The organism is Lysobacter sp. ESA13C (assembly GCF_019970005.1).
GTDB classification, from domain to species: domain Bacteria; phylum Pseudomonadota; class Gammaproteobacteria; order Xanthomonadales; family Xanthomonadaceae; genus Lysobacter; species Lysobacter antibioticus_B.
In genome coordinates this window covers 572,720-628,131 of the sequence record NZ_JAHXYK010000002.1, presented here as the reverse complement: position 1 = coordinate 628,131, position 55,412 = coordinate 572,720, and the positions used below count along the sequence as shown (strand labels likewise).

Genomic DNA, 55,412 nt, shown 5'->3' with positions numbered 1-55,412 from the left:
GCCGGGCAGACGGTGACGAGCTTTCTCGCCTCGATCGACAGCGCCCTGGCGCATCAGCCCGAGGAGATCTATCTGTATCCGCTGTACGTGCGGCCGCTGACCGGTCTGGGCCGGATCGAGGCCAAGGCCGGCGCCAAGCCCGGGTTCGCCCTGCAGCCCGAACCGCTGGACACGCGCCTGGCGCTGTACGAGGCCGGCCGCGACCATCTGCTCGCGGCCGGTTACACCCAGGTCTCGATGCGCATGTTCCGCGCCCCGCATTCGCCCGACATCGCCGCGCCGGTCTACTGCTGCCAGAGCGACGGCATGGTCGGGGTCGGCTGCGGTGCGCGCTCCTACACCGGCACCCTGCATTACTCCAGCGAGTATGGCGTGGCCCGACGCAGCGTCGCCGAGATCCTCGACCACTACCTGGCCCGCGACCCGGCCTCGTTCGCCTACGCCGACTACGGCATCGAGCTCGACGAGGACGAACGCCGGCGCCGCCACGTCATCCAGTCCCTGCTGATCCGCCCGGGCCTGGACCGCGACGACTACCGCCGCCGTTTCGGCGCCGACTGCCTCGACGACCTGCCGCAGTTGCGCGACCTGCTCGACCTCGACCTGGCCCATGGCGACGAAGCGATGCTCGCCCTGACCGACGCCGGCCTCGCCCGCGCCGACACCATCGGCCCCTGGCTGACCTCGGCGCGCATCGCCGAGCGCATGCACGACTATCGCCTCGGCTGAGCGCATGCACCTGTCCCTGCTCTATCGCGGCCGGCTCAGCAGTTGCAACTACGAGTGCGCCTACTGCCCGTTCGCGAAGACCTACGACAGCCGCGCCGCGCTGCGTCGCGACGCCGACGACCTGGCGCGTTTCGTCGATTGGGCGATGCAGCAGCGCATGGACCTGTCGATCCTGTTCACCCCCTGGGGCGAAGGCCTGGTGCGCCGCCACTACCGCGACGCGATGACCCGCCTGAGCCACCTGCCGCAGGTGCGCCGGGTCGCCATCCAGACCAACCTGTGCGTCGGCATGCGTTGGCTCGACGACGTCGATACCCGCACGCTCGCACTGTGGTGCACCTATCACCCGACCCAGGTCACGCGAGCGGCCTTCCTCGCCCGCTGCCGCGAACTCGCGCGCCGCGGCGTGCGCCACAGCGTCGGCATGGTCGCCCTGCACGAGCACCTGGACGAAATCGAAGCGCTGCGGGCCGAACTACCGGCGCACACGCCGCTGTGGCTCAACGCCTACGACGAGCGTCCGCCGGGTTACTACGACGAGGCTCAGATCGAGCGCCTGCAACGCATCGACCCGCACTTCCGCTACAACCTCGACCCCGCGCCGAGCCTGGGTGCGCCCTGCCTGACCGGCGAAAACGTGGTCTCGGTCGACGGCGACGGCAACGTCAAGCGCTGCCACTTCGTCGCAGAACCGCTAGGCAACCTCTACGACGGCAGCTACGCGGCGCAACTGCGCACCCGCAGCTGTCCGAACTCGCGTTGCGACTGCTACATCGGCTACGCCCATCGCCCGGACCTGCCGTTCCAGCGCGACTACGCCGGCGGCGTGCTGGAACGGGTGCCGTCGTTCGTCCTATGACTTCGGCGGGCCCGCATGCCCGCCTCGGCCGGACCAGCCGGTCGCTTTGAACCGGCAAACCACCCTCTTCCCACGCAAAGGAACGCCCTATGTCCCGCAACCCTCTCCGTAATGCGCTGCTGGCCGCGCTGTTGATTCCGGCCGTGCTCGCGCCGGCCTTCGACCCGGCGTTCGCCGCCAAGCCGTCCAAGGCCGCCAAAGCCAAGACCCGCGCGCTCAAGATCACCATGAAGCCCGAGCAGGTCGCCGAGCTTTACGCGCGCGTCGCGCTGAGGCAGGACCTCGAAGCGGCGAAGCAACTCAACGCCTACTCCAAACCGCTGTACGCCAATAGCGAAAACGCCTTCGATCTCGAGGACCTGGCCGACACGGTCGGCATGGAGCAGCAGTACGAAGGCTTCGCCGACGGCATCCTGGCGGACATGCCGAAGGTCGACAAAGCCAAGGCCAAGCCCGCCCTCGCCGCAGCGATCAAGCGGGTCAACCAACTCGCGGCCGGCGCGCAATGCCGCGGCCTGTCGAACACCGAGCAAGCGAACGAATACGTCAAGAACGGGCGGATCAGCGAGGTCGAACTCGAATGCACCGTGCCGGCGCTGAGCGCGCGCATGCAGGATGTGCTGGCGAAGAAGGGCAATCCGGCCAAGCTCAAGACCAAGAAATTGCTGGAAGGGCTGACCGAGTTCGATCGCTTGCTCGATCAGGCCGGCAGCCGGGTGGTTCCGGCCAAGATGACTTTGTATGCGCCGGGCAAGGGACAGCCGTGGTCCACCGGCAGCTATAACGACATCATCGAGACCGTGCACAACGGCATGTACGCCGAAGTCGCTGCCGATTAAAGCTGACAAGGCCAATCGAGGCCGATCGAGACTGTTCGGGCGAGTGCCCGCGGCGGCGCAACGACCGTATCGGCAATGCGCGCGCCGCGGCGCGCGCATCCGTCGTACGCATCCGTCGCACGATCTCGTCGGCGCGCTTGCGATCCTTGCCTCGTCGACGATCGCGGCTCGACAGGCGCGCCGCGCGCACGATGCGTCGATGCACATCGCCGGCCCTACGCGCTCCGCTTATCGAGCCATGCAAGACAGGCCATGAAAGCGCAGCCACGAACGCGGGCATGCCGGCGGCATTCGTTCGTCGCACGAACGAACGAACGAACGAACGAACGAAAACACAGAAGGCCGCCTTTCGGCGGCCTTCTGTGTTGTTTGGCGTCCCCACGGGGATTCGAACCCCGGTCGCTACCGTGAAAGGGTAATGTCCTAGGCCTCTAGACGATGGGGACAAAACTTGTTGTTCTTGCAGCTAACTCGTCCGGAAACCCTTTCAGTTCCGAAGAGTGGTGGAGCCAGCCGGGATCGAACCGGCGACCTCTACAATGCCATTGTAGCGCTCTCCCAGCTGAGCTATGGCCCCACGTGCTGGAAAGACGAACATCTTAGCGGGCGTTCAGCGATGTCGTCAAGCATTCATCGCTAAATTTTTTCCCGGTCCCGCGTCGCCTGGGCCGAATGGATCGGGCTGCGCGGGGTCGTGTTCGACCGGGCGCAATGTTGCCATGCCATGACCCCGTTCCGCTAGATACTCGAGCCACTTTCCTAAAAAAGTATTCATGCGCATGCGGTGGCCGATCACCTCCGCCGGCGGCGGGTACATGCCGATGACGTCCTGCCAGCGGCGGCCGACATAGCAATGGGTGGCTTCGACCTGGTGCGCGTCGTGATACAGGCGCAGATACGCGGACGGGTCGGGCTCGCCGGTCAGGGGGTCCTGCAGCGCATACGTCAAGCGCATTTCGGTCGTATAGCGATGCTGCTCGATCACGTCCAGGCGCAGGTCGAGGCCGTCGCCGACGTCGGACAGGTACACGCCGCGTGCGAGCTCGGCCGGAGAAAACAGGCGCGAAAGACGAGCGTGATTCTCCGCGTACAAGCCCATCAACCAGCCGAAACGGCTGAGTTTGGGAAGGCGCGCGAAGCGGGAGGCGGCGGTGCTCATGTTCGCGATCCTACACGCCTTGCGCAGCGCGCGGCAGGATTGACGCAATGGCAAAAAAGCCTTAATTTGTAGGCTCTTCGCCAAGGCGAACGGGGCCGGAAACACGCCGAAGTACGCGCTCCGGAATTCGCCCCCCGAACCCCACTGCGGCGCGCGGTCCTACGCCCCGGTTCATGCGTTCATCCGCGAGCCATCGCCTCGCAACCCTCCCTGCTCCGCATCGCACTCAGGGCCTGCCCTGCCCCGCGTATTCGCTCGCTCGCATCCGCGCCGCGCATGGCGGCATCAGAACATTTCGCGATGGATGCCCAGGGTGGTCAGCACCTTGCTCGAGATTTCCTCGATCGAGGTGTGGGTGGTGCTCAGGGTCGGGATGCGCTCGGCCCGGAACATCATCTCGGCCGCAGCGACCTCGCGCTTGCAGGTCTCGAACTGGGCGTAGCGCGAGTTCGGCCGTCGCTCCTGGCGAATCTGCTGCAGCCGGACCGGGTCGATGGTCAGGCCGAACAGCTTGTTGCGGTAGGGCCGCAGGCGCGGCGGCAGGCGGTCGTGCTCGAGGTCTTCCTCGGTCAGCGGATAGTTCGCCGCGCGCACCCCGTAATGCAGCGCCAGATAAACGCAGGTCGGGGTCTTGCCGGCCCGCGACACCGCCACCAGGATCAGGTCGGCCTCGGCGTAGTCGACGCTGGCCCCGTCGTCGTGGGTCAGGGCGAAATTCATCGCGTTGATGCGGCGGTGGTAGGTCTCGAAGTCGGCGATTCCGTGGGCCTGGCCGACCCGGCGCTGGCGGGTCTCGTGCAGCTCGCGCTCCAGCGGTTCGATGAACGGCGCGAATACGTCCAGCATCAGGGCCCCGCTCTCGGCCAGGGCCGCGCCGACCTCCCCGTCCATGCAGGAATTGATCACCACCGGCCGCACCCCGTGGACCACGGCGGCCTCGCGGATCTTGGCCGCGGCGTCCTGGGCGCGCTCGACGCTGTCCACGAAAGCGATGCGATCGGTGACGAACCGGGTCTCGGTGAACTGGGTCAGCAAACTGTGACCGATAGTCTCGGCGGTGATGCCGGTACCGTCGGAAACGTAGAAAACCGGTCTTGTTCCTGCCATCGCCCACCCCGTCTCGAAGCTGCACCAATACGAAAAAGCCCGTCGGATCAAGCTTGTATGCACCCGACGCCCGGGCGATCATAGCCGCTTGGCCGCGCCCCGACGTGTCCTCCCCCCTCGGAGATTGTGTGTCTTGAACGAGAACATCCTCTGGCTGCACGCGTTACGCCTCAACGATCTCGCCCGCGTAGGCGGCAAGAATTCCTCGCTCGGCGAGATGATCGGCAACCTCGCCAACCTCGGCGTATCGGTGCCCGGCGGCTACGCCACCACCTCGGAAGCCTTCAAGGCCTTCATCGCCCATAACAACCTGCACCAGCGCATCTTCGACAAGCTGGCGACGCTGGACGTGGAAGACGTGCCGGCGCTGAACGCCGCCGGCGCCGAGATCCGCGGCTGGGTCATCGAGTCGCCGCTGCAGGACGATCTCGACCAGGACATCCGCACCGCCTACCGCAAGCTCTGTAACGAGAACGGCGGCGGCGACGTCGCCGTCGCGGTGCGCTCCTCGGCCACCGCCGAAGACCTTCCCGACGCGTCCTTCGCCGGCCAACAGGAAACCTTCCTGAACGTCACCGGCGAAGACGACGTGGTGCGCAAGGTCAAGGAAGTCTTCGCCAGCCTCTACAACGATCGCGCCATCGCTTACCGCGTGCACCACGGTTTCAAGCACGAGGACGTATTCCTGTCGGCCGGCGTGCAGTTGATGGTGCGCTCCGACGTCGGCGCCTCCGGCGTGTTGTTCACCCTCGACACCGAGTCGGGCTTCCGCGACGTGGTCTTCATCACTTCCAGCTACGGCCTGGGCGAGATGGTCGTGCAAGGCGCGGTCAATCCCGACGAGTTCTACGTCTACAAGCCCACTCTGCAACAGGGCAAGCCGGCGATCCTGCGCCGCTCGGTCGGCGCCAAGCAACTGCGCATGGTCTATTCCGACCAGCCCGGCGAGCGCGTGCGCACCGAGAACACCCCGGCCGAACTGCGCGCGACGTTCTCGATCAACGATGCCGACGTGCACGAGCTCGCCAAGCAGGCGCTGGTCATCGAAAAGCATTACGGCCGTCCGATGGACGTGGAGTGGGCGAAGGACGGCGTCAGCGGCAAGCTGTTCATCGTCCAGGCGCGCCCGGAGACGGTGAAGTCGCGCGGCAAGGCCACCCAGATCGAGCGCTACCAGCTCGAAAAGCGCGGCGAGATCATCACCGAAGGCCGCGCCATCGGCCAGAAGATCGGCAGCGGCGTGGCGCGCGTGGTGCGCAACCTCGACGACATGAGCCGCGTGCAGCCGGGCGACGTGCTCGTCGCCGACATGACCGACCCCGATTGGGAGCCGGTGATGAAGCGCGCCGCGGCGATCGTGACCAACCGCGGCGGCCGCACCTGCCACGCGGCGATCATCGCCCGCGAACTCGGCGTGCCGGCGGTCGTCGGCACCACCAACGGCCTGGATGCGATCAAGGACGGCCAGGTCGTCACGGTCAGCTGCGCCGAAGGCGACACCGGTTTCATCTACGACGGCAGCCTGCCCTTCGAGCGGCACGTCGCCGACCTCGACAAGATGCCGCCGGCGCCGCTCAAGGTGATGATGAACGTCGCCAACCCGGAGCGCGCGTTCGATTTCGCGATGCTGCCGAACGCCGGCGTCGGTCTGGCGCGCCTGGAGATGATCATCGCCAGCCACATCGGCATCCATCCCAAGGCGCTGCTCGAATACGCCTCGCAGGACGCCGATACCAAGAAGAAGATCGACGCCAAGATCGCCGGCTACGGCAACGACCCGGTGCAGTTCTACGTCGACCGCCTGGCCGAAGGCATCGCCACCATCACCGCGTCGTTCGCGCCGCATCCGGTGATCGTGCGCCTGTCGGACTTCAAGTCGAACGAATACGCCAACCTGATCGGCGGCACCCGCTACGAGCCGCACGAAGAGAACCCGATGATCGGCTTCCGCGGCGCGAGCCGCTACGTCGACCCGAGCTTCTCCGACGCCTTCGCCCTGGAATGCCAGGCGGTGTTGAAGGTGCGCGAGGAAATGGGCCTGACCAACTGCTGGATCATGATCCCGTTCGTGCGCACCCTCGACGAGGGCCGTCGCGTGCTGGAAGTGCTCGAGAAGAACGGCCTGCGCAAGGGCGAGAATGGTCTGAAGATCATCATGATGTGCGAGGTCCCCTCGAACGCCTTGCTGGCCGACGAGTTCCTCGAGATCTTCGACGGCTTCTCGATCGGTTCCAACGACCTGACCCAGCTCAGCCTCGGTCTGGACCGCGACTCGGCGATCGTCGCCCACCTGTTCGACGAGCGCGATCCGGCGGTCAAGAAGCTGCTGGCGATGGCGATCTCGGCCGCGCGCGCCAAGGGCAAGTACGTCGGCATCTGCGGCCAGGGCCCGAGCGATCACCCCGACCTGGCCGAATGGCTGATGGATCAGGGCATCGAGTCGGTGTCGCTGAACCCGGACACCGTGGTCGACACCTGGCTGCGCCTGGCCAAGGCGAAAGCCAAGGCCCAGGCCTGAGCGCACGATGACGGAAAAGGACGCGGTGCAGGCGCTGGTCCCCAAGTCCCTGCTGGGACTTGAGGCCGGCTTCGACATCGACAAGCTGCTCGCCTGGGCGCAGACCAAGGGCCTGGTCCTGATCAGCGCCCTGGCGATCCTGCTGATCGGCCTGTGGCTGGCCAAGTGGCTGTCACGCGCGTTGGAGCGGGTCATGACCCGCGCCAACATGGAAGTCACCCTGCGTGGCTTCCTGCGCAACATCGCCTACGCGGCGATGATCGTGATCGTCGCGGTCGCGGCCCTGCAGCAGCTCGGCGTGCCGATGACCTCGGTGCTCGCCGTGCTCGGCGCGGCCGGCCTGGCCATTGGCCTGGCGCTGAAGGACTCGCTGTCCAACATCGCCTCGGGCGTGATGCTGATCGTGCTGCGCCCGTTCCGGGCCGGCGACCATGTCCAGGCCGCCGGCATCGAGGGCACGGTCGAACAGATCCGCGTGTTCCAGACCCGCCTGCGCACCATCGACAACCGCGTGATCGTGCTGCCGAACAGCCTGATCACCACCGCGGCGATCATCAACTTCACCGCCAACCCCAAGCGCCGCATCGACCTGACCGTCGGCGTGGGCTACGACGACGACCTCAAGGTCGCCAAGGAAACCCTGCTGGCCCTGGCCACCGCGCATCCGAACGTGCTGCAGGACCCGGCGCCGGAAGTGTTGGTGACGGCCCTGGCCGAGAGCAGCGTCAACCTGGAGCTGCGCTCCTGGGTCAAGACCGCGAACCTGATGCGGACCAAGAGTGACCTGGTCGAGGGCATCCGCAACGAGCTGATCGGCAAGGGCCTCAACATCCCCTACCCGCAGCGCGATCTGCACGTGTATCACCACGACGCCGACGGCCGCCCGCTGACCGAAGTGCTGACCAAGGCCATCGCCGACGACGGCGATGTGGCCCAGCCGGTGGTCAAGCCGAAGGCGTGAGCCAGCGGCTTCGCCGATCCCCGAGGCGGTGGCCTCAGGGTAGCCTCAGCCCAATCCGCCCAACTTGCCCATCGCCGCGCGGTAATGCTTGAGCTCGGCGATCGAGTCCATGACGTCGCTCAGGGCTGTGTGTTTGCTGTCCTTGCTCAACCCGGCCAGCACGTCCGGGGCCCAGCGCCGCGCCAGCTCCTTGATCGTGCTGACGTCGAGGTTGCGGTAGTGGAAGTACTTCTCCAGCCGCGGCATGCAGCGGTGCAGGAAGCGGCGATCCTGGCAGATCGAATTGCCGCAGATTGGCGAGGTGTTCGGCGACACCCACTGGGCGAGGAATTCCAGGGTCCGGGTTTCGGCCTCTTCCATCGCCACGCCCTGTTCGAGCACGCGCTTCCACAGGCCGGACTTGCCGTGCTGGTGGCGGTTCCACTCGTCCATCGCCTGCAGGCGTTCGAGCGGATGGGCGATGGCCAGTTCCGGCCCTTCGGCCAGGACCTGCAGCTGCGCATCGGTGACGACGGTGGCGATTTCCAGGATCGAATCGCGGTCGGTATCCAGCCCGGTCATCTCCAGATCGATCCAGATCAGCCGGTGCTCCTGCCCTGTCTTGTCGCTCATAGCCTCGCCGTCGTGCCCGTGTCGCGGCATGATAGCCCAGCCCCCTTCCCCGCTGCCGTACCGCAATGAGCCAGAACGCCGCCTCTTTCGCCCACTACGCGATCCTCACCGCGATGCTGGCCCCCGCGTTCTTCCTGACCGCGACCGCCTCGCTGCTGCTGTCGGCCAACAACCGCCTGGCGCGGGTGATCGACCGCGCCCGGGTCCTGCTGAAGGAACTGGCCGAGACCGAGGACGCCGAGGAGCGCGACCAGCTCGAACGCCACATCCTGCGCCAGAAGAAGCGCAGCAAGATCATCCTGCGCGGCAGCCAGTTGCTCTACACCGCGATCAGCTTCTTCGTCGGCACCAGCCTGAGCGTGGCCGGCGACGCCTTCCTCGGCTACCGGCTCGGCGCGGTGCCGACGATCCTCGCCGCGCTCGGGGTGCTGGCGATGTTCGCCGCCAGCCTGCTGCTCGCGCGCGAATCCTCGCTGGCGGTCGAGGCGGTCAACGAGGAAATGGACCACGGCCACATCACCGCGATGAAGCGCTGGTCCAAGCCGCGCGCATGAACCGCTGCGGCCCGGCTTGCGGCATCATCGGGCTTCGCGCGCATCGATCCTGGAGCCCGTCATGGCCGATCCTCTGCTGCAACTGAGCAGCCATTACACCGTGGTGTCGGCGATGATCACGCCGGCGTTCTTCCTGACCGCAACCGCTTCGCTGCTGGTGTCCTCGAACAACCGCCTGGCACGCGTGGTCGACCGCATGCGCCAGCAACTGAACCAACTCGAGGACACCGTCGACGAGCAGGCCCGCGATTATCTGGAGGCGCGCATCATCCTGCACCGCCGACGCGTGCGCCTGATCCTGATCTGCCTGCAGTTGCTGTACGGCGCCATGACCGCCTTCGTCGCCACCAGCCTGGCGATCGGCATCGACCAGTTCACCGACTACCGCCTGCGCGGCGTACCGACCGGCCTGGCGATGTGCGGCGTGCTATTGGTACTCGCCGCGTCGATCAACATGGGCCGGGAAGCGCGCATGAGCGTGAGCATGCTCGATGCCGAAGTGAAGCGCGAATTCGACCGCGACAACGGACGCCAGAAGCGGCGCTGATGCGCGACGGCGCGCGTTGAGAGCGAAGGCCTCGCACGAGCCGGCGTTTACGCGCCCGCGCCGGAAACTCGCCGGATGCGAGCTACGCCCCTGCGATCGGCTTGCCGCGCTTGCGGCGGAAATATGCGGTCAGACGCGCGCCGGCCTCTTCGCCGAGCACCCCGCCGCGCACCTCGATGCGATGGTTGTGGCGCGGATCGGTCAACAGGTCGAACACGCTGCCGGCCGCGCCGGTCTTGGGGTCGCCGGCGCCGAACACGACGCGCGCGACGCGCGCATGCACCATCGCCATCGCGCACATCGCGCAAGGCTCCAGGGTCACGTACAGGGTCGTGCCGATCAGACGGTGATTGGCGAGCCGCCGGCCGCCTTCGCGCAGGGCGACGATCTCGGCGTGCGCGCTGGGGTCGTGGCTGCCGATGTTGCGGTTCCAGCCCTCGCCGAGCACCTCGCCGTCGGCCGAGACCAACACCGCCCCGACCGGGATTTCGTCGTCTTCGCGCTCGGCGCGTTCGGCCAGGGCCAGCGCATGCCGCATCCAGCGTTCGTCGATGTCGGCCAGCTCGCTCACTCGGCGCGGGTCCCGCTCGTGGAAAGCGGCGATTATCGCCGACGCGCCGCGGCGGCGCACCGGCCGTGCCGGTGCGCCTGCATGCGGGGCCGCTGCGGCTCAGATCGAGCCGGCGGCGAGGAAGTCCGGCTTGCGCAGGGCCACGCCCTGGTGACGCAGGATCCCGTAGGCGGTGGTCAGGTGGAAATAGAAGTTCGGCAGCACGAAGAAACGGATGTAATCGGCGGCGACGAACTTGAGCTCCGGCGCGTTCGGCGGGCGGATCACGACCTCGCGCTGCTCCTGGCCCTCGATGCTCTCGCGCGGCACGCTGCGCAGGAACTCCTGGGTGCGGGCGATACGCTCGCGCAGCTCGTCCAGGGTGGTTTCGGTATCGGGGAAGCTCGGCGGCGCGATGCCGCCCAGGCGCGCGGCGCCGAACTTGGCCGCATCGCTGGCCGCCTGCACCTGGCGGGTCAGCGTGTACATGTCGGGGGCGAGACGGCCGCCGAGCAACTGCCCGACCTCGATGCCCTGCTCCTGCGCATGCGCCGCGCCCTTGTCGAGCAAGTGCGAGAGCGTGTCGAGACCGCGCAACAGGCTGGGTACCGAGATGTCGTACAAGGATAGATTCATGGGGATTCTCTTGGTGGCGTGGTGGCGAACGCGCCGTCGTCGGACGGCACGCCGGTGAGCTGCTTGCGGATGGATCGAAACCGACTGCACGGCGCAGGCTCGCGCCACACAGGTAGTGGCGACTCCGGGCCGGAAACTTAATGTAGCGATTGCTAAGGAATACGAGCGGGATTCTGGCCGCTTGCCCCGGCCGGGTCAACGATTTTATTATCGATCGCTATGGAAATACCCGTTGCGAAACCCGAGCCCCTCGCCGAGGCCTCGGACAGCTGCAAGCAGGCGCCCCGCCCACGCGGCCGGCCGCGGGTGTTCGACCGCGAGCAGGCCCTGGAAACGGCGATGCGCTTGTTCTGGTGCCAGGGTTACGAGGCGACGTCGCTGAGCGAGCTCACCGCCGCGATGGGCATCGCCGCCCCCAGCCTGTACGCTGCGTTCGGCAGCAAGGAACAATTGTTCCGCGCCGCCATCGCCCGCTACATCGACGGCTACCGCTGCAACGGCGGACGCTTGCTCGCCGACGAAAACATGAGCACGCGCCAAGCCTTCGAAGCCTTCTTCGAAGCGATCGGGCAGAGTTTCGTGGAGTCCGAACAGCGCTCCGGCTGCATGTTGATCGCGGCCGAAGCCGGCGGTCTGCCGGCCGAACTGCGCGAAGAGCTCGCGCGCTATCGCAGCGCGCTCGAGAGCCAATTCCTGCTGCGCATCGAGCGCGGTATGCGCGTGGGCGACCTGCCGGCCGATACCGATGCGGCAGCGTTGGCCAAGTTCCTCACCGCCCTGACCCAGGGCCTGTCGATCCAGGCACGCGACGGTGCGACGACGGTGCAGCTGGCGCAGGTCGTGCGCATCGCGATGCGCGCCTGGCCCTCAGCCTGAAGCAAGCGCGCTGGCGCGCTCAGTGCGCACCGAGCGATCGCGGCGCGGCCACGATCGGCTTCGCGGTCTTTCTGGGTGCCGCCACGGGGTGTTTCCGGTAAAGCGCGTCGCAGCGGGCCCGTTCCAGCTCGATCGCATGTTCGCTGCGCGCCGCATCCGATTCGGTCCGCGCAGACGCGGCCGCGATCAGATGCGGCAAGGCCAGCAAGGCCGCCACCACCGGCAGATATCTCGACATCGAACTTCTCCTTATCAAGGCCGTTCCTCGTGCAGGTCGGCCACGGCGATTGCCTGGATCGGCCGGCACTGAAGAAACGACGAGTCGAGCACTCCAAAATCGACAGCGATCACGCGTAAACGCGAAAGGCGGCTCGACATACCCGGCTTCTATGCGCAGACGGATGCCCGTGAGCCGCTTGGATCGAGGCCCCGGGACAGATCGTCATGCGGCGAAGCTACGCCCCATTCCGGACTGGCTTTGTCCTAAATCGAAGGCGCCACTGTGGCGATGTCATGATCCGAGACGCAGTTATCCATCGGATGTGACCCGATGTCGCGGGCATGTCGGCGGCGCCGGCGAGTGCATCGGGCTCGGCTCTGGGGATCTGTGGTGAATAGCTTCGCTTGCCGAGGCGCGGCATCGGCAGCGGACAGCGGACAGAGCCGCGGCGGTCCTCGTGGATCGAAGGAAGGGGCGGTCAACCCGCCCCTTCCTGGTGCCGGAATCAGCAGCCCGGCGAGCAAATGGCCCAGCAACGCGAATCCGGATCGTCCGGATCGCAGCTGCTGCAGCAGGGCCGCGCGAACGCGCTGAGGCTGACACTGAGACCCAAGCCGAACGCGAAGCAAGCCAGCAATACCTTGGTACGGGACTTCCTATTCATCGCCTTCTCCTATGGTGATGGGACGACCGGGGCTCTCCTTCCCCGCCGTCTCGGACGCCGACGGCGGGTGCCGTCCAGCGCGGGTTCGCCGCGACTCCTTCCGCAGCCAATCGGTCCCGCGATTCGGCGTTTCGCCGTCGCGAGCTCGTATTTCGCAGTGCTTGCTCGCCTCGCTCCTCGACGGAGCGAGCGCGCACCAACGGCGGCACGCGCTTCGTCGCAACAGTCTTCAAGCCCTGAGCAGTCGGATGACGCTCATGCGCATCGGTCGTGCAGACCGGCGATGCCGAAGATTCAATGGCGGACAGACCAACTGCGGGCCTGGTCGGCGCCGGCGCCCGAAAACAGGAACATGGCGGTTCGCGGCGGCGCGACGACCACCCCGGCCGCGCGTCGGCTTCGCGAAACACGACGGTAATGAGGCAGCCCATCCAAGCGGGTGCGGACATCCTTGTGTCCCCTGGCGGCTCCGGGCCGATACCCGGATGCCGTTCGCACCCTAGCGGCGTCAGGCCCGCGGAAACGCGTTGCGAATCACACAAACGCACTCGGGAATGGGCACGGAGCGCCCGTCCCGACGCCAGGGCCGGAAGGCAGCGCTATGAAAGCTTGGGTTGATGCTCCGCCGACACGATGGCTCGCGCCCGGACAGCCGCTGCGGAACCGAACGGCAGACACCGGCACGGCACTTCGCTAGCGCGATTTTCGAAGCGCGCCCTGAGAACAAACAGGAAAACGCGGGAACCGCGGCCAGAGCCAGCGGTTCCGAACGATTCGCCTTGGCTTTACCCAACCAAGGCGGAGGTTGCCACGCATGCCGCGGCCGATGCGACGGCATCGCGACCTTGCCGTGCGCGACAAGACCGCGATGTGCTCAGCGACGGCTCATTCCCACTCGATCGTCGCCGGCGGCTTGCCGCTGATGTCGTAGACCACGCGCGAGACGCCGCGCAGTTCGTTGATGATGCGGTTGGAGACCGTGCCGAGGAAGTCGTACGGCAGGTGCGCCCAATGCGCGGTCATGAAATCGATGGTCTCGACCGCGCGCAGCGCGATCACCCACTCGTAGGCGCGCGCGTCGCCGACCACGCCGACCGATTTCACCGGCAGGAACACCGCGAAGGCCTGGCTGGTCTTGTCGTACAGGCCGGCCTTGCGCAGTTCGTCGATGAAAATGTGGTCGGCCTTGGCCAGCAGATCGGCGTATTCGCGCTTCACTTCGCCGAGGATGCGCACGCCCAGACCCGGGCCCGGGAACGGATGGCGATAGACCATCTCGCGCGGCAGGCCGAGTTCGACGCCGAGGCGGCGCACTTCGTCCTTGAACAGCTCGCGCAGCGGCTCGACCAGGCCGAGCTTCATGTGCTCGGGCAGGCCGCCGACGTTGTGGTGGCTCTTGATGACGTGGGCCTTGCCGGTCTTGCTGCCGGCCGACTCGATCACGTCGGGGTAGATCGTGCCCTGCGCCAGCCACTTGGCGTTGGCGAGCTTGTTCGACTCTTCGTCGAAGATCTCGACGAACAGGTTGCCGATGATCTTGCGCTTGGCTTCCGGGTCGCTGACGCCGGCGAGCTTGTCGAAGTAGCGGTCGGCGGCATTGACCCGCACGACCTTGACGCCCATGTGCTCGGCGAACATCGCCATGACCTGGTCGCCTTCGTTGTAGCGCAGCAGGCCGGTGTCGACGAAGACGCAGGTCAACTGGTCACCGATCGCCTTGTGCAACAGCGCGGCCACGACCGAGGAGTCGACGCCGCCCGACAGGCCGAGGATGACCTCGTCGCTGCCGACCAGCGCGCGTACGCGCTCGATCTGGTCTTCGATGATGTGCGCGGCCGTCCACAGCGTCTGGCAGCCGCAGATGTCGACCACGAAGCGGCGCAGCAGGGTCTGGCCCTGCTTGGTGTGGGTGACCTCGGGGTGGAACTGCACGCCATACCAGCGGCGCGCATCGTCGGCAAAGGCGGCGACCGGGATGCGGTCGGTCTTGGCGGTGACGGTGAAGCCTTCCGGCGCCTTGGAGACGTGGTCGCCGTGGCTCATCCACACGTCCAGGCGCGGCGGCGAGCCCGGGTGATCCTTGAGGCCGTCGAACAAACGGTCGTGGGCGACCAGCGACACTTCGGCATGGCCGAATTCGCGTTGGTCCGCGGCCTCGGTTTCGCCACCGAGCTGCTTGGCCATGGTCTGCATGCCGTAGCAGATGCCGAGGATCGGTAGGCCGGCATCGAACACCTGCTGCGGCGCGCGCGGCGAACCGTGCTCGGTGGTCGATTCGGGGCCGCCGGAAAGAATGATGCCCTTGGCGCCGTACGCGGCGATCTCCGCCGGATCGTGGTCCCAGGCCCAGATTTCGCAGTACACGCCGAGTTCGCGGATACGGCGCGCGATCAGCTGGGTGTACTGCGCGCCGAAGTCGAGGATCAGGATCTTGTCGCTATGGATGTCAGTCATGGAGCCGGCAACGAATGGAGAGGAGTGAGGAACGAGAGGAGCAAAAGCGGCTTCGGAATGGTCGAAGAGGAGCGGGACACTGGTTCCTCACTCCTCTTCACTCGTTCCTAGGTTTCAACCCGCTCGGTAATTCGGCGGTTCCTTGGTGATCTGCACATCGTGGACGTGGCTTTCGCGCGCACCGGCGTTGGTGATGCGCACGAAGCTGGGCTTCTTGCGCATGTCCTCGATGGTCGCGCAGCCGACGTAACCCATGGTCGCGCGCAGACCGCCGGCCAACTGGTGCACCACGCCGTGCAGCGGGCCGCGGTACGGCACGCGGCCTTCGATGCCTTCGGGCACGAGCTTGTCGGCGTCGGAGGCGTCCTGGAAATAGCGGTCCTTGGAGCCCTGCTCCATCGCGCCGAGACTGCCCATGCCGCGATAGCTCTTGTAGCTGCGGCCCTGGAACAGTTCGATATCGCCCGGGGCTTCCTCGGTGCCGGCGAACAGGCCGCCGACCATGACCGTGGAGGCGCCGGCGACCAGCGCCTTGCCGATGTCGCCCGAATAGCGGATGCCGCCGTCGGCGATCAGCGGGATGCGGTCCTGCAGGGCCTCGGCGACCATCGCCACCGCGGTGACCTGGGGCACGCCGACGCCGGCGACCACGCGCGTGGTGCAGATCGAACCGGGGCCGACGCCGACCTTGACCGCGTCCGCGCCGTGATCCATGAGCGCCAATGCGGCGTCGCCGGTGACGATGTTGCCGCCGATGACCTGCAACTGCGGGAAGCGGGTCTTGACCCACTTGACCCGGTCGAGCACGCCCTGCGAATGGCCATGGGCGGTATCGACCACGACCACGTCGACGCCGGCCGCGGCCAGGGCTTCGACGCGCGCTTCGGTGTCTCCGCCGACGCCGACCGCCGCGCCGACCAGCAGCCGTTCGGCGCTGTCCTTGGCGGCGTTGGGGTTGTCGGTCTTCTTCTGGATGTCCTTGACCGTGATCAGGCCGCGCAGCTCGAAGCCGTCGTTGACCACCAGGATCTTCTCGATGCGGTGACGGTGCAGCAGCTGCAGCACTTCGTCGTCGCTGGCGCCTTCCTGCACCGTGATCAAGCGGTCGCGCTTGGTCATGATGTGGCGCACCGGATCGTCGAGCTTGGTCTCGAAGCGCATGTCGCGGCTGGTGACGATGCCGACCAACTGGCCGCCGTCGACCACCGGCACGCCGGAGATGTTGCGCGCGCGGGTCAGCTTGAGCACTTCGCCGATGGTCGTTTCCGGACCGACGGTGAACGGCTCGCGGATCACCCCGGCCTCGAACTTCTTGACCTGGGCGACCTGCGCGGCCTGGGCTTCCAGGCTCATGTTCTTGTGGATGATGCTGATGCCGCCGAGCTGGGCCAACGCGATCGCGAGGCGGGCCTCGCTGACGGTGTCCATCGCCGCCGACAGGATCGGCAGGCGGATCGACAGGTCGCGGGTCAGGCGGGTCGAGAGGTTTACGTCCTTAGGCAGGACGATCGAATGCGCGGGGACGAGGGACACATCGTCGTAAGTAAGCGCTTCAGCCTGGATGCGCAGCATGGGCGGGCCCGGGAGGATGAAGCGCGCCATTGTATCCCGTTCCGGGCCTCCGGCGCTCGCCTGCGCATGGAATTGGGCGTTCCGCGGTCAGGACGGCATTCAGGCGGGGGGCCTCAGGGGACACCGCCGATGATGCCGCGACCTGCAAGGGCGTGGTCGCGGCTTGCGCCGCTCCTACCCTTTGCCCGCGGGCGCTCAGGCGTCGGCGGCCTCGGCCGCTTCCAGGGTGTTCTGCATCAGGGTCGCGACCGTCATCGGCCCGACCCCACCCGGCACCGGGGTGATCCAGCTGGCGCGCTGGGCCGCTGCATCGAAGCCGACGTCGCCGACCAGGCGGCCGTCGTCGAGGCGGTTGATGCCCACGTCGATGACCACCGCGCCCGGCTTGACCCATTCGCCCGGGATCAGCTGCGGACGCCCGACCGCGACCACCAGGATGTCGGCGCCGCGCACCGAGGCCTCCAGGACCTGCGGCGGGGTGAATTTGTGGCAGCTGGTGACGGTGCAGCCGGCGATCATCAGCTCCAGCGCCATCGGCCGGCCGACGTGATTGCTGACCCCGACGATGGTCGCGCTCTGCCCGCGCACCGGGCGGTCGGTATAGCCCAGCAAGGTGGTGATGCCGCGCGGCGTGCACGGGCGCAGGCCGAACTGGCGCAGGACCAGGTGGCCGACGTTTTCGGGATGGAAGCCGTCGACGTCCTTGCGCGGGTCGATGCGGTGGATCAGCGCGGTGGCGTCGCGGCGGTCCGGCAGCGGCAGCTGGACCAGGATGCCGTGGACCTCGGGATCGGCGTTCAGCCGGTCGATCAGGGCCAGCAACTGCTCGTCGCTGGTATCGGCCGGCAGGTCGTAGTCGATCGCGCGGATCCCGACCTTCTGCGCGGCGCGGCGCTTATTGCGCACGTAGACGCTGGAGGCCGGATCGTTGCCGACCAGCACCACCGCCAGACCCGGCCGCGACTGGCCCGCGACAATGCGCGCATCGACCTGGGCCTTGAGATTGTCGAGCAGATCCTCGGCGATGCGCTTGCCGTCGAGGATGCGGGCCTGATGCGCCGAATGGGGTGTGGACGTCATGCGAGGTCGGATGCGCTGCGGTAGAGTCGAGGCCGCGCATTATCCCCTATTCCCACCCGCGTTTTTTGCCGGGTCACCGCGAGCGCCGCCATGAGCCACACCCCGCCCCCCGACCATCCCCCTCAGGACCACGAAACCCTGGCGATCGAGGCCGCCGCCTTCCGGCGCCTGATCGCCCACCTGATGCACGAGCGCAGCGACGTGCAGAACATCGACCTGATGATCCTGGCCGGCTTCTGCCGCAACTGCCTGGCCGACTGGTACCGCGAAGCCGCCGACGCGCGCGGCATCGCCATGACCAAGGACGAAGCCCGCGAGGCCGTGTACGGCATGCCGTTCGCGCAGTGGAAGGCCCAGCATCAGAAGGACGCCACCCCGGAGCAGTTGGCCGCGTTCGAGGCCGCGCAGCAGCGCCACGGCTGATCCCGATCGGCGGCTCCGGGCCGTCGGCTTGGGCGGCGCTGCTCAGGGGTAGGAGCGGCGCAAGCCGCGACAGAACGAAGCGACGAACGCAAGCGCAATGACCGGAGCCGAGACATTCCGGCTCCGCACTGCGCAGCAGGGCTTCGGACAGCGACGTGGCGTTAAACCTCTTCGTTTGGTCGCGGCTCGCGCCGCTCCTACCCAAGAACGGCGTCGTTGTTGCAGTTGCAGTTGCAGTTGCAGTTGCAGTTGCAGTTGCAGTTGCAGTTGCAGTTGCCAAGATTTTGATCTGCTTTACCGCTTTGCCGGTCAACAGTAGACCCGGAGGGCGGCGCACAGGACGTGCGCCGTTTTTCGATAGGACAAGGATGTCCTATCGAAAAATCCCGGCGCGGGCATCGCACTCGTGGCCTGTGCCCTTGCAAGAAGAGCCCTTTTCTTTGGTTACCTTTCTTTTGGGCTTAGCAAAAGAAAGTAACCCGGCCGCGTTAGCGGACGGAAGCTCTGCACTTGCTTGAAGCTTCTAAGGAAACAAGATCAAACGATAAAAGCTTCCGCCACTAAAGCGGCGGGTAACTTTCTTTTGTCATAAGCAACAAAAGAAAGTCACCAAAGAAAAATGCTTTTGTTTTGAATCACAGGCCCGCACGAACGGTGCCGACGCGGGGATTTTTCATACGGGACATCCCTGTCCCGATGAAAAACGGCGCGCATCCTTGCGCGCCGCCCTCCGGGTCTTCGATGGCCTTCGCTAGTGCGAAACCGCGCACAGCAACGGCAACGGCAACGGCAACGGCAATCCTGCAGCGTCGGCGCTGCAAAGAGTAGGAGCGGCGCAAGCCGCGACCACGCAGCTACGATCACCCGCGCCGGCAGCCGTAGATTCGCGGTCGCGGCTTGCGCCGCTCCTACCCTCGCGATCGCACGCCGCTTCGATGACTGGCATCGGCACCGCTGCCTGTGCGCGTTCCGTGGTCGCGGTTTACGCCGCGTCTACACGGCACGGCAAGGCCAGTCCGGCATGCGCGTGCCCGCAGACGGCAAACCTCACTCTTGCTGCGGCCGCACCCCGGGCGCATTCGGATTCGGGCAACGCGGCACGCCCGAGCCCACCACGCACTGCACGCAACAGCCCTGCGGGGTCGGCGCCGGCGGCGCCATCTGCGGGGCATACAAGGGAATCGCAGGCGCGAGCTGGGCCAGCGAGGCCTCGGGTTTGAGCTTCAGCAGCGCCGCCCAGTCCAACTTGTTCATGTCGCAAGCCGAAGCCGTGTCGGGCGAACACTCGACCTGGGTCTCGCTGCGACGCGGCAAGGGCCAGAATTCGCCGTTGCGGTTGACCGCCATGATCCGCATCGTCGCGCCCTGCTGGACGTTGCCGCCGATCAGATAGGCCTTGCCGTCGTTGTTGGGATTGACCGCGACGACGATGTCGCAATGCATGTTGAGCGCGCCGCTCGCGCCATCGAGCGCGGCGACCAGGCCGTCGTAACCGTAGACGCGACTGCCCGAACGCACCGCGCACAGCAGGTCGCCCGCCGCCGGACGCGCGGTGCTCGGGTCCAGGTATTGGAACGGGCTCTGGTCGGGCGTGCGGTAGGCATCGCGGACATAGTCGTAATGGCTGGCCGACGGCCGGAACCCAGGGACCGCGGCTTTCATCATCACGTAGGACACGAACGCCGCCGACCAGGGGTTGTCGACCAGGAAGGCGCGGCAGGCGACGGCCGGATAGCTGCCGCCGTAGGGATCGCTGCATTGGTTGGCGCCGGCGAAACCGGCCATGCGCTGCAGCAGGCCGGTGTCGCGCCAGTAACTGACGGTGCGGCGCCAAGTCTCGGTGGCGCCGTCCTCGAGCCGGCTGGTCTCGGCTTCGCTGAGGGTCGCGCTGGCCAGGCGCCCCTGCACGTCGATGAAGGGGCGGAACCACTGCAGGTTCTCTGTGCAGGCGGCCGCGGCGATGCGGGTCGCCGCATCCGGCGCCGTGGTCTGCCCGCGCAACGCCGGACAGGCATCGGCGGCGACGGCGGCGCCCGCCGACAGCCATAGACAGGCGAACACGAGCGAACGGAACATCGGCACTTCTCCAAGGCGGTGCCGTGCGGCACGGCGAAACGACGGTACGGTCCGTCGAACGACGACGCCGCGTGGGGTGGCGGCATGATCGATCAATCGGCCGCCCTTGCCCAGCCTATGGATCGTCTGTGCAAGTCGTGTGATAGCGGCAGCGCTGGCGAGAAACCGACGCCGCGGGTTATCGTCGCCCGGATCGCACCGCGCGCGCGCAATCCAACGCCCGCGCTCCCTTGCCCGCCTTGGAAGGCCCCGCATCGATGGCTCGTAATCCGCGTCTGCTCCCATCCGTCACCATGCTCGTCGGCGTCGCCGCGGCCGGTTATCTCAGCGTCTGCGGCTGGCTGTACTTCAAGCAGCGCGATTTGCTGTATTTCCCGCAGAACACCCGTCTGGGCGTGGCGATGACCGACTACACGGTCAAGCACGGCAGCGTCGTCCTGCGCGGTTGGCGGCTCAATTCCGGCCAGGGCAAGGCACTGATCTATTTCGGCGGCAACGCCGAACGCATCGAGAACATGCGCGAGTCCCTGGCGCAGTGGTTTCCCGACCGCACCATTTACCTCATCTCGTACCGCGGTTTCGGCGCCAGCGACGGCCGTCCCGAGGAATCGGCGCTGTTCGCCGATGCCCTGGCAGTGTTCGACCAGGTCGCGCGCGAACACCCGGGGCAGCCGGTCGCCATCGTCGGCCGCAGCCTCGGCAGCGGCGTCGCCAGCTACGTGGCCGGCCATCGCCCGGTCGAACGGCTGGCGCTGGTGACGCCGTTCGACAGCCTGCGCGAGACCGCGCAGGCGCACTACCGCTGGCTGCCGACGCGTTGGCTGGTCAAGGACCGCTACGACTCGGTGACCCATCTGCGCAGCTATTTCGGCCCGGTCCTGGTGGTGCGCGCGACCGCCGACGATGTCATCCCGGCGCCGAACACCCAACGCCTGATCCACTCGCTGCAGACCCGGCCGCAAGGCGTCGACGTGGTGCAACTGGAAGGCGCCGATCACCACAACATCGGCACCTACCCGGCCTACGGCGACTCGCTGCGCGAGTTCATGGACTGAGGACGCGGCCATGCAGCGACGCGCCATTCACCCGACCGCGGTCTCGTACGCGCAGGCGCACGAGATCGGCGACTTCAAGCGGATGCTGTTCGTCAGCGGCCAGATTCCGCAAAGCGACGACGGCGCGCTCGCCGACGATTTCGACGGCCAATGCCGCCAGGCCTGGGCCAATGTCGCGCGCCAATTGGCGGCCGCCGGCATGGATTACCGCCATCTGGTCAAGGTCACGACCTTTCTGACCGATCGCCGCCATCGCCAACGCAACTACGAGATTCGTCACGAGCTGCTCGGCGAACATTCGCCGGCGCTGACCGTGATCATCACCGGCCTGTACGAAGAAGGCTGGCTGGTCGAGATCGAGGCGATCGCAGCCGACTGAGCCTTACGGCATCCGGCACAGATCGCCGAAGGCCCGTACCAGCGCGGTGCGGTGCAAGGCATCCAGGCGATGACGCCGCGCCGCCAGCCGTTGCGCGCGATCGGCGCGTACCACGCAGCCCTCGCCTTGCGCTTCGCGCACGGCCGGTGCGAGCGTATCCAACAGTTCGACGTTGATACGGTCCAGGCGCTCGCGCACCGGTCCCAGGTCGACCGCGGCGGACGATCGACGCACGAAACGGGGCTCGGCCAGCAAGCGGTATTGGATCAGTTTGTTGGCTTCCATCTGCGCCTTGAAGAACGCCGTGGCCTGGGCCTGGGTCAGGCCATGCGCGGCGGCTTGCGCGCCTAGGCGTTCGAGTTGCTCGCTCTCGCGTGCGGCGTCCTCGACCGGCTTGCCGGACTGGCGCTTGCTCGCCGCCACCGTGTCGGCGAGCAGCAGGCGTTGGGCGCTGAGCTCGGCCAAGCGGGTCAAGGCCGGCAGGGTCGGCTGCTTCGCGGCGACCGCGCCCGAACACGCCGCCAGGGCCAGGGCGATCGCGGCGACCTCAGTGCGCACTGCAGAACGCCTGATAGTCGATGTAACCCGGGAACTCGCGACCCGCCGCGCACACCGGGCAATCCGGGTCGGGCGCCAGCCGGGTTTCGCGGAAGCGCATGCCCAGGGCGTCGAAATGCAGCAGACGGCCGGCCAGGGATTCGCCCAGCCCGAGGATCAACTTGATGACTTCGGTCGCCTGGACCAACCCCACCACGCCCGGCAACACACCGAGCACGCCGGCCTCGGCGCAGTTCGGCGCCGCTTCCGGCGGCGGCGGCTCGGGGAACAAGCAGCGATAACAGGGACGCACGCCGCGCTGACGGCCGGCGTCGAACACGCTGACCTGCCCTTCGAAGCGATGGATCGCGCCGTAGACCAGAGGCTTAGCCAGTTTCACGCAGGCATCGTTGAGCAGATAGCGCACCGGAAAATTGTCGGCGCCGTCGAAGACCACGTCGGCCCCCTCGATCAGCCGCTCGACGTTGTCGGCGCCGATGCGCTCGGCAAAAGTTTCCACGCGCACACGCGGGTTCAAGGCCGCCAGCGCGATCCGCGCCGATTCGACCTTGGACACGCCGATGCGCTCCTCGGTGTGCAGGATCTGCCGCTGCAGGTTGCTGCGATCGACCACGTCGTCGTCGGCGAGCACCAAGGTGCCGATGCCGGCCGCGGCGAGATAGAACGCGGCCGGCGAGCCGAGGCCGCCGGCGCCAACCATCGCCACGCGCGCGGCCTGCAGCTTGCGCTGCCCGGCCTCGCCGACTTCGGGCAAGCGCAGATGGCGCGAATAGCGGTCGTAGAAATCGCGTTCTTCGTCGGACTGCTCCAGCACCGCGAGCGGCAAGCGCTCGGCGATCCAGCGCGAAGTGCCGCCCTCGACCGAGGCCACGCGCGCATAGCCGGCTTCGACCAAGGTTTGCGCGGCGCGCAGCGAACGCGCGCCGGATTGGCAGATCAGCAGGATCTCGGCGTCGCGGTCGGGCAAGAACGCGGCAGGGTCGGATTCGAGCGCGTCCTTGGCGATGCCGCGCGCGTGTTCGGCCTGACCGCCGGCACGTTCGTGGGCCTCGCGCACGTCGATCAGGACCGCGCCGGCCTGTTGCCGCCGACGCGCCTGCGCCGGGGAAATCTGTTCGATGCTCATGCGCGGATTATCCGCTTTCGGATGCTCATGCGCAGGTGGATCGGTCGCGCCTGCGGCGATGCTGTGTTGCGCCGGCCGTCAGTACGGCAGGACCTCCATCACCGCCCCATCGGCCAGCGCCTGCGGCCCTTCGGCCACCACCATCAGGGCATCGGAATCGGCTGCGGCGCGCAAGCGGTGCGAACCGGTGGCCGGGTTCGGATCGACCCGCAGCACGCCCTCGTCGTCGCTGAACAACCGCGCACGGATGAATTCGCGGCGCGGATGGGTCTTGTCGATCGAGCCGACCAGGCGTGCGCGATAGCGCGGGCGCGCCTCGCTGCGGCCTTGCAGGCCGTCGATGAGGGCGCGGCCGAAGGTCATGTAGGTCGCCATCACCGAGACCGGGTTGCCCGGCAGACCGAGCATGCGCGCCTGGTCCATGCTGCCGAACAGCAGCGGCATGCCCGGGCGCATCTTCACCTTCCACAGGTGGATGCGGCCGAACTCGCGCAGCACCGCCGGGATATGGTCCTTTTCGCCGGCCGACACCGCGCCGCAGGTGAACACCAGGTCGAAGGCGCAGGCGGCGTCGCGCAGGGCGATCTCGACCTGTTTCGGGTCGTCGGGCAGGCGCGGCCACGCAGTCGGCTCCAGGCCGTCGGCGCGCAACAGCCCCATCAACAGATCGCGGTTGCTGTCGTAGATCTGCCCCGGCTGCAGGCTCATGCCGGGCTCGACCAGCTCATCGCCGCTGGTGAACACCGCCACGGTCGGCTTGCGCCGCACCCGTAACGAGGACAGGCCGAGCGAGGCCGCCAGCGACACCCGCGCCGGGGTCAGCCACTGTCCAGCGTGCAGGACGCGTTCGCCTTCGCGCACGTCTTCGCCGGCGTAGCGCACGTTCTGGCCGAGCGCGGTACGCGGCACGCTCACCCGCTCGCCGTCGACGGCGACGTTCTCCTTGATCGCCACGGTGTCGGCGCCGGCCGGCAGCGGCGCGCCGGTGGTGATGCGCATGCACTCGCCGGCAGCGAGCGACCAGCCGCCATCGAGGCCGGCGAACTGCTCGCCGATCAAGGTCAGTACGGTCTGCTCGCCGGTCAGATCGGCATGGCGAAAGGCGAAGCCGTCCATCGCGCTGTTGTCGAACGGCGGCAAGGACAGCGGCGCATCGACGTCGCTGGCGAGCACGCGTCCGTGGCAACGCGACAAGGCCACGGTTTCGGCTTCGAGCCGGTGCGCGGCGGCAACTTCGGCGACGATCGCCATCGCCTCGTCGAACAACAGGCCGCTCGGGAAATCGCTCATGGGGGCATCGCTCGCAGAGGTGGCGGATCAGCGGCCCGGCGCGTCGTCGGCGACGAAACCGTGGGCAAGCAGATCCTCGGGGCTGTTGAGGTTGCCGAAGCGTAGGCCATCCAGGCGCAGCGCCGCCATGCCGAGTCCGGCCTGCAACTCGCGCACCGCCAGGCGCCGTTGCGCCAAGGCCTGGGCCAAGGCCGTGCGCAGGGCCGCTACAGGCCACAAGGCGAACAAGGGCTGCACGCCTTCGTCGTCGACCGCATAGGCGCCCTGCCCGTCCTGCGCGTCGATCAGCGCCGACAACACTCGACCGTCGGGCGCGACCGCATCGACCGGCAGAGTGAACAACCAGGGCGTGGTACAGGCCGCAGCCAGGGCCGCGAGGCCACCGAGCGGCCCGAGGTCGGGCGTGGAATCACTCACCGCCCGCAGGCCATGGCGCCGGTAGCGCGCGAGGTCGCGATTGGCGCTGACCCACACCTGCACGACCTGCTCTCGATACACACGCGCCAGGCGCAGCACCTGCGCTTCGCCCTCGCGGCGTAGCCAGGCTTTGTCGAGGCCGCCCAGGCGCGAGGCGCGGCCGCCGGCGAGGATGCCCAGGCTGAGATCGGCGCGTATGCACTGCATGGCCTCTCCTCGCGTGTCCCGGGCGCTCTCTGCGCCGCCCGAACTTACTTGCCGCGCTTGACGTGGCGGATCAGGCGCTTCTTCTTCGCCACCTGGCGTTCGGTCAGCACGTTCTTCTTGCCTTCGTAAGGATTGCTGCTGTCCTTGAAGACGAAGCGGATCGGCGTGCCGACCAGCTTGAAGCGCTTGCGGAAGAAGTTTTCCAGATAGCGCTTGTAGGTATCGCCGAGCGTGCGCAGGCGCGTGCCGTGGACGACGAAGGTCGGCGGATTGAGGCCGGCCGGATGGGCGAAGCGCAGCTTGGCCACGTGCCCGCGCACCACCGGCGGCGGGTTGGTTTCGTAGGCCACTTCCATGGCCTTGGTGACTTCGCTGGTGCCGATTTCGGTGGTCGCCGAAGCGTGCGCGCGATGGATCGCGCTGAACAGCTCGCGCAGGCCCGAGCCGTGCTTGGCGCTGATCCGCACCTTCTCGGCCCATTCCACGAACGCCAGCTTGCGCATCAGCAGGTTTTCGGTCTGCTGACGCTGGTATTCGGTTTGCCCGTCCCACTTATTGACTGCGACCACCAGGGCGCGACCGGAGTCGAGCGCATAACCCAGCACGCTGGCGTCCTGATCTGTGACGCCTTCGCCGGCGTCGAGCATGACCACCGCGACCTGACAGTTCTCGATCGCCTGCAGGGTCTTGATGATCGAGAACTTCTCGACCGCTTCCTCGACCTTGGACTTGCGGCGCACGCCGGCAGTGTCGACCAGGCGATACAGACGGCCGTCGCGCTCCATGTCGACGGCGACCGAGTCGCGCGTGGTGCCCGGCACTTCCGAGGCGATCATGCGTTCTTCGCCGAGCAGGCGATTGACCAGGGTCGACTTGCCGACGTTCGGGCGGCCGATGAAGGCCACGCGCACGCGCGAAGGGTCGTTGTCGAGTTCGCTGGTGGTGCCCTCTTCCGGCAAGCGCGCGAACACTTCGGCGAGCAACTCGTCGATGCCCTGGCGGTGCGCCGAGGACACGGCGACCGCATCGCGGATGCCGTAGCGGGCGAAGTCGTTGACCGCGGCGCGCGCGTCGAGGCCGTCGGTCTTGTTGACCACCAGCAAGGTCGGACGCGCGGTCTTGCGCAGCCAGGCCAGGATTTCGTCGTCGAGCGCCGATGCGCCTTCGCGGCCGTCGACCAGGAACAGCACCAGATCGGCTTCCTCGGCGGCGGCGCGCGCCTGGCGCGCGGTCGCGCCGGCCAGGCCCTCGTCTTCGCCGGCGATGCCGCCGGTGTCCACGACCGCGAACGGGCGCTGGCCCTCGGGCCGGCACACACCATAGTGACGATCGCGGGTGACGCCGGGCTCGTCGTGGACGAGCGCGTCGCGGCTGCGCGTGAGCGCATTGAAGAGGGTGGATTTTCCGACGTTGGGGCGGCCAACGAGGGCGACTAAGGGAAGCATGTGTTTGAAGCCGGGAATGGAGAATGGGGATTCGGGAATCGCAGGCAACGCAGCCGCCTGGTGCGGCGCCGGCCTGGAAACCCATCGGCGCGAGGCTGCCGAAACAGGCGCCATAGTGCCAGAGCGGGCGCGAAGACGCTTTCGCACGGCCGCCAACCGATGCCGCGAGGACGTCGCACGCAGGCATCTGAGGCCTGAATTCGGGCACCGTTCAAACAAACGGCCCGGGACGGCTGATCGCCACCCGGGCCGCGATAACTCAAGAAACGAGGGCCGGGAATCTAGCCGGAGGCACGGCAGCGGCAAACCGCGCGGAACCACCGATTCCCTGTTCCCGACTCCCTATTCCCGGTCTTATTGCAGCTTGAACGCCGTCAGCTCGCCTTCGACGTTCTGCACGATCAGCACGCCGTCGGCGACCACCGGAGCGGCGCGCAGCAGCTTGCCGCCGACGCGCGCACGCGCGGCGAACTCGCCGTTGTCGAGCTTGAGCCAGTGCACGTAGCCGTCGAAATCGCCGACCACGGCGTAATCGCCCTGCACCGCCGCGCCGGTCAGGCTGCGACGCGCCAGGCCGGGCTGCTGCCACAGCGCGCTGCCGCCGGACTTGTCGAGGCCGAACACCAGGCCGGTCGGGTCGCTGACGACCAGGCGGTCGCTGGCGACGCCGAGACGGCCCACGCTGCCGTGTTCGCTGACCCACATCGGCCGACCGCTCGGGGCGTCGATGGCGATGGTCTGCTTCTTGAAGCTGCTGGCGTACAGGGTGGTGCCTTCCAGGACCGGCGTGCCGTCGACGTCGGCCATGCGGTCGAGTTCGCTGCGGCCTTCCGGCTGCGCGACCGGCAGGTCCCAGGTCGGGCGGCCGTCGGTCGCCGACAGGGCGCTGACGGTGCCGTCGTCGTTGCCGACGAAGACGAAGCCCGGGCCGAGGGTCGGCGAACCGTTGCCGCGCACCGTCAGCATCGGCACTTCATGCACCCAGAACCAGCGGCGCTCGCCGCTGGCGGCGTCGAAGGCAGTGACGCGGCCGTCGTTGGAACGCACGAACACCATGCCCAGGCCGATGGTCGGCGCGGCGATGACTTCGTTGGAGACCTTGGCGGTCCACTTCTGCGCGCCGGTGGCCGCGTCGAGCGCGATCACTTCGCCGTCCAGCCCGCCGACCACGACCAGGCCATCGCCCGCGCCCGGACCGCCGGACAGACGAATGTCCTTGTCCTTCTTGTCCTTGTCGGTGCGCATGGGCTGGAAGTGCCAGACCTGCTTGCCGGTCTGCAGGTCGTAGGCATGCACGCCGCCTTTGACTGCCGCGGCATAGACGCGGCCGTCGGCCACAGCCGGGCCCTGGCGAATGCCGATGCGCTCCTCGCCCTTGCCGGCGTTGGCCGACCAGATCTTGTCGACCTTGACGCTCGGGGTGATGTCGGTGAGCTCGGTCGGCTCGTTGGGCTTGCCGTCGTCCTTCTTGCCGCCGCCGAACCAACCCTTGACGGTCGTGCAACCGCTGAGCGCGAACGCGCACAGCACGATCGCGGCGGTGTTGCGGACGGCGGGGCGGCCGGAGAACCTGTTTTCAGCGGACTTCATCAAGACTTGGCCTCGGGCTTGGCCGGCGTGCCGCCGGCTTCGGTGAGCTTGAGTTCGAGCAGGCGACGACGCGGCGAGGCCTCGTCGAGCTTGGCGAGCGCGGTGCCGTAATCGGCCCGGGCGAGATCGGCCTTGCCGAGCGCGAGCTGAGCGTCGCCGCGCACTTCGATCGCCATCGGCGAGGTCGACTTGTCGAGCAACTTGATCGCTTCGGCCGGCTGCTTGGCGTCGATCAGCAAGCGCGCCAGGCGCTGCTTGACGATCTCGGCGATGGCCGCGTCCTCGGTCTTGATCCCGCGCAGGGTGGCGATCGCGGCGTCGCGCTGGTCGGCGTCGACCTGCGACTTGGCCAGATCGAGCGAGGCCAGGGTCTGGTACATGCCCGGGGGCAGCGCCTTGACCTTGGCCGCGGCGGCCTTGTCCTTCGCCTGGACCGCATCGACCGCGGCCTGGAACTCGGTGGCGGCCTTGCCGTGGGTTTCGAGCTGGTGGTTGCCCCACCACTTCCAGCCGCCGATCGCGGCCAGACCGAGGGCGATGCCGCCGATCAGGCCGGCACCGTTGGCGCGCAACCAGGCCAGTACCCGTTCGCTTTGTTCGTGTTCGTCGAGCAGATCGTCTATCGCCATGAGTACGCCGTAGGCCGCCGTGCTAGGTCCTCGCCCGCGAGGGCGAAGCCGAAGTCAATGAGGACCGGCCCGCAACGCGGGCCGGTGATGGTCGCGAACCCGCAGCGCGGATCAATTAGACGCTGGCGCGAGGGAACCGTCAGAGGATAGCGTAAAGCGGGCCACGCTTCCGCGGCTGAACGGCGCCAGATCGACCGACTCGCCGGTCTTGCGGACTTCCACGCCGGAGGCGTTGCCGAGCTTGACGTAGCCGACTTCGCCGAGGTTGTAGCTGCGCGTCTGGCCGGCCTGGACGGTGCCCTCGTCGAGCACCTGGCCGCCGGTTCCGCGTACTTGCATCCAGCTTTCGCCGGTGAAATTCAGGGTCAGGGTCTTGCTGGCCTGGATATGCGACAACGCCGGCGCCATCGAGGCGACCAGGGGCGTGCGCTGCGGCGGCGTGGCCGCGGCCGTGGCCGATCGCGCGGCGACCTGCGCCACAGCATGCTCGGCGCCGGCCAGATTGGCGGGCATTTCCAGCGATTGCACGTTGCCGCTGTTGCTCAGGTGCGGCCGCGTCGCCAGGATCACCGGCACCGCGATCGCCGCGGTCATCACGATGTAGATGGCGCGGCGGGTGGTCTGTTCGAACACGCGGCGATAGCGCGGCGTGTGGGTATGGCTGATGAGTTCCGACGGTGCGGTCGATGCGAGCGGCGTGCCGCTGAGCTGATCTTCCAGGTCGATGCCGACCAGGCGCGCGTAGCTGCGCAATTGGCCGCGCACGAAGACCGGCGCACCGGCGCTGCCGGTGTCGTCGTTTTCCAGCGACAGCACAACCCGCGACGGCATTTTCAGCCGTGCCGCGACGTCTTCGATGGACAGCCCCGCTGCCTCGCGGGCCTGTTTCAGACGCGCGCCACAGCTTCCGCCGCCTTCAGGCGCGAATTCGTTCGACTGCATCTTCACCTACCGCCATCCCCCGTTCCGGAGCCCTGCGCGTCAGGGAACTCCGCCCTCATTCGCTGAACGTATCTTGCGGCGGCAGCCGTGTCGCCGAGTTTTTGTTCGATCTGTGACGCAGTCATCAGCGCTTCAGCTGTGATTGGCTCAACGGCCAGCCGGCGTTCAGAAAAGGCCCTCGCCTCGAAGGCATTGCCCAAACGCAACTGCCGCTTGGCCATCGCGCCGAGCGCCATGGCATTGGTCGGATCGAGCGAGATCGCCAGACGCAGGTCGCGATCGGCGCGATCGCCCTGCCCCAGCGTGTCGGCGCAGGCGCCGCTGTTGGCCAGCACCACCGCCGGAGTTCCGTAGCGCGGATCCGCCAGGGCTTTGTCGAACCAGGTCAGGCCCTCGCTGGCGCGGTGGTTCGCGCACAGCCAGACCCCGTAGTTGTTGAGCGCGGCGCCGCGGTCGGGCGCCAGCTCGGCGGCCTTACGGTAATGGGCGCCGGCCTGGGCGTTGTTGCCGTCCTGCTCGGCCATCACCGCCAGCAGGCTGTAGGCCTCGGCCGATTTCGAATCGAACTGCAGGGCCTGCTTGATCTCGGAGCGGGCCTTGTCGCGGTCGCCGGCCATCAGATGGCTCTGCGCGGACTGGACGCGGCCCAGCGCGCTGGCTTCGCCGCCCGAACGGCCGCCGCGCTTGTCGCCGATGTCGTATTCCACCGCCGTCTGCTTGAAGCCTTTGCGCTCCATGTTCGGACGGATGAAGCTGAGCCGGTTGCAAGCGCTGGCCGCCAGGACGACGACGGTCAGCAGGGCGATGGTGCGTACGGCGCGGACGCGCAGCGCAGCGGGACGACGGTTCGATGCGGTGGAGCGCGGAAACTCAGGCAGCAGCATCGCCGACATCCTGGTCGAGGCCTTGGGCTTGCAGTTGTTTGCGGAACTCGGCCTGGCGCCGGGTCCGGTCCATGACCTGGCCCTTGAGCTGGCCGCAGGCCGCGTCGATGTCGTCGCCGCGGGTGCGGCGCACCGGCGCGATCATGCCGGCGTCGTTGAGCAGTTTCTGAAAGGCGCGGATCGCGGTCTCGTCCGGGCGTTCGAAGCGGGTGCCCGGGAACGGGTTGAACGGAATCAGGTTGACCTTGGCGGCGTCCTTCATCTGCACCGCGTTGTCGAACTGGCGCAGCAGGCGGACCAACTGGCGCGCATGCGTCGGCTGATCGTTGACGCCCTTCATCAGGGTGTACTCGAAGGTCACCGAGGTGCCGCGCTTGCGCACCGCGTAGCGCACGCAGGCGTCCATCAGTTGCTCGATCGGGTATTTCTTGTTGAGCGGCACCAGCTCGGTGCGCAGCTCGTCGTTGGGCGCATGCAGCGACACCGCCAGCGAGACGTCGCTGACTTCGCCGAGCTTGTCGATCATCGGCACCATGCCGGCGGTCGACAGCGTCACCCGCTTGTTGGCCAGGCCGTAGCCGAGGTCGTCGCGCATGATGCTCATGGCGCGCACGACGTTGTCGAAATTCATCAGCGGCTCGCCCATGCCCATCATCACCACGTTGGTGAGCTTGCGCTGCTGGTGCGGGACGTTGCCGAGGTGACGCGCCGCCACCCAGACCTGGCCGATGATCTCGGCGGTCGACAGGTTGCGGTTGAAGCCCTGGGTCGCGGTGGAGCAGAACTGGCAGTTCAGCGCGCAGCCGACCTGCGAGGACACGCACAGCGTGCCGCGGCCCTTGTCGGGGATGTAGACCGCCTCGATGGCGTTTTTCGCGTCCATGCCGAGCAGCCACTTGTGGGTGCCGTCGGTGGAGGGCTTGTCGAAGATGACCATCGGCGCGCGCACTTGCGCATGCGCCTCGAGCTTGCCGCGCAGGGCCTTGCCCAGGTCGGTCATGTCGTTGAAATCGGTGACGTAGCGGTGGTGGATCCACTTCATCACCTGGTGCGCGCGGTAGCGCTTTTCGCCCAGCGTCTGCTCGAAGAAATCCTCGAGCTGCACGCGGTCGAAATCGAACAGGTTGGTCTTGCCGTTGTCGGGAACGGCGGCGCCGGCCGAAGCCGGCGCCGCCGCGTTACCGATCAGCACGCTCGGGATCGCGCCCGGGGTGCCGGCGACATCCGCGCGCGCGGCCGCGGTTTCCGTCGCCTGCGCGGTGCCGGCAAGAGGAAGATCGTTGGCGTTGTCGCGGATGTCGTTCACTGTCGTGCTCTAAGGTTTCGCTTAGCGCGCGTAGACGTCGGTGGCCGGGAAGAAGTACGCGATTTCGATCGCGGCGTTCTCCAGGCTGTCCGAACCGTGCACGGCGTTGGCGTCGATGCTGTCGGCGAAGTCGGCGCGGATCGTGCCCGGCGCTGCGTCCTTCGGATTGGTGGCGCCCATCAGCTCGCGGTTCTTGAGCACGGCATTGTCGCCTTGCAGCGCCTGGATCATCACCGGACCGCTGATCATGAATTCGACCAGGGCGGCGAAGAACGGACGCTCGCGATGCACGGCGTAGAAACCTTCGGCTTCCTGCTTCGAGAGGTGCTTCATCTTGGCGGCGACGACCTTCAGGCCGGCCTTCTCGAAACGGGTGTAGATCTCGCCGACCACGTTCTTGGCAACGGCGTCGGGCTTGATGATGGACAGGGTGCGCTCCAGCGCCATGGAAAGTCTCCGGGTAGGCGGGCCGCTTTACGGTCGGCCCGAGAATAACAGAAAACCCGCGACGGGACGCGGGTTTAGCCGATATGGCTGCGGTAATTCTAACGGAATAATCACTTGGTTTACATCCTCCCGCCGGCCAGCCGACGGGTCTCGGCGGCGCCGAGATTGACGATTCCGGGGACCCGGACTAGCATCAAACAAGCGTTTGATTCAGGCCGTCGCAACGGTCGTCCAGGAGTAGCCCGCGCCCCATGACCACGACCGCCCATTTTTCGACCAAGGACCGCATCCTCGGCGCCGCCGAAGAGCTGTTCGCCCAGTTCGGCTTCACCGGCACCTCGTTGCGCCAGGTCACCAGCCGCGCCGACGTGAATATCGCCGCGGTCAATTACCACTTCGGCAGCAAGGAAAACCTCGTCAACGAGGTATTCCGCCGGCGCATGGACGAGATGACCGAGCAACGCATGGGCGCGCTCAAGACCGCGGTCGAACAGCACCCCGGCGAGCTCGAACCGATCCTGGCCGCCTTCGTCGAGCCCGCGCTGGCGCTGGCCCAGGACCGCAACGGCGGCGGCGCCTTCGTGCGGGTGATCGCCCGCGCCTACGCCGAGAAGAACGACAGCCTGCGCAAGTTCCTGTCCGACCACTACGGCCATGTCCTGCGCGAATTCGCCAAGGCCATCGCCGGCGCGGTGCCGAACCTGAGCAAGGAAGAACTGTACTGGCGCCTCGACTTCCTGGCCGGTTCGCTGACCTATGCCATGGCCGATTTCGGCCTGATCAAGCGACCCGCCGGTGTCACCGAAGCAGCGCACCGTGAACGTGCCGCCCGCGAACTGATCCGTTTCGCCGCCGCCGGCTTCAAGAGCTGAGCGGCGCCAGATGCCGGTCCCGGCGGGGACCGGCATCGCCGGACGGCCCGCGCCGCCGGTCGTTCCTGGATTCCCTCCAGGATTTCCCTCTGGACTCCCGCCCTCTCCCCTCGCCCACATCCAAGATTCTCGTTTTTCTTCAAGGAGTTGTAGACGATGTCTAAGCAATTGCTTGTCCGCCGTGCCGCGGTCCTCGGGGCCGGCGTCATGGGCGCCCAGATCGCCGCGCACCTCACCAATGCCGGTGTCGACACGGTGTTGTTCGACCTGGCCGCGAAGGAAGGCGACCCCAACGGTATCGTCAACAAGGCCATCGCCAACCTGGCCAAGCTGAGCCCGGCGCCGCTGGCCAGCAAGGCCCTGGCCGAGCGCCTGACCGCCGCCAACTACGACACCGGCCTGGAACAGCTGCGCGGTTGCGACCTGGTCATCGAGGCCATCGCCGAACGCATGGACTGGAAGCAGGACCTGTACAAGAAGATCGCCGACTACGTGCCCGATCACGCCGTGCTGGCCTCCAACACCTCCGGCCTGGGCATCAACAAGCTCGCCGAAGTGCTGCCCGAGCAACTGCGCCACCGCTTCCTCGGCGTGCACTTCTTCAACCCGCCGCGCTACATGCACCTGGCCGAGCTGATCCCGGCCAAGACCACCGACGCGGCGGTGCTGGAAGGCCTGGAAACCTTCCTGACCACTACCCTCGGCAAGGGCGTGGTGATCGCCAAGGACACCCCGAACTTCATCGGCAACCGCATCGGCGTGTTCTCGATGCTGGCCGCCATGCACCACACCGAGCAGTTCGGCTTGGGCTTCGACACCGTCGACGCGCTGACCGGCCCGGCCATCGGCCGGCCGAAGTCGGCGACCTTCCGCACCGCCGACGTGGTCGGCCTGGACACGATGGCCCACGTCATCAAGACCATGGCCGACACCCTGCCCGACGACCCGTGGCACTCGTACTTCCAGGCGCCGAAGTGGCTGTCGGCGCTGATCGGCAAGGGTGCGCTCGGCCAGAAGACCGGCGCCGGCGTCTACACCAAGCGCGGTAAGGACATCCTGGTGCTCGACCTGAAGGCGCAGGATTACCGCGCCTCGGCCGGCGAGCTCGATGCCGACATCGCCGCCCTGCTCAAGGAAAAGGACCCGGCCAAGAAGTTCGCCGCGCTGCGCGCCAGCGAGCATCCGCAGGCACAGTTCCTGTGGGCGGTGTTCCGCGACAGCTTCCACTACAGCGCCTTCCACCTGGAAACCATCGCCGACACCGCGCGCGACGTCGATTTCGCCATGCGCTGGGGCTACGGCTGGTCGCTCGGCCCGTTCGAGACCTGGCAGGCCGCCGGCTGGAAGCAGGTCGCCGACTGGATCGCCGAGGACATCATCAAAGGCAAGACCATGGCCAGCGCGCCGCTGCCGAACTGGGTATTCGACGGCCGCGAAGGCGTGCACGGCAAGGACGGCAGCTACAGCCCGGGCCGTAACGCCCAGGTGCCGCGCTCGTCCAACCCGGTGTATGCGCGCCAGCGCTTCCCCGACGCGCTGCTCGGCGAGCGTTTCTCGCAGGGCCAGACCGTGTTCGAGAACGACGGCATCCGCCTGTGGGCCGACGACGGCGACGACATCGCCGTGATCAGCTTCAAGACCAAGATGCACACGGTCAACGACCACGTGCTCAACGGCATCCAGGAAGCCATCGCCATCGCCGAGAAGAAGTTCAAGGGCGTGGTGATCTGGCAGCCGAAGGAGCCGTTCTCGGCCGGCGCCGACCTGTCCGGCGCGCTGGGCCTGCTGCAGGCCGGCGATCTCAAGGGCTTCGAGGCGATGGTCGCCAACTTCCAGGCCACCAGCCAGCGCATCAAGTACTCGCTGGTGCCGGTGGTCGCGGCGGTGCGCGGTCTCGCGCTCGGCGGCGGTTGCGAGTTCCAGATGCATTCGGCGCGTACGGTGTTCGCGCTGGAAAGCTACATCGGCCTGGTCGAGGCCGGCGTCGGCCTGCTGCCGGCCGGCGGCGGCCTGAAGGAGTTCGCGGTGCGCGCTTCCGACGCGGCCGGTCCGGGCGGCGACGTGTTCGCCGAACTCAAGACCGCGTTCGAGAGCGTGGCGATGGGCAAGGTCTCGGCCTCGGCTTTCGAAGCGCGCGAACTCAAGCTCGCCCGCGACGGCGACCGCGTCGTCTTCAACGCCTTCGAGCTGCTGCACGTGGCCAAGGCGCAGGCGCGCGCGCTGGCCGAAAGCGGCTACCGCCCGCCCCTGCCCGGCCGCCGCATCCAGGTCGCCGGCGACGTCGGCATCGCCACCTTCAAGATGCTGCTGGTCAACATGCTCGAAGGCCGCTTCATCTCGCCGCACGACTACGAAATCGCCAGCCGCATCGCCACGGTGATCTGCGGCGGCGAAGTCGACCGCGGCGCCCTGGTCGACGAGGAATGGCTGCTCAAGCTCGAACGCGAGCATTTCGTCGCCCTGGCGCAGATGCCGAAGACGCAAGAGCGCATCGCGCACATGCTCAAGACCGGCAAGCCGCTGCGGAACTGAGAATCGGGAATGGGGAATCGGGAATCGAAGAAGCTCGGCTTCTTCTCCCGCCTCCCCTCTCCTGTCCCCATATTGAAAAAACCGGGAGCAAGAATCGAATCGGAATGCCGCCGGGCCTTTGCCTCGACGATTCCCGATTTTCGATTCCCGATTCCCGGCTTTCGGAGAAAGCCATGAAACAGATCCAGGAAGCCTACATCGTCGCCGCCACCCGTACTCCGGTCGGCAAGGCCCCGCGCGGCGTGTTCCGCAATACCCGTCCCGACGACATGCTCGCCCACGTGCTCCGGTCCGTGGTCGCGCAGGCGCCGGGCATCGACGTCAACCGCATCGACGATGCGATCATCGGCTGCGCCATGCCCGAGGGCGAGCAAGGCATGAACGTGGCGCGCATCGGCGTGCTGCTGGCCGGCCTGCCGAACACCATCGCCGCGCAGACCATCAACCGCTTCTGCTCGTCCGGCCTGCAGGCCGTGGCGCTGGCGGCCAACGAAATCCGCCTGGGCAACGCCGACCTGATGCTGGCCGGCGGCACCGAGTCGATGTCGATGGTGCCGATGATGGGCAACAAGGTCGCGCTGAGCCCCTCGGTGTTCAACGACGACCACGTCGCCATCGCCTACGGCATGGGCATCACCGCCGAGAAGGTCGCCGAGGAGTGGAAGATCTCGCGCGAAGACCAGGACGCGTTCGCGCTGGCCTCGCACCAGAAGGCTATCGCCGCGATCCAGGCCGGCGAGTTCAAGAACGAGATCAGCCCGCTCGAAGTCGTCTCGCACGTGCCCGACCTGTCGGGCAATACCATCAAACTGCGCAAGAGCCTGATCGAACTCGACGAGGGCCCGCGTCCGGACGCGTCGCTGGAGGCGTTGGCCAAGCTCAAGCCGGTGTTCCGCAACGGCCAGTTCGGCGGCAGCGTCACGGCCGGTACCAGCTCGCAGATGAGCGACGGCGCCGCGGCGGTGTTGCTGGCCTCCGGGCAGGCGGTCAAGGACTACGGCCTGACCCCGCTCGCCCGCTTCGTCAGCTTCTCGGTCGCCGGCGTGCGTCCGGAAGTGATGGGCATCGGCCCGATCGCCGCGATTCCGAAGGCGCTCAAGCAGGCCGGCCTGACCAAGGACCAGATCGACTGGATCGAACTCAACGAAGCCTTCGCCGCGCAGGCGTTGGCGGTGATCCGCGACAGCGATCTCGACCCGTCCAAGGTCAACCCGCTCGGCGGCGCGATCGCGCTCGGCCACCCGCTCGGCGCGACCGGTGCGGTGCGTACCGCGACCATCGTGCATGGCCTGCAGCGCCGCAAGCAGAAGTACGGCCTGGTGACGATGTGCATCGGCACCGGCATGGGCGCGGCCGGCGTGTTCGAAGCGCTGTAAGCGGCTGCGGCCCGCACGCGGGTCCTAGGCAAGAAGAACCCCGGAGCGATCCGGGGTTTTTCGTTTTAGGTGCCGCACCTTTGCTTGAAGCCGGATTACTACGTGAGAACGCCGGCGTTTAAGCCAGCCGCGTACCGTTCGGCACCGGCCGCTCGAGGGCGGTGATGACCACGCCTTGCTCGGTCGGGAAACCGGTCAGCAGGAACTCGGACACGAACGGCCCGATCTGCTTCGGCGGGAAATTGATCACCCCGACGATCTGCCGCCCGACCAGTTCCTCGGCCGAATACAGGTCGCGGATCTGCGCGCTGGTCTTGCGCAGGCCGTGCGGGCCGAAATCGACCCACAGCTTCCAGGCCGGCTTGCGCGCCTGCGGAAATTCCTCGACCTGGGTGACGGTGCCGGCGCAGATCACGACTTTCTCGAAGTCGCTCCACGCGATCAGGCCCGTCTCGTTGCTGTTCGTATCGCTCATCCTGCCCTTCCTTCGCGGCGTTCTTTGTAGGCGTCCTTGAGTTGCGCCCAGGTATAGCTCAACTGCGCCGCCAACAGGCCGGCGGGCTTCATCGCCGAGACCAGGCCGTAGTCGGACAGCTCGCGCCAACGCTCGTCGCCTTGGGCGATCGCCGCGGCGACGGTTTCGCCGGCGAAGGTCGTCGGCGCAACGCCGTGACCGCCGAACGCCTGGGCCAGCCACAGGCCCTCGCCGATGCGGCCGATCTGCGGCATCTGATGGCGCGCATAACTCATCAGGCCCGACCAGGCGTAGTCGATCCGGGTCCCGGCCAATTGCGGAAATACCTTGAGCAGGTCGCGGTAGAGCAAGCGCTTGACCGCTTCAGGCGAGCGATCCAGCACCGAGATGCGCCCGCCCCAGAGCAGGCGTGTGTCCGGCAGCGGCCGATAGTAGTCGAAGGCGAAACGCGTGTCGTAGACCGCGGCACGCGTATGTAAGGCGCTATCGAGCCGATCGCCGAGCGGCTCGGTCACCATCACATAGGTCGCGATCGGCATCACCGCGGCATCGACCTCGCGGCGCAGACCGGCCAGGTAACCGCCGCAGGCCAACACGACTTGCTCGGCCTCGATCTCGCCGCGTTCGGTCTTGATCCGCCAGGTCGACCCGTGACGCTCCAACGCGAGCGCCGGACTGCGTTCGTGCACGGCGACACCGAGAACTTCGGCCAAGGCCGCCAAGCCGTGGGCGTACTTGAGCGGATGAAAATGCAAAGCCTGCGGTTCGAACAAGGCCTCGTGATAGCGCTCGCTGCGCACCTGCTCGCGCAGGCGTTCGCGCGACCACCATTGCCAGTCGACGCCGTAGTGGTCGGCCAATAAGGCCCGGCGCGAGCGCAGCACTTCAGGATCTCGAAACCAGTTGGCCCAGATCACCCCGGCCTCGGTGGCATCGCAAGCGATGCCGTCGCGATGGATGCGCGAACGGATCAGTTCGACCGCGTCGGTGGTGCCGGCGTACAGCGCGCGGGCGCGCTGCGGACCGAGCTCGCGCAACAAGGCATCCTCGCCGCGCGAGAAGCCGCCGAACACGAAGCCGCCGTTACGGCCCGAGGCCCCGTGGCCGATCTCCTGCGCTTCGATCAGGGTCACTTCGCTCAGGCCGCGCTCGGCCAAGCCCAAGGCGGTGTTGAGCCCGGCGAAACCGCCACCGATCACGCACACCCGCGTTTGCCGCTTTCCTTCGAACACAGGCCACGAAGGCTGGCGTTCGAGACTGGCGCGGTAATAGCTTTCGGCGGGTATGGACATGAGCGGGCCGCAACGGGTTTGATGATGCCGGTCGGCCGTCGCGGCGACCGGTGCCTGACCGCGCCGCCACACCGAACGCCGAGACGCAGACGATGGACATCCACCGCGCCGACCTAGCCTACCGCAGACGCAGCCTGTGGCTGCTGGCCGCGCTCCTGGGCGTTTGCGCGATCGGGCTGTGGCTGTTGCACGGCTGGCTGCAGACGGTGCAGGCGCATGCGCTGGCGAGCGCGCCACAGGAAGCGCGGCGCTGGCTGCGCGGCGCGATCGCCGCTATGCTGATCATGCCGGCCTTGCCTAGCGCCTTGTGGGGGCACAGCCTGCGCCGGCTCGGCCGGGCCGCACGCGAGGAAGGCCGGTTTCCGCCGCGCGCCTGGAAGACTTACCGCGACGTGCGGGTGCTGCGCGAACAGGCCGCATTGCGATGGTCGCAGCGCAGCGAGCGCCTGGGCCGTATCGCGCAAGGCGCCGCCGGAGCATTCGCGGCGGCGGCCGTAGCGGCCTGGATCTGGCTCAGTTGATCCCAGCAATCCCATCCAGAAACGAACACGGGCCGCATTCGCGGCCCATGAATCGCACGGCTATGCCCTGCCCCGCTAATTACTCGAGGTCTTCGACACCGAGTTCGTTGAGCGCGTTCTGCATCAGTTGGCGCGCCGAGTCGCTGAGCTTTTCGTGGTCGAGGGCGTAACGGATCGTGGCCTCGATCAGGCCTAGGTGGGTACCGCAGTCGAAGCGCGTGCCCTGGAAACGGTAGGCGTTGACGGTCTCGCGTTCGAGCAGGGTCGCGATAGCGTCGGTGAGCTGGATCTCGCCGCCGGCGCCAGGCGTGGTGGTTTCGAGCAGTTCGAAGATGCCCGGATTGAGCACGTAACGGCCGACCACGGCGAGCGTGCTCGGCGCCACGTCCGGCTCGGGTTTCTCGACGATGGCGCGAATCCGGCCCTGTCGGGCCTGGAAGGCGTCGGTGGCGACGATGCCGTAGCTGGCGGTCTGTTCGCGAGGCACGTCCTGCACGGCGATGACGCTGGCGCCGCTGCTCTGCGCGGCGTCGGCCATCTGCTTGAGCGCGCCGGGGCCGCGGTTCCAGATCACGTCGTCGGGCAGCAGCACCGCGAAGGGTTCGTTGCCGATCACTTCCTTGGCGCACAGCACCGCATGGCCCAGGCCCAGCGCTTCGGCCTGGGTCACGAACACCGCACGCACGCCCTCGGGCAGCACGTTGCGGATCAGTTCGAGTTGTTCGGTCTTGCCGGAGCGTTCGAGCTTGTGTTCGAGCTCGTAGGCCTTGTCGAAGTAGTCGGCAACCGCGTGCTTGTAGCGGTTGGTGATGAATACCAGGGTGTCGCAACCGGCTTCGATCGCCTCATCCACGGCGTACTGGATCAGCGGCCGGTCGATGATCGGCAGCATCTCCTTCGGCACGGTCTTGGTCGCGGGGAGAAAACGGGTGCCGAGGCCGGCGACCGGAAAAACAGCCTTGCGAATACGTGTTTCCATTAAATCTTCCTGGCGTTGCGGGCGGGGAACGCCACCACCGTAGCCGACTCCTTGTAATCGGGATGTTCACCTACCGGGCGGAATTCCGGTACCGCGATGCGCAACAGCGTGCTGAGCGCCTCGCGGTCGTAGCGGATCGAAGCCTCGCGCAGTTGCTGCAAGGAGTTCTCCAGCGCCCCGGCCGACACGTCGCGCGGCTCGGCCTGGAGAATCTTCGGGTGCACCGTCGGGCGATAACGCTCGTCGGCGTGGAACAAGGTCTCGTGCAGCTTCTCGCCCGGACGCAGGCCGGTGTAGACGATGGCGACATCGCGGCCCGGCGTCTTGCCGGCCAGGCGGATCATCTGCTCGGCCAGCAGGCGGATCGGCACCGGTTCGCCCATGTCGAGGGTGTAGATCGCCTCGTGGGTGCCGATCGCCGAAGCCTGCAGGATCAACTGGCAGGCTTCCGGAATGGTCATGAAGAAACGCGTGACTTCCGGATCGGTGACGGTGACCGGACCGCCGCTGCGGATCTGTTCGCGGAACAGCGGCACCACGCTGCCGGCCGAGTCGAGCACGTTGCCGAAGCGCACGGTGACGAAACGGGTGGCGCGCTGATCGGCCAGCGACTGACAGGTCATCTCGGCCAGGCGCTTGGTCGCGCCGAGCACGTTGACCGGGTCGACCGCCTTGTCCGTGGAGATCAGCACGAAAGTGCCGACGCCGGCCGCGCGGCAGGCGCGTGCCACCGTCTCGGTGGTCAATACGTTGTTGCGCACCGCCTCGCGCAACTGCGCTTCCAGCAACGGCACCTGCTTGTAGGCGGCGGCGTGGAAGGCGGCGTCCGGCGCGGCGAGCTTGAGCGCGTACTCGATGAGCGCCCTGTCGCCGCAGTCGCCGAGGATCGGAATGAATTCGACGTCGGGGAAGTCGCGGCGCAGCGCGGTCTCGGTGGTGACCAGGGCCAGCTCGTCGATCTCGATCAGGGCGATGCGCCCGGCGCCGTGGCGCGCGCACTGGCGGCACAACTCAGAACCGATAGAACCGCCAGCACCGGTCACCAGAACCGAACGCGCACCGAGCCAAGCGCGGATCGCCTTCCAGTCCGGCAGCACCGGCTTGCGGCCGAGCAAGTCCTCGATCGCGACTTCCTTGAGCTCGCCGGGCAGCGAGCGCCCTTCAAGCACGTCCTGCAGGCGCGGCACCATGCGGAACGGCACGCCGGTGCGTTCGCAGGCCATGACCACGCGCTGCATCGCATTGGCATCGGCCGAGGGCATGGCGATGACCAGCAGCTTGGCCGCGGTCTCGCGCGCGATCTCGGCGACGTCGTCGACGTTGCCGAGCACCGGCACGCCCTGGACCTTACTGCCGCGCAGGCGCGCGGCGTCGTCGAGGAAACCGACCGGGTGATAGGTGCCGAATCGGCGCAGGTCGCGGACCAGGGCCTCGCCGGCGCGGCCGGCGCCGAGGATCAAAATCCTCACCGAGACCGCATTGGCGCTGTCGATGCGGCTGTCCTTCCAGGCCCGGTACAGCAGGCGCGGCGCGCCCAGCATGCCCATCAGCACCAGCGGGTACAGCACCAGCACGGTGCGCGGCACGGCATCGACGCGGTTATAGAGGAACAGGCCCAGGACGATCGCGAACAGGCCCAGCATGCAGGCCTTGAAGATGTTCCACAGGTCGGGCACGCCGGCGAAACGCCACAGGCCGCGGTACAGGCCGACCTGCCAGAAGACCAGGCCTTGCGCGGCCAGAACCAGGACGATCTCGGTCGACCACAGCGGCAGGGTCGGAGGGGTCGCGGTGATGCCGAAGCGCAACTTGTGCAGCGCCTGCCAGACCAGCCAAACCATCGCGAGATCGTGCGCAACCACCGCCAACCGGGGCAGGCCGCTTTTCAGACGATCGCGCAATGAACTCATTCCCTGCCCCTACTGAAGAAAATCAATCGGTTCGGCCCGCTCGGCCGCTCGGTTCGTCCTAGCTGATCGGGTCGCCGGTTTCGCGTCCGGTCTTCTGGATCAGCCACCAAAAAAAAGCGCCGGACATATACCACGCGGCTCCCATACATAAGATGAAACCGGTTCGGACTTCGGTCACATAGCGCACGCAGACTACGGACAGCAGCGTGAAAACCGCATAGGCGAGGGTCACCCGGGTGTGGCCGATGCGCCTGGCCCAGACCTGGTAAGCGTGCTGAGTATGCGGTGTCCACCAGCGTTCGCCGCGCCGGACCCGCCGTAGCAGGGTCAGGCCGGAGTCGACCATGAATGCGGCCAGCGGCAACAGCAACAGGCCTGAACGCAGGCCGAGCCCGCTCGCGGCGAGCACACATAATGCGGCGACGGCGTAGCCGATTGCGCCGCTGCCGACGTCGCCCATGAAGATGCGCGCGCGCGGGAAATTGAACGGCAGAAACCCGACGCAGGCCGCCAGCAAGGCCAGCGCCAGCCAGCTCCAGACCGGCCCTCCGAGCCAGACCAGGGCCAGCGCGACCAACGCCGCCTGCGAAGCGGCCATGCCGTTGATGCCGTCCATGAAATTCCAGACGTTGGTCAGTCCGACCGCCAGGGCGAACGCCGCCAGCGCCAGCCAGACATTGCCCAGGACGTACCAGACTGCGAACGCCAGCAAGGCCGCAGCGAAGGCATGCACCCCCAGGCGCAGCCACGGCGACAGCGGGCGATGGTCGTCGACCCAGCCGATACCGGCGATCGCCAACAGGCCGATGCCGAACGCCAATGCGAGCGGCGCATGCGAGGGGAAGCGAATGCCGAGCGCAGCCGTGGCGATCAACACCGCGGCGACGATGGCGATGCCGCCGCCGCGCGGCGTGGCGACGCTATGGCTGCGGCGTTCGCCGGGCTCGTCGATGAGCCGGCTGTGCAGCGCATAGACGCGCGCCAGCCAGGTACCGGCGGCGCCGAGCGCCGCGTAGATCGCGATCCATTGCCACATCGCTCAGACCACCGCGTAGTTCAGCAGCGGCTTGACCGAACCCCATTCCTTGCAGCTCGGGCATTGCCAGTGGTGACTACGGGCGCCGAAGCCGCAGCGGTTGCAGCGGTAACTCGGATTGCGCACCAGCAACTGATCGGTGATGTGCTTGAGGTCGTGCAGGGTCGCCAGCGGGTCGGCGTTCTCGGCGATGGTCAGGTCGATCAGCGCCGCTTCGCCGCGTACCGAGGGCCGGTCCTTGAGCTGGCGCGCCAGATAGGCGCGCGCGGCCGGCACGCCGTCTTCGGCTTCGACCATGCGGGTCAGCGCCAGCACCGGGGCGATGCCGCGGTAGTGTTCGCACATCTCGGCCAGGAAGGCGCGCGCGCCGGTGGCGTCGCCGTCGCGTTCGTAGCAACTCAGCAACGCCGGCAATACTTCCGGCAGGTAATCGGGGTCGGCGCGGGCGACGCGCTCGAAGGCACGGATCGCCGCGGCATCGTTGCCGGTTTCCACTTCGATGCGGCCTTCCAGCATGCCGGCGCGGACCGAATTGGCATCGGCCTCATAGGCGCGCTTGACCGCCGCGCGCGCGGCATCGGTGTCGCCGGCGGCGCGGTAGCGGTCGGCCAGCTCGCACTCGAACTGGGCGATCAGCTTGCCCATCGGTTCGCCGGTCGCAGCCTCGTAGCGCTGGGCGTTCTCGATCGCCTTGTCCCAGTCGCGTTCGGACTGATAGATGCCGATCAGATGGCGCAGCGCCAGCGGCGCGCGCATGTCCAGCGCGACCAGATCGCTGAACACCGTCTCGGCGCGGTCGAGCAAGCCCGAACGCATGTAGTCCTCGCCGAGGGCGAGCAAGGCCTGGACCTTCTGCTGATCGCTCAGGCCCGGCCGTTGCACCAGGGCCTGGTGCAGGCGGATCGCGCGGTCGACTTCGCCGCGGCGGCGGAACAAGTGGCCGAGCGCGACCTGGGTCTCGAAGGTGTCCTTGTCGAGCTCGGCGATGTGCAGGAACAACTCGATCGCCTTGTCGGGCTGTTCGTTGAGCAGGTAGTTGAGGCCCCGGAAATAGGTGGTCGACAACCGGCTGACCTGGTTGTCGCTATGCCGCTCGCCCCCTCGCCGCCCAATCACCCAGCCGCTCACGGCCGCGACCGGCAGCAACAGGAAGAACCAGAACCACTGGCTGATGAATTCCATGCTCAGACCTCGGGGCCGGTGAGCGGGGCCGCCGGCGCGGCGCTCGCGGCGCGTTCAGCGCGGCTGAGGCGGCGGCGCAGCGGCAGGACCACGCTGGCGCTGATCGCCAGGCCGCCGATCAGGGCGCCGAGCAACAGCGCGACGATCAGGGCGATGCCGAGCGAGGTCGCCGGGACGAAACCGATACCGAGGTCGATGCTGACGATCTGGCGGTTCAAAGCGCCGAGGATCGCCCCTGCCGCGAGGCAGGCCAGGGCGATGAGGAGACGGATCACGCGCATGGGAGAGTTCCGGAGGTCGTGCACGATCTCGTGCGTGTCGCGCCTAGCTTAACGGACAGGCGCGGCCGCAGCGTAGACGCCGGGCTGGCAGGGATTAAGGGAAGGGACGAGGAAGGCCCGCCCTGAAGCCGGCCCGAAGGTCGGTCGTGCGGTCGGGACCTTATATAAGGAAGGCGGCATCGCGGGATGCCGGGACAAAACCTGGCCGAACGCGGGCGCTCAGGCCTCTTCGTCGAGCGGCGTCACGCCGCTGACGCGTTCGCGCAGTTCCTTGCCGGGCTTGAAATGCGGGACGTGCTTGCCGGGCAATGCGACCGACTCGCCGGTCTTCGGGTTGCGGCCCAGGCGTGGCGGACGGTAGTGCAGCGAGAAGCTGCCGAAGCCGCGGATCTCGATCCGCTCGCCGGCCGACAGGGCGCCGCCCATCATTTCCAGCAAAGCCTTCACCGCCAGATCCACATCGTCGCCCTTGAGATGGGCCTGACGCTGCGAAAGGATCTCGATGAGTTCGGACTTGGTCATGGACGAAGCGTGGCCTTGCCTTAGGAAGGTCGTGAGAGAGTCGTGCGGACGTCGCGATCAGCTGCGATCCCCTACCGCAGACCGAAGGCGACCCGGCCATGCCGGGCCGCCTCGGCGGATACTTCGGTGTTGCCGGCCCGGATCGACCGGGCCGTATTGCCTGTAGCGTGACGCGTGCAGCGATTACTCGGACTTGCCGCCCAGACGCTCGCGCAGCAACGCGCCGAGGCTGGTGGTACCGCTGGCGGCTTCGGAGGTCTGGCGGTTGTAATCGGCCATCGCTTCCTGCTGCTCGTGCTCGTCCTTGGCCTTGATCGACAGCTGCATGCTGCGGCCCTTGCGGTCGGTGCCGATGATCTTGGCTTCGACTTCCTGGCCGACCTTGAGGTACTGCGAAGCGTCTTCGACGCGCTCCTTGGCGATGTCGCGCGCGGCGACGTAGCCTTCGATGCCGTCGGCCAGTTCGATCGTCGCACCCTTGGCGTCGACTTCCTTGACCGTGCCCTTGACGATCGAGCCCTTGGCGTTGGAAGCCACGTACTGACCCATCGGGTCCTGCTCGAGCTGCTTCACGCCGAGGCTGATGCGCTCGCGCTCCGGATCCACGGCCAGGACCACGGCTTCCAGCGTGTCGCCCTTCTTGTAGTTGCGGACCACGTCTTCGCCGGTGGTGTTCCAGCTGATGTCGGACAGGTGGACCAGGCCATCGATACCGCCGTCCAGGCCGATGAAGATGCCGAAGTCGGTGATCGACTTGATCTGGCCTTCGACCTTGTCGCCCTTCTTGTGGATGGCCGCGAAGGTCTCCCACGGGTTCGAGGTGACCTGCTTCATGCCCAGCGAGATACGACGACGCTCTTCATCGACGTCGAGGACCATGACCTGAACTTCGTCGCCGACCTGCACGATCTTGGACGGGTTGACGTTCTTGTTGGTCCAATCCATCTCGGACACGTGCACCAGGCCTTCGACGCCCGGCTCGATCTCGACGAACGCGCCGTAATCGGTGACGTTGCTGACCTTGCCGAACACGCGGGTGTTGGCCGGGTAGCGACGGGCGATGTTGTCCCACGGATCCTCGCCCAGCTGCTTGAGGCCGAGGCTGACGCGGTTGCGCTCGCGGTCGTACTTGAGCACGCGGACGTCGAGTTCCTGACCGACTTCCACGACTTCCGACGGGTGACGCACGCGCTTCCACGCCATGTCGGTGATGTGCAGCAGGCCATCGATGCCGCCGAGGTCGACGAACGCACCGTAATCGGTGAGGTTCTTGACGACGCCCTTGAGGATCGCGCCTTCCTGCAGCTTCTCCATCAGCTGTTCGCGCTCGACGCTGTACTCGCTCTCGACCACCGCACGGCGGGAGACGACGATGTTATTGCGCTTGCGGTCCAGCTTGATCAGCTTGAACTCGAGTTCCTTGCCTTCCAGGTAGGCGGAGTCGCGCACCGGGCGCACGTCCACCAGCGAACCCGGCAGGAAGCCGCGGACATCCTTGATGTCGACGGTGAAACCACCCTTGACCTTGCCGCTGATGCGGCCGGTGATGGTCTCGTTCTTTTCGAGCGCCTCTTCGAGCTCGTCCCACACCATTGCGCGCTTGGCTTTCTCGCGCGACAGCACGGTTTCGCCAAAGCCGTTCTCGATCGAGTCGAGTGCGACCTTGACCTCGTCGCCCACGGCAACGTCGATCTCGCCGGCGTCGTTACGGAACTGTTCGATCGGCACAATGCCTTCGGACTTCAGGCCGGCGTTGATCACCACCACGTCGCCGCGGACTTCCACGACGGTACCGGTGACGATGGCGCCGGGCTTCAGCTTGGCGAGGTATTGCTGACTCTGCTCGAACAGTTCGGCAAATGATTCGGTCATTGGATTGGATATCTCGGTTAAACACACGGGCCGCACCGTCTGACATCGTTGCCGGACTGGCAACGCAAGCAGTACGTGGTCGACCCACCCGTTATGTGGCGCGATGGAACTGCACCATGTGTTATTGGTTGATCCGGCGCAGGATTGCGACGGGGCTGTGGAACAACGTTTGCAACATGCGTAACGAAAACCAGCTGTAACGAAACCCTGTTACGACTGCATCTGCCACGGACGCATCGCGTGCGCTCGTGCCGTTCAGCGCGCAGGCAACAAAGCCAGCACCTGTTCGACTACCGTGTCGATGCCCAGACCGGTGGTATCGATGCGGACGGCATCTTCGGCCGGACGCAACGGCGCCACCGAACGCTGGGCGTCGCGGGCGTCGCGGGCAAGAATCTCCCGTAGCAGACCATCTAAAGTAACCGAAACCCCTTTGTCTTTCAACTGCTTATAGCGCCTTTCGGCCCTTTCGTCGGCGCTGGCGGTCAGGAACACCTTGAACGGGGCGTCCGGGAAGATCACCGTGCCCATGTCGCGGCCGTCCGCGACCAGCCCCGGCGCCTGCCTGAACGCGCGTTGGCGGTCCTTGAGAGCGGCCCGGACTTCCGGGATGGCGGCGATCGCCGAGGCCGCGGCGCCGGCGGTTTCGGTGCGCAGCTCGTCGGTGGCGTCGACCTCGTTGACCAGGACCCTCAGCTCGCCGCGCTCGTCGTCGCGGAAGCCGATGTGGGTGTCGAAGGCGCAGCGGACCAGGGCCGCCGGGTCGGCCAGGTCGAGATCGGCCCAGCCCGCGGCCACGCCGACCGCACGGTAGAGGGCGCCGGAATCGAGGTAATGCCAGCCCAGGCGCTGCGCGACCAGGCGGCTGATGGTGCCCTTGCCCGAGCCCGAGGGCCCGTCGATGGTGAGGACGGGGATACTGCTGTTGTCTGAGGATGCGCTGTTCATGCGTATCATTATGCGACGGCAGCAGGGGTTTTCGGCTCGCGATCGCAGCCGATCGGCGCCAGGCGCCTCTGGGCGCAGGCCCCGGCTCGACCCGCCCGGCCCGCCGAATCGGGCCGCCAAACCCGAGCCCGGCCCCCCGCGGCCACGGCTCTCGGCGCATCGTCGCCAGCGTGGCGATTTCGCCCTTCGTCGGCGCCGGCTGGATTTTTTCACGCAAGCACTTGATCGGACGAAGATTTGTCCGCTACAATCGCGGGCTAACTTTTCCACCCCGCTTCTTTCACCTAATTTTTGCCGAGGTCTCTCATGAAGGTCCTGTCCTCCCTGAAGTCGGCGAAGGCCCGTCACCGCGACTGCAAAGTCGTCCGCCGCCGCGGCAAGGTCTTCGTGATTTGCAAGTCGAACCCGCGTTTCAAAGCGCGCCAGCGCTGAAACGAACCAACCGGGTCAAAGCGCGTCAGCGCTGAAACCCGCCGGACGGCTCCTCGCCGTTCGAGGTTCGAAGCAGAAAGCCGCCGCAAGGCGGCTTTCTTCGTTATCCAGCCCGATCCTCCCTCGGCTTCGCCAAACCGTGACGGCCGCACGCTGCCGTTAAGCGTCAGCTTGTGACTAGAATCCCCGCGTCCTTTGACGAGGTGGCTCTTCCATGAAATCGCGTATCGCCGTTGCCCCGCTGTTGCTCGCCCTGCTCGCCTTTTCCGGCGCCGTCTCTGCCGAGACTCTGCTGATCCAGCGCGTGCAGGAGGAAGGCAAGGCTTTGCTGCCGACCCGTGGCCAGAGCATGGACCAGGTCAAGGCGCGCTACGGCGAGCCGACCCAGCGCATGGATCCGCGCGGCGGCCAGAAGCGCCAGTGGCCGCAGATCAACCGTTGGGTCTACCCGGCTTTCACCGTCTACTTCGAGAAGAGCCGGGTGATCGACGTGGTCGCCAACAAGGCCGACGCCGAGGAAATCGGGCCGAAACCGCCTATCCTTTGAGGCTATGAATAAAAACGTATTGCGCTTCCCCGCGGAGTGGGAACCCCAGTCCGCGGTTCTTATCGCTTGGCCGAACGCCGACACCGACTGGGCCGAGCGCCTGGGCGAGGTCGAGGAAACCTACATCGCCCTGGTCGCGGCCATCGTCCGCTACCAACCTGCGTTGATCTGCGTGGCCGACGACGACGTCCAGGCCTATGCCCGCGCGCGCCTGTCTTCGGCGCGCATCGACATGGCCCGGGTGCACTTCATCGAAGCGCCGTACGACGACACCTGGCTGCGCGACTCCGGTCCGATCAGCCTGCGCGACGGCGATGGCTTCCGCCTGCTCGACTTCCGCTTCACCGGCTGGGGCGGCAAGTTCGACGCCAGCCAGGACGACCTGTTGGTCGAACGCCTCACCGAGATGGGAACCTTCTCGAACAGTGTTCGTCAAAGCATTGATTTTGCTTTGGAAGGCGGTGCCATTGAGACCGACGGCGCCGGCACCTTGCTGAGTACCTGGCAGTGCCTGCACGAGCGCCACCCGCAGGCCAGCCGCGAGGACATCACCGCCAAGCTGGCCGGCTGGCTGCAGCAGGACCGGGTGCTGTGGCTGGACCACGGTTATCTCGAGGGCGACGACACCGACGCCCACATCGACACCCTGGCCCGCTTCGCCGCGCCCGATGCCATCGTCTACCAGGGCTGCGACGACCCCGCCGATTCGCACTACGCCGAACTGCAGGCCATGGCGGCCGAACTGGCGGCGCTGCGCACCCGCGACGGCCAACCTTATCGCCTGTTCGCGTTGCCGTGGGCGCAGCCGGTGATCGATGAAAACCGAAGACTGGCGGCGAGTTACGCCAACTTCCTGATCATCAACGGCGCCGTGCTGATGCCGGCCTACGGCGATGCCGTCGACGCCGAAGCCCAGGCCGTGCTGGCCCAGGCCTTCCCCGGCCGCGACATCGTCCCGGTGCCCTGCCGCGCCCTGATCTGGCAGAACGGCAGCCTGCATTGCGTGACCATGCAGTTGCCGCAGGGGTTGGTGGCGGGCGACTGAGCCCGCTCCATGCAGGACATGCGCATCGCCTTGCTGATCGCCACCGCTGTGGCGATCAGCCTGTATTGCCTCGGCCTGATCGCGGCCGCATGGTGGGCGCCGTCATTGCGGCGGCTGATGCCGTTCCGTCCGCGTTGGCAGGACGGTGTGCGCACAGGCCCTTGGGGCATGACTGCGCAAGCGCTTAGCCTGCAATGCCTGGTACTGATGATCGCTACCAAATCGATCGGTTGGGACCATGCGTTCAAATGGACTTTTACCGGCTTTCTCATCAGCGGCGTAGCCACCTTCGCAATCTGGGCCTACGAAGCCGCGATCGATCAGGAAAGAAATCGCGATTGAAGGCGATCGACGCCGCCACCGCGCGGACGTCCGACGCGTCCCGTCTACAATGACATCGCACCTCGTCTGGACCGCTTACCCATGAAGAAGACCACCCTGCCCGTCGCCCTGATCCAGGACCGCGACCACGGCTCGCGCGAGGCCAACCTGGCCAACATCGAAGCCCGCGTCGGCGAAGCGGCCAGGCGCGGCGCGCGCCTGGTGCTGCTGCAGGAACTGCATAACGGGCCGTACTTCTGCCAGCACGAGTCGGTCGCCGAGTTCGACCTGGCCGAGCCGATTCCCGGCCCGAGCACCGAGCGCCTGGCCGCCCTGGCCAAGCAACACGGCGTGGTCCTGGTCAGCTCGCTGTTCGAGCGTCGCGCGGCCGGGCTGTACCACAACACCGCGGTGGTCTATGAGGCCGACGGCTCGATCGCCGGCAAGTACCGCAAGATGCATATCCCCGACGATCCGGGCTTCTACGAGAAGTTCTACTTCACCCCGGGCGACATCGGTTTCGAGCCGATCGACACTTCGGTCGGCCGCCTCGGCGTGCTGGTGTGTTGGGACCAGTGGTATCCGGAAGGCGCCCGTCTGATGGCGCTGGCCGGCGCCGAGCTGCTGCTGTATCCGACCGCCATCGGCTGGGACCCGGACGATCAGCAGGACGAGAAAGACCGCCAGCGCAACGCCTGGATCCTCAGCCATCGCGGCCATGCGGTCGCCAACGGCCTGCCGGTGCTCAGCGTCAACCGCGTCGGCCACGAACCCTCTCCGATCGGTGCCTCCGGCATCCAGTTCTGGGGTTCCAGCCATGTGCTCGGGCCGCAGGGCGAGTTCCTGGCCGAGGCCAAGACCCAGGAGCCGGAGATCGTGATGGCCGAAGTCGACCTCGGCCGCAGCGAACACGTGCGGCGGATCTGGCCGTTCCTGCGCGATCGCCGCATCGACGCCTACGCCGACCTGCTCAAGCGGTACCGCGATTGAACGCGGACGCTCGTCCGTCGCCCTTGCTGCGTCCGGCGGTCGAAGCCGACCTCGACGCGATCACCGTGCTGTATGCGCGGGAAGTGCGCGAGGGCCTGGCGACCTACGAGTACGACGAACCCGATGCCGTCGAAATGCGGCGACGCTGGCGCACGATCGTCGACGCCGGCTATCCCTACCTGGTCGCCGAGCACGACGGCGTTTTCGCCGGCTATGCCTATGCAACGGCCTACCGCAGCCGCATCGGCTATCGCTGGACGGTCGAGAACTCGGTCTACGTCGCCCCGGACTTCCACGGCCGCGGCATCGGCCGTGCCCTGATGCAGCGCTTGATCGAGGACTGCACCGCGCTCGGCTTCCGACAGATGGTCGCGGTGATCGGCGACGGCAGCAACCAGGCCTCGGTGGCTTTGCACGAACGCCTGGGTTTCAAGCCCGGCGGCGTATTCCCCGGCCTGGGCCGCAAGCACGGCCGCTGGCTCGACACCGTGCAGTTGGTACGCGCGCTCGGCGACGGCGACCAGGGCGAGCCCGACGAAGGCGTGCCGGGCCTGCGCTGATCGCCATCCGGCGACAGCTTCGAAGCATCGCGACGTCCATCGAGGCGTCGGCCTCCCCTGCGTTGAACACTCCGCGCGCCCGGTGTCCCATACCGGGCGCCCGACCGTGGCCGCCGATGGCCGCGGTCCGAGTTCTCATTACAGGCAGTTGCGCAGCGCTCGGGATGGCACTGCGACCCAGGCCCGTGGCAAGGCCGGCGGCGTCCGGTAAGCTGAACAGCAATTGCCGACGAACGGTCGCAATAAAACGAACGGACGTGCTATTTTGAATTCATGTCGATGCTGACCGCCACCGTCAAAGGCGCCGCGACCCGCGACGCGATCCTCGAACAGGCCTACGGCATCGCCTCGTCGGCCGGGCTCGAAGGTTTGTCGATCGGCCCGCTGGCGGCCGCGGTCGGCATGTCGAAGAGCGGCGTGTTCGCCCACTTCGGTTCGCGCGAAGACTTGCAGTTGGCGGTGCTCGACATGGCCAGCCAGCGTTTCGTCGAATATGTGCTGTTGCCGGCACTGCAACACCCGCGCGGCCTGCCGCGCCTGCGCGCCATCGTCGATGCCTGGTTCGATTGGGCGCGCCATACCGAAGGCGGCTGCGTGCTGCTCGGCGCGGTCAGCGAGTACGACGACCGCCCCGGCACGCTGCGCGATGCCGTGGTCGACCAGCAAAAGCGCTGGCACCAGGTGCTGGGCAAGGCCGTGCAACTGGCCATCGACACCGGCGAGCTCGGCGCCGACACCGACACCGCGCAACTGGCTTTCGAGATCTACGGCGTGGCCCTGGTCGTGCACCACGACTCCGGCCTGTTCGGCTACGACTCCGCGACCGAACGCGGGCGCCGCGCCTACGAACGCCTGATCGGTTCCTACGCTTCTTCCCCCACCGCCTGAGCGACCGACGAGGTTCGTCATGTATCCGCTTATCGCCAAAATTAGCACGACCGTTCGTAACATGTTGAAACTATACGGCCTGCGCCTGGGTTTCCTGGTCGGCGCCTGGTTCGCGCCCGACGCCACCATGCACCGGGTGGCGACCTTGTTCTGCACGCCGTTCGCCTCGACCCGCACTCGCGCGCTCGCCGCGCCGACCCACGGCGCCCGCGAGGAGTCGCTGGAGGTCGACGGCCAGCGCATCGCCGCCTATGTCTGGGGCGACCCGCAGCGCCAGCCTTATGTGTTGTTCGCCCACGGCTGGTCCAGCCACGGCACCCGCATCGCCAAGTGGTTACCGGCACTGTCCGCTGCCGGCTACGCGGTGGTCGCGTTCGACCAGCCCGCCCACGGCAGGAGCGCCGGCCGCCTCGCCACCCTGCCCGACTTCACCCGCCATCTGTTCGCCGTCGGCCAGCACTACGGCCCGGCGGCGGTGGTGATCGGCCATTCGCTCGGCGGCGCCGCGGCGTTGCTGGCGATGGCGCGCGGCATGCGCGCCGAACGCGCGGTGCTGATCGCGCCCGCGGCCGACCCGGTCGCGGCGGTGAAGCGTTTCGCCCGCTTTTTGTGGGTCGGCGAAGACATCTGCCGGCGCCTGTTCGCCTATTACGAGGCGCATATCGGCATCAGCTTCGATTCGCAGCAGGCGCATCGCAACGCGCCCGGCATCGCCAGCCCGGCCCTGATCGTGCACGACCTGGACGACCGCGAAGTGCCCTGGGCCGAGGGCGAGCGTTATGCGCGTTACTGGCCCGATTCGCGTCTGCTCAGCACCCAGGGACTGGGCCACAACCGCATCGCCGACGACGGCAACGTGATCGTCGCCGCCCTGCGTTTCCTGCACGGCGAACAGGTCGGCGACAAAGTGGTGTCCAGCGAGAACCTGCCTTACGGCTTCGCCTGAACCCGGCCCCGCGTCGGCCGCCAAGATCGGCCGCCGCGGCTCGATGGGAGATCGCTCGTCGGCAGAGCCACCGCGGCGGGTGCGCTGCAATGCCCTCCCGGCCGTTCCGTGAACGCGACCGCGTTCATTGCCGGCCCCGGTTGCAGGCTCTAAGCTCTGCCCCCATACGGTAGGAGTCGCCGTCCGGCAACGGAGCGGCTTCACCCCATCGATTCCACCCGCTTCGGCACAAGACGGCGCCTTTGGGCGCCGTTGTGTTTGCCGGGCCGCCACCGGGCCGCTGCATGCATCCGTTCTCGAGTTCGTCCCTCCGTCGACTGCGCGGGCTGCGCGCATGAGCGAGTCGTTGTTGGCGCCGGCGGGCGGCGCCCTGCAGGACGTGCTCGCCACGCAACCGCACGCGGTGGTCGAACGCGACGGCGTGCGCTACACCTTGCTCGGCACCGCCCACGTATCGCAGGCCAGCGTCGATGCGGTGCGCGATGCGGTCGGCAGCGGCGCCTTCGATGCGGTCGCGGTCGAACTCGATCCGCAGCGCCTGCAGGCCCTGACCGATCCGGACGCGCTGGCCAAGCTCGACCTGATCCAGGTGATCCGTTCCGGCAAGACCGCACTGTTCGCCGCCAACCTGGCCTTGGCCGCATACCAGCGCCGGCTCGCCGAACAGCTCGGCATCGAGCCCGGCGCCGAGCTCAAGCGCGCGGTGCTGGAAGCGCGCGAACGCGACCTGCCGGTGCACCTGATCGATCGCGAAGTCGGCCTGACCTTCAAGCGCGCGTCCTCCAAGCTCGGTTTCTGGGGCCGGGCCAAGCTCGGTGTCGGCCTGATCAGCGGCCTGTTCGCCGCCGACGAGGTTGGCGAAGAAGAGATCGAGAAACTCAAGCAAGGCGACATGCTCGAATCGAGCTTCGGCGAATTCGCCGCCGAAAGCCCGGAGCTGTACGAGACCGTGATCGCCGAACGCGACCGCTACATGGCCGCACGCCTGCGCGAGACCCATGGCGATGCGCGCGAAGTGCTGGCCGTGGTCGGCGCCGGTCACCTGCAAGGACTGGCCCGGCATCTGCGCGAAGACACCGAAGACCCGGTCGCCCAACGCACCGCGCTCGAACAGGTCACCACCAAGAGCAAGGTGCCGTGGGTGATGATCGTGATCACCTCGCTGATCATCGCC

General features: G+C 67.2%; 55 protein-coding genes and 2 tRNA genes (2 of these 57 running past the window's edge). 24 read left to right on the top strand and 33 right to left on the bottom strand.

Going from position 1 to position 55,412, the window contains the following annotated elements:
- The 3 genes from LC490_RS05850 to LC490_RS05840 form a co-directional block, all read left to right on the top strand.
- Nucleotides 1-729 carry the 3' portion of an STM4012 family radical SAM protein gene (locus LC490_RS05850; protein ID WP_223619575.1) on the top strand. It extends 645 nt beyond the left edge of the window, so only the last 729 of its 1,374 coding nucleotides appear in the window; its start codon lies beyond the left edge, outside the window; its stop codon occupies nucleotides 727-729.
- A gap of 4 nt (nucleotides 730-733) precedes the next feature.
- The gene (locus LC490_RS05845; protein WP_223619574.1) at nucleotides 734-1,588 is read left to right on the top strand and encodes an STM4011 family radical SAM protein; all 855 of its coding nucleotides are present in this window, start codon (nucleotides 734-736) and stop codon (nucleotides 1,586-1,588) included.
- 89 nt (nucleotides 1,589-1,677) lie between these two features.
- A complete protein-coding gene (locus LC490_RS05840) occupies nucleotides 1,678-2,427 on the top strand; it encodes a hypothetical protein (protein WP_223619573.1) in 750 nt (249 codons plus the stop codon).
- 370 nt (nucleotides 2,428-2,797) lie between these two features.
- On the opposite strand, the gene LC490_RS05835 is transcribed toward LC490_RS05840, so the two are convergent.
- The 4 genes from LC490_RS05835 to LC490_RS05820 form a co-directional block, all read right to left on the bottom strand.
- Nucleotides 2,798-2,873 (bottom strand) — tRNA-Glu (locus LC490_RS05835).
- Nucleotides 2,874-2,928: 55 nt separating this feature from the next.
- Nucleotides 2,929-3,004 (bottom strand) — tRNA-Ala (locus tag LC490_RS05830).
- A gap of 45 nt (nucleotides 3,005-3,049) precedes the next feature.
- Entirely contained in the window at nucleotides 3,050-3,586 is a 537-nt protein-coding gene (locus tag LC490_RS05825) for a DUF1249 domain-containing protein (protein WP_223619572.1), read from the bottom strand.
- Between the two features lie 285 nt (nucleotides 3,587-3,871).
- Entirely contained in the window at nucleotides 3,872-4,693 is an 822-nt protein-coding gene (locus tag LC490_RS05820; RefSeq protein WP_031370705.1) for a pyruvate, water dikinase regulatory protein, read from the bottom strand.
- Between the two features lie 133 nt (nucleotides 4,694-4,826).
- Here LC490_RS05820 and ppsA point away from each other — a divergent pair, with 133 nt between their 5' ends.
- Together ppsA and LC490_RS05810 are read left to right on the top strand one after the other, a co-directional pair.
- Nucleotides 4,827-7,211: a phosphoenolpyruvate synthase gene (gene ppsA / locus LC490_RS05815; protein WP_223619571.1), complete on the top strand. Its 2,385-nt coding sequence runs from the start codon at nucleotides 4,827-4,829 to the stop codon at nucleotides 7,209-7,211.
- Between the two features lie 7 nt (nucleotides 7,212-7,218).
- Nucleotides 7,219-8,172: a mechanosensitive ion channel domain-containing protein gene (locus LC490_RS05810; protein ID WP_051884435.1), complete on the top strand. Its 954-nt coding sequence runs from the start codon at nucleotides 7,219-7,221 to the stop codon at nucleotides 8,170-8,172.
- 45 nt (nucleotides 8,173-8,217) lie between these two features.
- Here the strand turns inward: LC490_RS05810 and orn are convergent, their stop codons facing one another.
- Complete coding sequence (orn, locus tag LC490_RS05805; RefSeq protein WP_031370702.1) at nucleotides 8,218-8,784, bottom strand: oligoribonuclease; 567 nt, start codon at nucleotides 8,782-8,784, stop codon at nucleotides 8,218-8,220.
- A 65-nt stretch (nucleotides 8,785-8,849) separates the two neighbouring features.
- Here orn and LC490_RS05800 point away from each other — a divergent pair, with 65 nt between their 5' ends.
- Nucleotides 8,850-9,338 (top strand): DUF2721 domain-containing protein, encoded by a 489-nt coding sequence (locus tag LC490_RS05800; protein ID WP_051884433.1) that lies wholly within the window; start codon nucleotides 8,850-8,852, stop codon nucleotides 9,336-9,338.
- 61 nt (nucleotides 9,339-9,399) lie between these two features.
- Nucleotides 9,400-9,885: a DUF2721 domain-containing protein gene (locus LC490_RS05795; RefSeq protein WP_051884431.1), complete on the top strand. Its 486-nt coding sequence runs from the start codon at nucleotides 9,400-9,402 to the stop codon at nucleotides 9,883-9,885.
- 82 nt (nucleotides 9,886-9,967) lie between these two features.
- On the opposite strand, the gene tadA is transcribed toward LC490_RS05795, so the two are convergent.
- Nucleotides 9,968-10,456, bottom strand: coding sequence for a tRNA adenosine(34) deaminase TadA (gene tadA / locus LC490_RS05790; protein ID WP_031370699.1), 489 nt, complete (start codon nucleotides 10,454-10,456; stop codon nucleotides 9,968-9,970).
- Between the two features lie 99 nt (nucleotides 10,457-10,555).
- On the bottom strand, nucleotides 10,556-11,071 hold the full coding sequence (locus LC490_RS05785; protein ID WP_031370698.1) for a DUF1993 domain-containing protein: 516 nt from the start codon (nucleotides 11,069-11,071) through the stop codon (nucleotides 10,556-10,558).
- Between the two features lie 219 nt (nucleotides 11,072-11,290).
- Between LC490_RS05785 and LC490_RS05780 the strand changes: the two genes are divergently transcribed.
- Nucleotides 11,291-11,947, top strand: a complete 657-nt coding sequence (locus LC490_RS05780; protein ID WP_223619570.1) for a TetR/AcrR family transcriptional regulator — start codon at nucleotides 11,291-11,293, stop codon at nucleotides 11,945-11,947.
- Between the two features lie 19 nt (nucleotides 11,948-11,966).
- Here LC490_RS05780 and LC490_RS05775 read toward each other — a convergent pair whose 3' ends face one another.
- The 4 genes from LC490_RS05775 to folD form a co-directional block, all read right to left on the bottom strand.
- A complete protein-coding gene (locus LC490_RS05775) occupies nucleotides 11,967-12,185 on the bottom strand; it encodes a hypothetical protein (RefSeq protein ID WP_031370696.1) in 219 nt (72 codons plus the stop codon).
- A 1,531-nt stretch (nucleotides 12,186-13,716) separates the two neighbouring features.
- Nucleotides 13,717-15,285, bottom strand: coding sequence for a glutamine-hydrolyzing GMP synthase (gene guaA, locus LC490_RS05770; protein WP_031370695.1), 1,569 nt, complete (start codon nucleotides 15,283-15,285; stop codon nucleotides 13,717-13,719).
- A 114-nt stretch (nucleotides 15,286-15,399) separates the two neighbouring features.
- A complete protein-coding gene (guaB, locus tag LC490_RS05765; protein WP_031370694.1) occupies nucleotides 15,400-16,857 on the bottom strand; it encodes an IMP dehydrogenase in 1,458 nt (485 codons plus the stop codon).
- Nucleotides 16,858-17,052: 195 nt separating this feature from the next.
- A complete protein-coding gene (folD, locus tag LC490_RS05760; RefSeq protein ID WP_223619569.1) occupies nucleotides 17,053-17,937 on the bottom strand; it encodes a bifunctional methylenetetrahydrofolate dehydrogenase/methenyltetrahydrofolate cyclohydrolase FolD in 885 nt (294 codons plus the stop codon).
- A 90-nt stretch (nucleotides 17,938-18,027) separates the two neighbouring features.
- Between folD and LC490_RS05755 the strand changes: the two genes are divergently transcribed.
- On the top strand, nucleotides 18,028-18,360 hold the full coding sequence (locus LC490_RS05755) for a DUF1244 domain-containing protein (RefSeq protein ID WP_223619568.1): 333 nt from the start codon (nucleotides 18,028-18,030) through the stop codon (nucleotides 18,358-18,360).
- A 1,047-nt stretch (nucleotides 18,361-19,407) separates the two neighbouring features.
- Here the strand turns inward: LC490_RS05755 and LC490_RS05750 are convergent.
- Nucleotides 19,408-20,436, bottom strand: a complete 1,029-nt coding sequence (locus tag LC490_RS05750; protein WP_223619567.1) for a DUF2272 domain-containing protein — start codon at nucleotides 20,434-20,436, stop codon at nucleotides 19,408-19,410.
- Between the two features lie 257 nt (nucleotides 20,437-20,693).
- Here LC490_RS05750 and LC490_RS05745 point away from each other — a divergent pair, with 257 nt between their 5' ends.
- Together LC490_RS05745 and LC490_RS05740 are read left to right on the top strand one after the other, a co-directional pair.
- Nucleotides 20,694-21,491, top strand: coding sequence for an alpha/beta fold hydrolase (locus LC490_RS05745; protein ID WP_223619566.1), 798 nt, complete (start codon nucleotides 20,694-20,696; stop codon nucleotides 21,489-21,491).
- Nucleotides 21,492-21,501: 10 nt separating this feature from the next.
- Complete coding sequence (locus LC490_RS05740) at nucleotides 21,502-21,870, top strand: RidA family protein (protein WP_223619565.1); 369 nt, start codon at nucleotides 21,502-21,504, stop codon at nucleotides 21,868-21,870.
- Nucleotides 21,871-21,873: 3 nt separating this feature from the next.
- On the opposite strand, the gene aroQ is transcribed toward LC490_RS05740, so the two are convergent.
- The 11 genes from aroQ to ndk form a co-directional block, all read right to left on the bottom strand.
- Nucleotides 21,874-22,428 (bottom strand): gamma subclass chorismate mutase AroQ, encoded by a 555-nt coding sequence (gene aroQ / locus LC490_RS05735; protein WP_223619564.1) that lies wholly within the window; start codon nucleotides 22,426-22,428, stop codon nucleotides 21,874-21,876.
- A complete protein-coding gene (moeB, locus tag LC490_RS05730; protein ID WP_223619563.1) occupies nucleotides 22,418-23,554 on the bottom strand; it encodes a molybdopterin-synthase adenylyltransferase MoeB in 1,137 nt (378 codons plus the stop codon). Before moeB ends, aroQ begins: the two co-directional genes overlap by 11 nt.
- A 78-nt stretch (nucleotides 23,555-23,632) precedes the next feature.
- Nucleotides 23,633-24,844 carry a gephyrin-like molybdotransferase Glp gene (gene glp, locus LC490_RS05725; RefSeq protein WP_223619562.1) on the bottom strand — a complete coding sequence of 404 codons (1,212 nt, stop codon included), beginning with the start codon at nucleotides 24,842-24,844 and terminating at the stop codon, nucleotides 23,633-23,635.
- Nucleotides 24,845-24,871: 27 nt separating this feature from the next.
- Nucleotides 24,872-25,468 (bottom strand): molybdenum cofactor guanylyltransferase, encoded by a 597-nt coding sequence (locus LC490_RS05720; protein ID WP_223619561.1) that lies wholly within the window; start codon nucleotides 25,466-25,468, stop codon nucleotides 24,872-24,874.
- Between the two features lie 44 nt (nucleotides 25,469-25,512).
- Entirely contained in the window at nucleotides 25,513-26,913 is a 1,401-nt protein-coding gene (gene der, locus LC490_RS05715; RefSeq protein ID WP_031371648.1) for a ribosome biogenesis GTPase Der, read from the bottom strand.
- Between the two features lie 354 nt (nucleotides 26,914-27,267).
- Nucleotides 27,268-28,503 (bottom strand): outer membrane protein assembly factor BamB, encoded by a 1,236-nt coding sequence (gene bamB, locus LC490_RS05710; protein ID WP_223619560.1) that lies wholly within the window; start codon nucleotides 28,501-28,503, stop codon nucleotides 27,268-27,270.
- Nucleotides 28,503-29,132 (bottom strand): tetratricopeptide repeat protein, encoded by a 630-nt coding sequence (locus tag LC490_RS05705; RefSeq protein WP_223619559.1) that lies wholly within the window; start codon nucleotides 29,130-29,132, stop codon nucleotides 28,503-28,505. Before LC490_RS05705 ends, bamB begins: the two co-directional genes overlap by 1 nt.
- A gap of 111 nt (nucleotides 29,133-29,243) precedes the next feature.
- Nucleotides 29,244-30,074, bottom strand: coding sequence for a RodZ domain-containing protein (locus LC490_RS05700; protein WP_031371651.1), 831 nt, complete (start codon nucleotides 30,072-30,074; stop codon nucleotides 29,244-29,246).
- A gap of 2 nt (nucleotides 30,075-30,076) precedes the next feature.
- Nucleotides 30,077-30,967: a type IV pilus biogenesis/stability protein PilW gene (gene pilW / locus LC490_RS05695; protein ID WP_223619558.1), complete on the bottom strand. Its 891-nt coding sequence runs from the start codon at nucleotides 30,965-30,967 to the stop codon at nucleotides 30,077-30,079.
- The gene (rlmN, locus tag LC490_RS05690) at nucleotides 30,945-32,150 is read right to left on the bottom strand and encodes a 23S rRNA (adenine(2503)-C(2))-methyltransferase RlmN (protein ID WP_223619620.1); all 1,206 of its coding nucleotides are present in this window, start codon (nucleotides 32,148-32,150) and stop codon (nucleotides 30,945-30,947) included. The genes pilW and rlmN overlap by 23 nt, the downstream gene beginning before the upstream one ends.
- Before the next feature lie 135 nt (nucleotides 32,151-32,285).
- A complete protein-coding gene (gene ndk, locus LC490_RS05685) occupies nucleotides 32,286-32,711 on the bottom strand; it encodes a nucleoside-diphosphate kinase (protein WP_031371654.1) in 426 nt (141 codons plus the stop codon).
- Between the two features lie 251 nt (nucleotides 32,712-32,962).
- On the opposite strand from ndk, the gene LC490_RS05680 reads away from it, so the two are divergent.
- The 3 genes from LC490_RS05680 to LC490_RS05670 all read left to right on the top strand — a co-directional run bounded on the left by LC490_RS05680 (nucleotide 32,963) and on the right by LC490_RS05670 (nucleotide 37,491).
- Nucleotides 32,963-33,583 carry a TetR family transcriptional regulator gene (locus LC490_RS05680; protein ID WP_031371655.1) on the top strand — a complete coding sequence of 207 codons (621 nt, stop codon included), beginning with the start codon at nucleotides 32,963-32,965 and terminating at the stop codon, nucleotides 33,581-33,583.
- A gap of 156 nt (nucleotides 33,584-33,739) precedes the next feature.
- Complete coding sequence (locus tag LC490_RS05675) at nucleotides 33,740-36,115, top strand: 3-hydroxyacyl-CoA dehydrogenase/enoyl-CoA hydratase family protein (protein ID WP_223619557.1); 2,376 nt, start codon at nucleotides 33,740-33,742, stop codon at nucleotides 36,113-36,115.
- A gap of 173 nt (nucleotides 36,116-36,288) precedes the next feature.
- Nucleotides 36,289-37,491, top strand: coding sequence for an acetyl-CoA C-acyltransferase (locus LC490_RS05670; protein WP_031371657.1), 1,203 nt, complete (start codon nucleotides 36,289-36,291; stop codon nucleotides 37,489-37,491).
- A 118-nt stretch (nucleotides 37,492-37,609) separates the two neighbouring features.
- On the opposite strand, the gene LC490_RS05665 is transcribed toward LC490_RS05670, so the two are convergent.
- Both LC490_RS05665 and LC490_RS05660 read right to left on the bottom strand, forming a co-directional pair.
- Nucleotides 37,610-37,966, bottom strand: coding sequence for a tRNA-binding protein (locus LC490_RS05665; protein WP_031371658.1), 357 nt, complete (start codon nucleotides 37,964-37,966; stop codon nucleotides 37,610-37,612).
- Complete coding sequence (locus tag LC490_RS05660; protein ID WP_223619556.1) at nucleotides 37,963-39,258, bottom strand: FAD-binding oxidoreductase; 1,296 nt, start codon at nucleotides 39,256-39,258, stop codon at nucleotides 37,963-37,965. Before LC490_RS05660 ends, LC490_RS05665 begins: the two co-directional genes overlap by 4 nt.
- A gap of 92 nt (nucleotides 39,259-39,350) precedes the next feature.
- Between LC490_RS05660 and LC490_RS05655 the strand changes: the two genes are divergently transcribed.
- Nucleotides 39,351-39,779, top strand: a complete 429-nt coding sequence (locus tag LC490_RS05655; protein ID WP_223619555.1) for a hypothetical protein — start codon at nucleotides 39,351-39,353, stop codon at nucleotides 39,777-39,779.
- Between the two features lie 79 nt (nucleotides 39,780-39,858).
- On the opposite strand, the gene galU is transcribed toward LC490_RS05655, so the two are convergent.
- The 8 genes from galU to cmk all read right to left on the bottom strand — a co-directional run bounded on the left by galU (nucleotide 39,859) and on the right by cmk (nucleotide 48,509).
- Nucleotides 39,859-40,758: a UTP--glucose-1-phosphate uridylyltransferase GalU gene (gene galU / locus LC490_RS05650; protein WP_031371661.1), complete on the bottom strand. Its 900-nt coding sequence runs from the start codon at nucleotides 40,756-40,758 to the stop codon at nucleotides 39,859-39,861.
- Complete coding sequence (locus tag LC490_RS05645) at nucleotides 40,758-42,668, bottom strand: nucleoside-diphosphate sugar epimerase/dehydratase (protein WP_223619554.1); 1,911 nt, start codon at nucleotides 42,666-42,668, stop codon at nucleotides 40,758-40,760. The genes galU and LC490_RS05645 overlap by 1 nt, the downstream gene beginning before the upstream one ends.
- A gap of 58 nt (nucleotides 42,669-42,726) precedes the next feature.
- Nucleotides 42,727-43,704, bottom strand: a complete 978-nt coding sequence (locus tag LC490_RS05640) for a glycosyltransferase family 4 protein (RefSeq protein ID WP_223619553.1) — start codon at nucleotides 43,702-43,704, stop codon at nucleotides 42,727-42,729.
- Nucleotides 43,705-43,707: 3 nt separating this feature from the next.
- Nucleotides 43,708-44,886 carry a lipopolysaccharide assembly protein LapB gene (gene lapB, locus LC490_RS05635; RefSeq protein ID WP_031371664.1) on the bottom strand — a complete coding sequence of 393 codons (1,179 nt, stop codon included), beginning with the start codon at nucleotides 44,884-44,886 and terminating at the stop codon, nucleotides 43,708-43,710.
- A 2-nt stretch (nucleotides 44,887-44,888) separates the two neighbouring features.
- Entirely contained in the window at nucleotides 44,889-45,167 is a 279-nt protein-coding gene (locus LC490_RS05630) for a lipopolysaccharide assembly protein LapA domain-containing protein (protein ID WP_223619552.1), read from the bottom strand.
- A gap of 219 nt (nucleotides 45,168-45,386) precedes the next feature.
- Nucleotides 45,387-45,689 (bottom strand): integration host factor subunit beta, encoded by a 303-nt coding sequence (locus LC490_RS05625; RefSeq protein WP_031371666.1) that lies wholly within the window; start codon nucleotides 45,687-45,689, stop codon nucleotides 45,387-45,389.
- A 183-nt stretch (nucleotides 45,690-45,872) separates the two neighbouring features.
- Nucleotides 45,873-47,561: a 30S ribosomal protein S1 gene (rpsA, locus tag LC490_RS05620; RefSeq protein ID WP_031371667.1), complete on the bottom strand. Its 1,689-nt coding sequence runs from the start codon at nucleotides 47,559-47,561 to the stop codon at nucleotides 45,873-45,875.
- Between the two features lie 255 nt (nucleotides 47,562-47,816).
- A complete protein-coding gene (gene cmk / locus LC490_RS05615; protein ID WP_031371668.1) occupies nucleotides 47,817-48,509 on the bottom strand; it encodes a (d)CMP kinase in 693 nt (230 codons plus the stop codon).
- A gap of 306 nt (nucleotides 48,510-48,815) precedes the next feature.
- Between cmk and ykgO the strand changes: the two genes are divergently transcribed.
- The 9 genes from ykgO to LC490_RS05570 form a co-directional block, all read left to right on the top strand.
- Nucleotides 48,816-48,941: a type B 50S ribosomal protein L36 gene (gene ykgO / locus LC490_RS05610; protein ID WP_010342887.1), complete on the top strand. Its 126-nt coding sequence runs from the start codon at nucleotides 48,816-48,818 to the stop codon at nucleotides 48,939-48,941.
- Between the two features lie 214 nt (nucleotides 48,942-49,155).
- Nucleotides 49,156-49,488 carry a hypothetical protein gene (locus LC490_RS05605; protein ID WP_031371669.1) on the top strand — a complete coding sequence of 111 codons (333 nt, stop codon included), beginning with the start codon at nucleotides 49,156-49,158 and terminating at the stop codon, nucleotides 49,486-49,488.
- A 4-nt stretch (nucleotides 49,489-49,492) separates the two neighbouring features.
- Nucleotides 49,493-50,533: an agmatine deiminase family protein gene (locus LC490_RS05600; protein ID WP_031371670.1), complete on the top strand. Its 1,041-nt coding sequence runs from the start codon at nucleotides 49,493-49,495 to the stop codon at nucleotides 50,531-50,533.
- Between the two features lie 9 nt (nucleotides 50,534-50,542).
- Nucleotides 50,543-50,875, top strand: a complete 333-nt coding sequence (locus LC490_RS05595) for a hypothetical protein (protein ID WP_223619551.1) — start codon at nucleotides 50,543-50,545, stop codon at nucleotides 50,873-50,875.
- Between the two features lie 81 nt (nucleotides 50,876-50,956).
- Complete coding sequence (locus LC490_RS05590) at nucleotides 50,957-51,844, top strand: carbon-nitrogen hydrolase (RefSeq protein WP_223619550.1); 888 nt, start codon at nucleotides 50,957-50,959, stop codon at nucleotides 51,842-51,844.
- On the top strand, nucleotides 51,841-52,404 hold the full coding sequence (locus LC490_RS05585; RefSeq protein WP_223619549.1) for a GNAT family N-acetyltransferase: 564 nt from the start codon (nucleotides 51,841-51,843) through the stop codon (nucleotides 52,402-52,404). Before LC490_RS05590 ends, LC490_RS05585 begins: the two co-directional genes overlap by 4 nt.
- A 279-nt stretch (nucleotides 52,405-52,683) precedes the next feature.
- Entirely contained in the window at nucleotides 52,684-53,292 is a 609-nt protein-coding gene (locus tag LC490_RS05580) for a TetR/AcrR family transcriptional regulator (protein WP_318025854.1), read from the top strand.
- 61 nt (nucleotides 53,293-53,353) lie between these two features.
- Entirely contained in the window at nucleotides 53,354-54,238 is an 885-nt protein-coding gene (locus LC490_RS05575) for an alpha/beta hydrolase (protein ID WP_223619548.1), read from the top strand.
- Nucleotides 54,239-54,572: 334 nt separating this feature from the next.
- Nucleotides 54,573-55,412, top strand: partial view of a TraB/GumN family protein gene (locus LC490_RS05570; protein WP_223619547.1) — the 5' portion only. It continues 390 nt past the right edge of the window; only the first 840 of its 1,230 coding nucleotides appear in the window; its start codon is at nucleotides 54,573-54,575; its stop codon lies off the right edge, out of view.

Excerpts from the sequence above, each read along its gene's own strand:
- der (WP_031371648.1), bottom strand. The coding sequence starts at position 26,913 with ATGCTTCCCTTAGTCGCCCTCGTTGGCCGCCCCAACGTCGGAAAATCC.
- LC490_RS05785 (WP_031370698.1), bottom strand. The coding sequence starts at position 11,071 with ATGAATCTATCCTTGTACGACATCTCGGTACCCAGCCTGTTGCGCGGT.
- galU (WP_031371661.1), bottom strand. The coding sequence starts at position 40,758 with ATGGAAACACGTATTCGCAAGGCTGTTTTTCCGGTCGCCGGCCTCGGC.
- orn (WP_031370702.1), bottom strand. The coding sequence starts at position 8,784 with ATGAGCGACAAGACAGGGCAGGAGCACCGGCTGATCTGGATCGATCTG.
- LC490_RS05630 (WP_223619552.1), bottom strand. The coding sequence starts at position 45,167 with ATGCGCGTGATCCGTCTCCTCATCGCCCTGGCCTGCCTCGCGGCAGGG.
- cmk (WP_031371668.1), bottom strand. The coding sequence starts at position 48,509 with ATGAACAGCGCATCCTCAGACAACAGCAGTATCCCCGTCCTCACCATC.
- LC490_RS05575 (WP_223619548.1), top strand. The coding sequence starts at position 53,354 with ATGTTGAAACTATACGGCCTGCGCCTGGGTTTCCTGGTCGGCGCCTGG.
- LC490_RS05675 (WP_223619557.1), top strand. The coding sequence starts at position 33,740 with ATGTCTAAGCAATTGCTTGTCCGCCGTGCCGCGGTCCTCGGGGCCGGC.
- ndk (WP_031371654.1), bottom strand. The coding sequence starts at position 32,711 with ATGGCGCTGGAGCGCACCCTGTCCATCATCAAGCCCGACGCCGTTGCC.
- LC490_RS05645 (WP_223619554.1), bottom strand. The coding sequence starts at position 42,668 with ATGAGTTCATTGCGCGATCGTCTGAAAAGCGGCCTGCCCCGGTTGGCG.
- LC490_RS05640 (WP_223619553.1), bottom strand. The coding sequence starts at position 43,704 with ATGTGGCAATGGATCGCGATCTACGCGGCGCTCGGCGCCGCCGGTACC.
- LC490_RS05750 (WP_223619567.1), bottom strand. The coding sequence starts at position 20,436 with ATGTTCCGTTCGCTCGTGTTCGCCTGTCTATGGCTGTCGGCGGGCGCC.
- guaA (WP_031370695.1), bottom strand. The coding sequence starts at position 15,285 with ATGACTGACATCCATAGCGACAAGATCCTGATCCTCGACTTCGGCGCG.
- LC490_RS05590 (WP_223619550.1), top strand. The coding sequence starts at position 50,957 with ATGAAGAAGACCACCCTGCCCGTCGCCCTGATCCAGGACCGCGACCAC.
- glp (WP_223619562.1), bottom strand. The coding sequence starts at position 24,844 with ATGAGCGATTTCCCGAGCGGCCTGTTGTTCGACGAGGCGATGGCGATC.
- LC490_RS05795 (WP_051884431.1), top strand. The coding sequence starts at position 9,400 with ATGGCCGATCCTCTGCTGCAACTGAGCAGCCATTACACCGTGGTGTCG.
- LC490_RS05745 (WP_223619566.1), top strand. The coding sequence starts at position 20,694 with ATGGCTCGTAATCCGCGTCTGCTCCCATCCGTCACCATGCTCGTCGGC.
- LC490_RS05625 (WP_031371666.1), bottom strand. The coding sequence starts at position 45,689 with ATGACCAAGTCCGAACTCATCGAGATCCTTTCGCAGCGTCAGGCCCAT.
- LC490_RS05780 (WP_223619570.1), top strand. The coding sequence starts at position 11,291 with ATGGAAATACCCGTTGCGAAACCCGAGCCCCTCGCCGAGGCCTCGGAC.
- LC490_RS05840 (WP_223619573.1), top strand. The coding sequence starts at position 1,678 with ATGTCCCGCAACCCTCTCCGTAATGCGCTGCTGGCCGCGCTGTTGATT.
- LC490_RS05800 (WP_051884433.1), top strand. The coding sequence starts at position 8,850 with ATGAGCCAGAACGCCGCCTCTTTCGCCCACTACGCGATCCTCACCGCG.
- LC490_RS05660 (WP_223619556.1), bottom strand. The coding sequence starts at position 39,258 with ATGTCCATACCCGCCGAAAGCTATTACCGCGCCAGTCTCGAACGCCAG.
- LC490_RS05845 (WP_223619574.1), top strand. The coding sequence starts at position 734 with ATGCACCTGTCCCTGCTCTATCGCGGCCGGCTCAGCAGTTGCAACTAC.
- LC490_RS05655 (WP_223619555.1), top strand. The coding sequence starts at position 39,351 with ATGGACATCCACCGCGCCGACCTAGCCTACCGCAGACGCAGCCTGTGG.
- LC490_RS05665 (WP_031371658.1), bottom strand. The coding sequence starts at position 37,966 with ATGAGCGATACGAACAGCAACGAGACGGGCCTGATCGCGTGGAGCGAC.
- moeB (WP_223619563.1), bottom strand. The coding sequence starts at position 23,554 with ATGAGCATCGAACAGATTTCCCCGGCGCAGGCGCGTCGGCGGCAACAG.
- LC490_RS05705 (WP_223619559.1), bottom strand. The coding sequence starts at position 29,132 with ATGGCGATAGACGATCTGCTCGACGAACACGAACAAAGCGAACGGGTA.
- LC490_RS05605 (WP_031371669.1), top strand. The coding sequence starts at position 49,156 with ATGAAATCGCGTATCGCCGTTGCCCCGCTGTTGCTCGCCCTGCTCGCC.
- bamB (WP_223619560.1), bottom strand. The coding sequence starts at position 28,503 with ATGAAGTCCGCTGAAAACAGGTTCTCCGGCCGCCCCGCCGTCCGCAAC.
- LC490_RS05810 (WP_051884435.1), top strand. The coding sequence starts at position 7,219 with ATGACGGAAAAGGACGCGGTGCAGGCGCTGGTCCCCAAGTCCCTGCTG.
- LC490_RS05775 (WP_031370696.1), bottom strand. The coding sequence starts at position 12,185 with ATGTCGAGATATCTGCCGGTGGTGGCGGCCTTGCTGGCCTTGCCGCAT.
- guaB (WP_031370694.1), bottom strand. The coding sequence starts at position 16,857 with ATGCTGCGCATCCAGGCTGAAGCGCTTACTTACGACGATGTGTCCCTC.
- lapB (WP_031371664.1), bottom strand. The coding sequence starts at position 44,886 with ATGGAATTCATCAGCCAGTGGTTCTGGTTCTTCCTGTTGCTGCCGGTC.
- folD (WP_223619569.1), bottom strand. The coding sequence starts at position 17,937 with ATGACGTCCACACCCCATTCGGCGCATCAGGCCCGCATCCTCGACGGC.
- LC490_RS05720 (WP_223619561.1), bottom strand. The coding sequence starts at position 25,468 with ATGCAGTGCATACGCGCCGATCTCAGCCTGGGCATCCTCGCCGGCGGC.
- LC490_RS05580 (WP_318025854.1), top strand. The coding sequence starts at position 52,684 with ATGCTGACCGCCACCGTCAAAGGCGCCGCGACCCGCGACGCGATCCTC.
- LC490_RS05680 (WP_031371655.1), top strand. The coding sequence starts at position 32,963 with ATGACCACGACCGCCCATTTTTCGACCAAGGACCGCATCCTCGGCGCC.
- pilW (WP_223619558.1), bottom strand. The coding sequence starts at position 30,967 with ATGTCGGCGATGCTGCTGCCTGAGTTTCCGCGCTCCACCGCATCGAAC.
- LC490_RS05595 (WP_223619551.1), top strand. The coding sequence starts at position 50,543 with ATGCAGGACATGCGCATCGCCTTGCTGATCGCCACCGCTGTGGCGATC.
- LC490_RS05740 (WP_223619565.1), top strand. The coding sequence starts at position 21,502 with ATGCAGCGACGCGCCATTCACCCGACCGCGGTCTCGTACGCGCAGGCG.
- LC490_RS05600 (WP_031371670.1), top strand. The coding sequence starts at position 49,493 with ATGAATAAAAACGTATTGCGCTTCCCCGCGGAGTGGGAACCCCAGTCC.
- LC490_RS05700 (WP_031371651.1), bottom strand. The coding sequence starts at position 30,074 with ATGCAGTCGAACGAATTCGCGCCTGAAGGCGGCGGAAGCTGTGGCGCG.
- rpsA (WP_031371667.1), bottom strand. The coding sequence starts at position 47,561 with ATGACCGAATCATTTGCCGAACTGTTCGAGCAGAGTCAGCAATACCTC.
- LC490_RS05670 (WP_031371657.1), top strand. The coding sequence starts at position 36,289 with ATGAAACAGATCCAGGAAGCCTACATCGTCGCCGCCACCCGTACTCCG.
- LC490_RS05820 (WP_031370705.1), bottom strand. The coding sequence starts at position 4,693 with ATGGCAGGAACAAGACCGGTTTTCTACGTTTCCGACGGTACCGGCATC.
- LC490_RS05755 (WP_223619568.1), top strand. The coding sequence starts at position 18,028 with ATGAGCCACACCCCGCCCCCCGACCATCCCCCTCAGGACCACGAAACC.
- ykgO (WP_010342887.1), top strand. The coding sequence starts at position 48,816 with ATGAAGGTCCTGTCCTCCCTGAAGTCGGCGAAGGCCCGTCACCGCGAC.
- LC490_RS05825 (WP_223619572.1), bottom strand. The coding sequence starts at position 3,586 with ATGAGCACCGCCGCCTCCCGCTTCGCGCGCCTTCCCAAACTCAGCCGT.